At 68.2% G+C, this 57,671-nt stretch carries 35 protein-coding genes and 8 pseudogenes (1 of these 43 running past the window's edge); 21 read left to right on the top strand and 22 right to left on the bottom strand.

The window, feature by feature from the left end; translation table 11 throughout:
- The 3 genes from LNK82_RS02065 to LNK82_RS02055 form a co-directional block, all read left to right on the top strand.
- Positions 1-5,144, top strand: the 3' portion of a protein-coding gene (locus tag LNK82_RS02065) for a golvesin C-terminal-like domain-containing protein (RefSeq protein ID WP_230565170.1). The gene continues 1,396 nt to the left of window position 1, outside the view; only the last 5,144 of its 6,540 coding nucleotides appear in the window; its start codon lies off the left edge, out of view; it ends in the stop codon at positions 5,142-5,144.
- Between the two features lie 8 nt (positions 5,145-5,152).
- On the top strand, positions 5,153-5,506 hold the full coding sequence (locus LNK82_RS02060) for a hypothetical protein (protein WP_230565169.1): 354 nt from the start codon (positions 5,153-5,155) through the stop codon (positions 5,504-5,506).
- Between the two features lie 629 nt (positions 5,507-6,135).
- On the top strand, positions 6,136-7,131 hold the full coding sequence (locus LNK82_RS02055; RefSeq protein WP_230565168.1) for a YncE family protein: 996 nt from the start codon (positions 6,136-6,138) through the stop codon (positions 7,129-7,131).
- 90 nt (positions 7,132-7,221) lie between these two features.
- Here the strand turns inward: LNK82_RS02055 and LNK82_RS02050 are convergent, their stop codons facing one another.
- Positions 7,222-8,583, bottom strand: coding sequence for a cellulase family glycosylhydrolase (locus LNK82_RS02050; protein ID WP_230565167.1), 1,362 nt, complete (start codon positions 8,581-8,583; stop codon positions 7,222-7,224).
- A gap of 305 nt (positions 8,584-8,888) precedes the next feature.
- On the opposite strand from LNK82_RS02050, the gene LNK82_RS02045 reads away from it, so the two are divergent.
- From LNK82_RS02045 to LNK82_RS02035, 3 genes are all read left to right on the top strand, one after another.
- A complete protein-coding gene (locus tag LNK82_RS02045) occupies positions 8,889-11,360 on the top strand; it encodes a chondroitinase-B domain-containing protein (protein ID WP_230565166.1) in 2,472 nt (823 codons plus the stop codon).
- Between the two features lie 860 nt (positions 11,361-12,220).
- Entirely contained in the window at positions 12,221-13,543 is a 1,323-nt protein-coding gene (locus LNK82_RS47540) for a glycoside hydrolase family 16 protein (protein WP_230565165.1), read from the top strand.
- A 341-nt stretch (positions 13,544-13,884) separates the two neighbouring features.
- On the top strand, positions 13,885-14,871 hold the full coding sequence (locus LNK82_RS02035; protein WP_230565164.1) for an IS630 family transposase: 987 nt from the start codon (positions 13,885-13,887) through the stop codon (positions 14,869-14,871).
- A 203-nt stretch (positions 14,872-15,074) separates the two neighbouring features.
- On the opposite strand, the gene LNK82_RS02030 is transcribed toward LNK82_RS02035, so the two are convergent.
- The gene (locus LNK82_RS02030; protein ID WP_308257142.1) at positions 15,075-16,832 is read right to left on the bottom strand and encodes a serine/threonine-protein kinase; all 1,758 of its coding nucleotides are present in this window, start codon (positions 16,830-16,832) and stop codon (positions 15,075-15,077) included.
- A 388-nt stretch (positions 16,833-17,220) separates the two neighbouring features.
- Positions 17,221-18,441 (bottom strand): IS4 family transposase, encoded by a 1,221-nt coding sequence (locus LNK82_RS02025; RefSeq protein WP_230565162.1) that lies wholly within the window; start codon positions 18,439-18,441, stop codon positions 17,221-17,223.
- A 153-nt stretch (positions 18,442-18,594) separates the two neighbouring features.
- Between LNK82_RS02025 and LNK82_RS02020 the strand changes: the two are divergent.
- The 3 pseudogenes from LNK82_RS02020 to LNK82_RS47535 all read left to right on the top strand — a co-directional run.
- Positions 18,595-19,369, top strand: a pseudogene (locus LNK82_RS02020) (IS5 family transposase).
- 182 nt (positions 19,370-19,551) lie between these two features.
- A pseudogene (locus LNK82_RS46520) lies at positions 19,552-19,686 on the top strand (YncE family protein); the annotation flags it as partial.
- Between the two features lie 115 nt (positions 19,687-19,801).
- Positions 19,802-19,939 (top strand): annotated as a pseudogene (locus LNK82_RS47535) (YncE family protein); the annotation flags it as partial.
- Here the strand turns inward: LNK82_RS47535 and LNK82_RS47530 are convergent.
- Positions 19,891-20,097, bottom strand: a complete 207-nt coding sequence (locus LNK82_RS47530; RefSeq protein ID WP_308257149.1) for a hypothetical protein — start codon at positions 20,095-20,097, stop codon at positions 19,891-19,893. The pseudogene LNK82_RS47535 and the gene LNK82_RS47530 overlap by 49 nt on opposite strands.
- Here LNK82_RS47530 and LNK82_RS02005 point away from each other — a divergent pair.
- Positions 20,096-20,251, top strand: a complete 156-nt coding sequence (locus LNK82_RS02005) for a YncE family protein (protein ID WP_230565161.1) — start codon at positions 20,096-20,098, stop codon at positions 20,249-20,251. The two genes, LNK82_RS47530 and LNK82_RS02005, sit on opposite strands and share 2 nt — an antisense overlap.
- Before the next feature lie 913 nt (positions 20,252-21,164).
- On the opposite strand, the gene LNK82_RS02000 is transcribed toward LNK82_RS02005, so the two are convergent.
- Positions 21,165-22,073, bottom strand: coding sequence for a hypothetical protein (locus tag LNK82_RS02000; RefSeq protein ID WP_230565160.1), 909 nt, complete (start codon positions 22,071-22,073; stop codon positions 21,165-21,167).
- A 1,002-nt stretch (positions 22,074-23,075) separates the two neighbouring features.
- Between LNK82_RS02000 and LNK82_RS01995 the strand changes: the two genes are divergently transcribed.
- On the top strand, positions 23,076-23,855 hold the full coding sequence (locus LNK82_RS01995) for a transposase family protein (protein ID WP_230565159.1): 780 nt from the start codon (positions 23,076-23,078) through the stop codon (positions 23,853-23,855).
- On the opposite strand, the gene LNK82_RS01990 is transcribed toward LNK82_RS01995, so the two are convergent.
- Both LNK82_RS01990 and LNK82_RS48210 read right to left on the bottom strand, forming a co-directional pair.
- Complete coding sequence (locus LNK82_RS01990) at positions 23,823-24,749, bottom strand: IS630 family transposase (RefSeq protein ID WP_230565431.1); 927 nt, start codon at positions 24,747-24,749, stop codon at positions 23,823-23,825. The genes LNK82_RS01995 and LNK82_RS01990 overlap by 33 nt on opposite strands.
- 5 nt (positions 24,750-24,754) lie before the next feature.
- Positions 24,755-24,904 (bottom strand): annotated as a pseudogene (locus tag LNK82_RS48210) (helix-turn-helix domain-containing protein); the annotation flags it as partial.
- Positions 24,905-25,844: 940 nt separating this feature from the next.
- On the opposite strand from LNK82_RS48210, the gene LNK82_RS01985 reads away from it, so the two are divergent.
- Positions 25,845-26,342, top strand: a complete 498-nt coding sequence (locus tag LNK82_RS01985) for a hypothetical protein (protein WP_230565158.1) — start codon at positions 25,845-25,847, stop codon at positions 26,340-26,342.
- Positions 26,343-26,367: 25 nt separating this feature from the next.
- Here the strand turns inward: LNK82_RS01985 and LNK82_RS01980 are convergent, their stop codons facing one another.
- Both LNK82_RS01980 and LNK82_RS01975 read right to left on the bottom strand, forming a co-directional pair.
- The gene (locus LNK82_RS01980; RefSeq protein WP_230565157.1) at positions 26,368-27,060 is read right to left on the bottom strand and encodes a fascin domain-containing protein; all 693 of its coding nucleotides are present in this window, start codon (positions 27,058-27,060) and stop codon (positions 26,368-26,370) included.
- 136 nt (positions 27,061-27,196) lie between these two features.
- Positions 27,197-27,634, bottom strand: a complete 438-nt coding sequence (locus tag LNK82_RS01975; protein WP_230565156.1) for a hypothetical protein — start codon at positions 27,632-27,634, stop codon at positions 27,197-27,199.
- A gap of 228 nt (positions 27,635-27,862) precedes the next feature.
- On the opposite strand from LNK82_RS01975, the gene LNK82_RS01970 reads away from it, so the two are divergent.
- Positions 27,863-31,579 carry an nSTAND1 domain-containing NTPase gene (locus LNK82_RS01970; RefSeq protein ID WP_230565155.1) on the top strand — a complete coding sequence of 1,239 codons (3,717 nt, stop codon included), beginning with the start codon at positions 27,863-27,865 and terminating at the stop codon, positions 31,577-31,579.
- Between the two features lie 56 nt (positions 31,580-31,635).
- On the opposite strand, the pseudogene LNK82_RS48205 reads toward LNK82_RS01970, so the two are convergent.
- Positions 31,636-31,878: pseudogene (locus LNK82_RS48205) on the bottom strand (integrase core domain-containing protein); the annotation flags it as partial.
- Between the two features lie 262 nt (positions 31,879-32,140).
- Here LNK82_RS48205 and LNK82_RS01965 point away from each other — a divergent pair.
- The 3 genes from LNK82_RS01965 to LNK82_RS01955 all read left to right on the top strand — a co-directional run bounded on the left by LNK82_RS01965 (position 32,141) and on the right by LNK82_RS01955 (position 36,070).
- Positions 32,141-32,932: a class I SAM-dependent methyltransferase gene (locus LNK82_RS01965; protein WP_230565154.1), complete on the top strand. Its 792-nt coding sequence runs from the start codon at positions 32,141-32,143 to the stop codon at positions 32,930-32,932.
- 38 nt (positions 32,933-32,970) lie between these two features.
- On the top strand, positions 32,971-35,346 hold the full coding sequence (locus LNK82_RS01960) for a salicylate synthase (RefSeq protein ID WP_230565153.1): 2,376 nt from the start codon (positions 32,971-32,973) through the stop codon (positions 35,344-35,346).
- A gap of 166 nt (positions 35,347-35,512) precedes the next feature.
- Positions 35,513-36,070 carry an EF-hand domain-containing protein gene (locus LNK82_RS01955; protein ID WP_230565152.1) on the top strand — a complete coding sequence of 186 codons (558 nt, stop codon included), beginning with the start codon at positions 35,513-35,515 and terminating at the stop codon, positions 36,068-36,070.
- Positions 36,071-36,807: 737 nt separating this feature from the next.
- Here the strand turns inward: LNK82_RS01955 and LNK82_RS01950 are convergent.
- From LNK82_RS01950 to LNK82_RS01930, 5 genes and pseudogenes are all read right to left on the bottom strand, one after another.
- Positions 36,808-38,028, bottom strand: coding sequence for an alpha/beta hydrolase (locus LNK82_RS01950; RefSeq protein ID WP_230565151.1), 1,221 nt, complete (start codon positions 38,026-38,028; stop codon positions 36,808-36,810).
- Between the two features lie 484 nt (positions 38,029-38,512).
- Positions 38,513-38,833: pseudogene (locus LNK82_RS01945) on the bottom strand (transposase family protein); the annotation flags it as partial.
- Positions 38,772-39,290, bottom strand: a complete 519-nt coding sequence (locus tag LNK82_RS01940) for an alpha/beta hydrolase fold domain-containing protein (RefSeq protein ID WP_230565430.1) — start codon at positions 39,288-39,290, stop codon at positions 38,772-38,774. The pseudogene LNK82_RS01945 and the gene LNK82_RS01940, both read right to left, overlap by 62 nt.
- A gap of 35 nt (positions 39,291-39,325) precedes the next feature.
- The gene (locus LNK82_RS01935; protein ID WP_230565150.1) at positions 39,326-40,399 is read right to left on the bottom strand and encodes an NADP-dependent oxidoreductase; all 1,074 of its coding nucleotides are present in this window, start codon (positions 40,397-40,399) and stop codon (positions 39,326-39,328) included.
- Positions 40,400-41,344: an SDR family NAD(P)-dependent oxidoreductase gene (locus LNK82_RS01930; protein WP_230565429.1), complete on the bottom strand. Its 945-nt coding sequence runs from the start codon at positions 41,342-41,344 to the stop codon at positions 40,400-40,402.
- A 238-nt stretch (positions 41,345-41,582) separates the two neighbouring features.
- Here LNK82_RS01930 and LNK82_RS48200 point away from each other — a divergent pair.
- Positions 41,583-41,696: pseudogene (locus tag LNK82_RS48200) on the top strand (transposase); the annotation flags it as partial.
- A 129-nt stretch (positions 41,697-41,825) separates the two neighbouring features.
- On the opposite strand, the gene LNK82_RS01925 reads toward LNK82_RS48200, so the two are convergent.
- The 7 genes from LNK82_RS01925 to LNK82_RS01895 form a co-directional block, all read right to left on the bottom strand.
- Positions 41,826-43,328, bottom strand: a complete 1,503-nt coding sequence (locus LNK82_RS01925) for a glycoside hydrolase (protein WP_230565149.1) — start codon at positions 43,326-43,328, stop codon at positions 41,826-41,828.
- A 103-nt stretch (positions 43,329-43,431) separates the two neighbouring features.
- Complete coding sequence (locus LNK82_RS01920) at positions 43,432-44,244, bottom strand: ABC transporter permease (RefSeq protein ID WP_230565148.1); 813 nt, start codon at positions 44,242-44,244, stop codon at positions 43,432-43,434.
- On the bottom strand, positions 44,241-45,119 hold the full coding sequence (locus LNK82_RS01915; RefSeq protein ID WP_230565147.1) for an ABC transporter permease: 879 nt from the start codon (positions 45,117-45,119) through the stop codon (positions 44,241-44,243). The genes LNK82_RS01920 and LNK82_RS01915 overlap by 4 nt, the downstream gene beginning before the upstream one ends.
- The gene (locus LNK82_RS01910; protein WP_230565146.1) at positions 45,116-46,183 is read right to left on the bottom strand and encodes an ABC transporter ATP-binding protein; all 1,068 of its coding nucleotides are present in this window, start codon (positions 46,181-46,183) and stop codon (positions 45,116-45,118) included. The genes LNK82_RS01915 and LNK82_RS01910 overlap by 4 nt, the downstream gene beginning before the upstream one ends.
- A complete protein-coding gene (locus LNK82_RS01905) occupies positions 46,180-47,379 on the bottom strand; it encodes an extracellular solute-binding protein (RefSeq protein ID WP_230565145.1) in 1,200 nt (399 codons plus the stop codon). Before LNK82_RS01905 ends, LNK82_RS01910 begins: the two co-directional genes overlap by 4 nt.
- Before the next feature lie 130 nt (positions 47,380-47,509).
- Entirely contained in the window at positions 47,510-48,916 is a 1,407-nt protein-coding gene (locus tag LNK82_RS01900) for a glycosyl hydrolase (protein ID WP_230565144.1), read from the bottom strand.
- A gap of 114 nt (positions 48,917-49,030) precedes the next feature.
- Positions 49,031-51,850, bottom strand: coding sequence for a glycoside hydrolase family 2 protein (locus LNK82_RS01895; protein ID WP_230565143.1), 2,820 nt, complete (start codon positions 51,848-51,850; stop codon positions 49,031-49,033).
- Between the two features lie 679 nt (positions 51,851-52,529).
- Between LNK82_RS01895 and LNK82_RS01890 the strand changes: the two genes are divergently transcribed.
- The 4 genes and pseudogenes from LNK82_RS01890 to LNK82_RS01870 all read left to right on the top strand — a co-directional run.
- The gene (locus LNK82_RS01890; RefSeq protein ID WP_230565142.1) at positions 52,530-54,101 is read left to right on the top strand and encodes an RICIN domain-containing protein; all 1,572 of its coding nucleotides are present in this window, start codon (positions 52,530-52,532) and stop codon (positions 54,099-54,101) included.
- Positions 54,102-54,606: 505 nt separating this feature from the next.
- Positions 54,607-56,019 (top strand): glycosyl hydrolase, encoded by a 1,413-nt coding sequence (locus LNK82_RS01885; protein WP_230565141.1) that lies wholly within the window; start codon positions 54,607-54,609, stop codon positions 56,017-56,019.
- A gap of 851 nt (positions 56,020-56,870) precedes the next feature.
- The gene (locus tag LNK82_RS01875; RefSeq protein ID WP_230565140.1) at positions 56,871-57,389 is read left to right on the top strand and encodes an ROK family protein; all 519 of its coding nucleotides are present in this window, start codon (positions 56,871-56,873) and stop codon (positions 57,387-57,389) included.
- A 90-nt stretch (positions 57,390-57,479) separates the two neighbouring features.
- Positions 57,480-57,671, top strand: a pseudogene (locus LNK82_RS01870) (L-talarate/galactarate dehydratase); the annotation flags it as partial.

Here is a 57,671-nt window from a genome sequence, read left to right as displayed (position 1 = left end):
CCAAGACGTTCACGTTCTTCTACGACAGCACCACCGCGAACCTGATCCGGGTGGTCGACCCGCTGGGCCACTCGACCGGCCTGGAGTACTTCACCGACGACGCGGATCCCCTGCGCAAGGGCCACGTCCGCACCGTGAAGGACCGCCGGGGCTCCGCGATCGGGTTCGACTACGCCGATCCGGACGGCACGAAGGGCTCCGAGATCGACGCGAGCCTCACCGACGGCAACGGCCACACCTCCCGTGCCCTGATCGACGGGTTCGGGCGCCCGACCCGGCTCACGGACGCCAAGAAGCAGGTCACCACCCTGCACTGGGACGAGGACAACAACGTCATCCGCCTGGTGGAGAACAACGGCGCCACCACCAGTTGGGTGTACGACCAGAAGACCGGCTTCCCGCTGGAGATCCGCGATGCGGAGGCCAACAAGCAGAACTGGCCGCCGACCAGGCTCACCTACCGGACCGCGATGGACGGTCACGTCGCCGACCTCACCGAGAAGGTGACGCCGGAGGGCCGCAAGTGGCTCTTCGTCCACGACGACAACGGCAACCTGCTCTCGGTCACCGATCCCAAGGGCACGGCGACCGAGGACCCCAACGACTACACCTCGCGGTACTCGCACGACGAGTTCGGGCACCTGATCGACCAGACGAACGCCAACGGACACACCACGGTGTTCGGCGACTACGACCCCAACGGGTTCCCGCAGATCATCACCGACGCGCTGAACTGCGCGTCCCGGTTCCGCTACGACGATATCGGCAACGTCGTCTCCACGGTGGACGCACGGGGCAAGACGAGCACCTTCACGTACGACATCTTCAAGCGCCCCCTGGACTCCAGGGAACCCAAGGACCAGGCGGCCGGCGTCTACATCGTCACCCCGGGCCCGCGCTACGACGCCAACGACAACATCGTGACCAGCACCGCCGCGAACGGCGCGGTCACCCGCGTCCTGTACGACGAGATGGACCAGCAGGTCGCGGTCTACGCGCCCAAGGATACGCCGGACGGCCCGGAGAAGCTCACGACGTCCGTCTACGACCCGGTCGGCAACCTCGTCAAGCAGACACTGCCCAAGGGCATGCTGACGTCCGGGGATCCCAACGACTTCAGCGTCACCATGGCCTACGACGAACTCGGCCAGCTGCTGCACGCCGTCGACGTCAACGGCAACCGCGTCAGCGCCGAGTACGACGACGTCGGCAACCTGGTGAAGGAGGTCGACGCCAGGAAGAACAGAACGCCGGACGTCAACGACTTCACCACCCGGTACGTCTTCGACGCCAACCACCAGGTCGTGGAGACCGTCGACGCCGAGCAGCACTCGACGAAGACCCGCTACGACAAGGACGGCAACGTCGTCGCGAGCACCGACGAGGACGGCAACGAAACCCTCATCACGCTGGACGAACGGGGCAACCAGAAAGAAGTCCGATCACCGCACGACAACCCTGGCGGCACGATCCGCTACTTCACCACGCAGTACGAGTACGACCAGGTCGGCAACCTGACCCGGACGATCAACCCGCGTGGCGTCGACACCCCGAACCAGCGCCACGACTTCGTCGCCGAAACGGTCTACGACGAGCTGAACCGCGCTCGCGAGGAGATCCTGCCCTACGACCCGGGCGACTCCGAGCACAAGTCGCCGGTGAGCACGATCTACAGCTACGACGAGCTCGGCCAGGTCACCGAGGTCAGCGCACCACCGTCACGCGGGCAGTCCACCCGCAACATCACCCGCCAGACCTACTTCGACAACGGCTGGGTGCGCACGTCCACCGACGCCTGGGACATCAAGACCTCCTACGACTACACGGCGACCGGACAGCAGTCGAACCGCACGGTGACGAGCGCGGGCGGGTCGTCGCACCGCGTGCAGACCTGGGAGTACTACCCAGACGGCAAGCTCAGGACGCGCGCCGACGACGGCGTGCCGGTCGGTCAGGAAGTCGTGCTGGTCGACAACGCCAACGCCGTCCGCACGCAAGCGACACCGGGGTGGCGCACGGCCGAATCCGATCGAGGCTTCCAGGGCTCCAAGTACCGGACGACCGACAAGCGCAACCCGAACGAGAAGTTCGTCTGGAAGGCCCCAATCCCCACCGACGGCGACTACGAGGTCCTCGTCAGCTACCCCGAGGGCACCGCGACCGACGCGACCTACACCGTCGAGCACAACAACGGCAGCAGCACGGTCAAGGTCGACCAGTCCAAGCGCGCGGGCGAATGGATCAGCCTCGGCAAGTTCGCGTTCACCGCGGGCCATACGCGCAACGTCACGTTGTCCGGCCAGGCCAACGGCACTGTGTCGGCCGATGCCGTGCAGCTGGTGCGGGACAACAGCGCGGACGTCGACGACGAGAGGAAAGTCTTCAGCCACTTCTACGACGCCAACGACAACCTGGTGTCACTGATCGACTCATCGCCGGGCACGCCCGTCGACGAGTTCAAGGTGACCTACGACGGGCTGGACCTCGCGACCAAGGTCGACGAGTTGGACGACGGGTCGGTCGAGGCCACCACCGAGTACCGCTACAACGAGAACAACGACCTCACCTTCGCGAAGTTCGACGGCAAGTCCGCGTTCTACGAGTACAACGCGCGCGACCTCGTGTCCAAGGTCGTCAACAAGAAGAGCGACGGCGACTCGGGCCGCGAGACGACCTTCGCCTACACCAAGCGCGGGCACATCTCCCGTCAGGTGAAGGGCAACGGCAACACCGTCGACTTCACCTACTACCTCGACGGCTTGGTGAAGCGGCAGACCGAGAAGAACTCGGGCGAGGTCGTGCTCGACCACCAGTTGGAGTACGACTCGAACTCCAACCGCAGCCGCGACAAGAGCAAGAAGCAGGACGCCGACGACCACGACAACTTCATCGACAACGACACCGAGTACACCTACGACCCGCGCGACCGCATCCGCAAGGTCGACAAGAACGGCGACGGCGACCGCACGGAGAACTACAAGCACGACGACAACGGCAACGTCTGGGACCAGGAACTCGACGGCAAGGGGACGGAGTTCGAGTACGACCGCAACCGCCTGGTGTCATCGGAGACCGACGACGAGGAGGAGTCGAACTACGACTACGACGCCTTCGGCAAGCTGAAGAAGGTCACCCAGTCCGGTGAAGAGCTGGCGCGCTATAAGTACGACGGCTTCGACCGCAAGATCGAGCACGCCAAGGACGACGGCGACAAGGTCACGACGTACACCTACGACCCGCTCGACCGCGAGCGCACCAAGGAGGAGGACGACGGCGAGACCACGGTCCTGCACTACCTCGGCCTGTCCGAGCAGGTGCTGACCGAGGAGGAGGACGGCGACCTCACCAAGAGCTACCAGTACTCCGCCGACGGCGAGATGCTGGGGCAGATCCACTACGACGACGGCGACGAGGACCAGGTCTACCTGAGCTTCAACGCCCACTCTGACGTGGAGATGGTCACCGACTCCGACGGCGACGCCCAGTCCACCTACGGCTACACCGCCTACGGCGAGGACGACGTCAAGGACTTCACCGGGGACGACAAGCCGGACCCGCTGGTCCCGGACAAGGACGAGAAGAACTCCTACCGGTTCAACACGGCCAGGCACGACAAGGACAGCGGCACCTACGACATGGGTGCCCGCGACTACGCACCGGGCCTGAACCGCTTCCTGACGCTCGATCTGTACAACGGCGCCCTCAGCGACCTGGGCATGACCACGGATCCGTGGACGAACAACAGGTACACGTTCGGTGCGGGCAACCCGCTGTCCCAGGTCGAGATCGACGGCCACGGCTGGTTCGACGAGGCCGGCAAGTGGGTCTCCGACAACTCCTCGGCCATCGGCCACGCCGCGCTGGACGTCGCCGGCGTGATCCCGGTCGTCGGCGAAGCAGCAGACCTCGCCAACGCCGCCTGGTACGCCGCCGAGGGCGACTACGCCAACGCCGCCCTGTCCACGCTCGCCGCCGTCCCCTTCGCCGGGTGGGCCGCCACCGCCGTCAAGGCCGGCAAGTACGCCGTCAAGGGCGCCGACGCCGCACAGGGCGCGGGCAAGGCCGCGGAAGGCGCAGGCAAGGCGGCAGACACCACGGCCACCGCGAACACCGCCGCCAAGGCCGCCGATGCCGGCGCCAACGGCGCCAAAACCGCACCCACTCCCAAACCATCGCCCAAGGTCGGCGGTCCATCGGCGGGCAAACCCGCCGGTGCCGGTGGCGGGAAGGCCGGTGGGACGGCCAGCACCGGGCAGAAGCAGTCCGGCGGCGGGTCCGGCGGCGGACAGGCCGCGAACGGCGGCGGGTCGAGTGCCACCAAGAGCAGTGGCACCAACGGCGGCGGGTCCAGCGGCGGCAGTGGGCAAAACAGCTGCCGGATGCACAGCTTCGTCGCCACAACCCTGGTTCTGATGGCGGATGGCTCGACCAAGCCAATCGCCGAGGTTGAGATCGGCGACAAGGTCGAAGCGACCAACCCGACCACCGGCGAAACCACCGACCGCGACGTCATCGACACCATCGTCCACACCGACGAAGGTGACATGACCAAGTTGACCGTCACGGCCGACGACGGCACCACCGGCACCGTCGACGCCACCTCCTGGCACCCGGTGTGGGTCGACGCCGAGGGTCGCTTCGTCAACATCGGCGAATTGAAGCCAGGCCAGCGCCTGACCTCGGTTGATGGCACCTCGCCAATGGTCATCGGTGCCGACCGTTACACACACTTCGAACCAGTCTACGACCTCACCATTGACGGCGTCCACACGTACTATGTGCTCGCTGGCAATGCACCGGTACTCGTACACAACTGCGGCGAGAAAGAGGTCCAGGACGCCATCCAGAATGCTTACCCTGAGCGGAATGTGCGCAATGGCGGCGATGTTCGTCGTCCAGACGGGACGCAATTGACCGACCATGACGTCTACGACGACGATTTCCTGTGCGAGGTGGCATGTGGTCGTGGAACGGGTAAGGTGGCCCAGATGGGAGAGCGAATCCTTCCGAGCGCAGGTGGGCGACGCGTCGCGATCTACGGTCCGAAACTCAAGGGTAGCGTCGTGAAGGGGATCGAGAAACTAGGCGTTCCGGTATTCAGAAATTTGGATGATCTGATTGCCTGGGTCGGACCAAAGCCATGACAGAGACCGTGACCCTGGTTGTCGACGACCAGACAGTCGACCTGATTAAACTAGCAGCGTTCGCGCAGCCGGTCGGCGACGTATCAATCGATGGAGCAGTGCTGACGCTTCAATCGGGCGGCGAACGCTGCTATGCGGTGAAGGTGTCCGATCCCGAAGCCGACGGAATCTTCGATGATTGGCCCGAGGCTCACGTCCCAAAATCACCGAGCGCCATTTTTAGCGTCGATTACCGTACACCCGATCTCGTTGTTGCACTTGTGCATTCAATTGCACAATGGCGATCGTTGACCGTCGACACGAACTACGGCCAAGTTGTGTCGGGTGGAGACCTGGTTCCCGACATGTTGCGGCCTACCTGACGACTTCTAGGTAATCCCCGTCTCGTCACCACTGTTGTTGAATGGCCGCCCGATTCGGCCACAAACCGTAGCGGGCGACTGTACGCGGATGTCCTTGTCTGTGTCGGTTGCCGTCACGGTCGCCACCAAGCGCGGATCACCCATTAAAGTTCACCAATCAGGGACGACGGAACGGTCGAGCACATCTTTGCCTCAGGGGGCGATGCCACACCGACAGCAGGTCTATCAAAGGGGATTTTTGATCGCTATAGAGAGTCGAAAGAGTGACGATGTCGAGATAGTCGATCCCGCCGTATACGGTAAGGACATGCCGCGCGCTCAAGAGCATCTGTGGAAGTATGAGCGAGCCGTTGCGAATGTGCGTCGAAGCCGCACCGGTCATCCACTGGACGAAGTTCGACAGGCCCTTCTCACGGAATTCGAATCGGAGGGCCTGGCCGTATGGAACGAAGTGGCAGACGATTCCGCTCGTCACATCACCGGAAGGATGGGCGAGACGTAGGGCCGACATCGCGCAGTCGACGACTCTCTCGCGTGACGGAGGAGTTTCAGGAGGTAATCCACTACGCCACGCACAATACCTTTCCGTCAACAAGACGACGATCTCCATACTTAATGGCAAGGTGGAAATGAGACGCAGAATCATCAAGGCCCTTAGTGCTTTTTTGGTAATGACAGCCCTAGTAGCAGCTACCGCGCCCTCGGCATCTGCGGCGACGGCCCTGCCGTTGTCCGGCTTCGGCGACATAGCGGTGGACCAGGCGAACCAGAGGGTCTTCGTCAGCGGTGGGCCGACGTCCAACGGCATCGTGGTGACGGACTTCGCGGGCAACGTGGTCAAGTCGATCAACAGCCAGTCCGGTGCCACCGGGCTGGAGATGTCGGCGGACGGCACCCTCCTGTTCGCCGCACTGGCGGCCGGTGACGCGATCTCGGTGATCAGCACGACGACCCTCACCGAGACGCACCGCTACGCGACCGGTCCGTGCCCGACCCACCTGGCCAGGTCGAAGACCACGGTCTGGTTCGGTTACGGCTGCGAGGGCACCTTCGCCGGCAAGATCGGCAAGCTGGAGCACCTGGCCGCGAAGCCGGTCACCGGCGACCTGCAGGGCGCGACGCGATACCAGCGCGCCCCGCTGCTCACCGCGACCGACACGGACATGCTGATCGCCGGCCAGTTGGCGCTGAGCCTGTCCACGGTCCAGGTGTATTACATCGAGGCCGGCGCCCTCACCCCCGACTCGACGGGTGAGGTGGGCGCGAGCCTGGTCGACCTGGACCTGACCCCGGACGGCCTGACACTGCACAGCGCGGCCGGGTCGCGGGATCGGGTAGAGGCGTGGTCGCCGACGAACCTCGCGCGCAGGGGTGCGTATGCGGCCAGGCCGCGGCCCAACGCGGTGGCCGTCACCGAGCGTTTCGTCGCGGTCGGCGCGCTCACCGGCGACGCGAACGACGTGATGATCTACGAGCACGGCGGTTCCGTGCCGACATCCACGCGGGCATTGCCCACGGGCCACACCGTGGTTCCGCGAGGGCTCGCGTGGGGTGCGGACCGGCTGTTCGTGATCACCAGTCGCGATAACCAGCCGCAGCCGAACATCGAGATCTTCACCGTGTGACAAGACCTGCGCCGACGTGGACGGGTCCACGTCGGCGCAGGTCACTCGCGTTCGGCTGGCTACGTCGAGGTGTCAAGATCGAGCCTTGGACTACCTGCTCGCGGCGCGGAAGTGCGTCTGCGACGCGGTGTCGGCGTCGAGGTTGCCCATCTCGCAGGCGTCCGGTTGGCCACCGGGCTGCCAGGCCCACCCGAACGCGCCGGCGCTGTCCTCGATGTAGGCGTCGAGCTTCTCCGACACCTGCTCGGCCCGAGCGGCGAACGAGCGGGCACAGCCTTCTCCCGTCGCGTTGGCGGACATCCCGAATTCACCGACGACGAGCGGCTTGCCCACCGAATTCGCCTTGGCCGCGTCGTAGTGGGCGGAGATCACGGCGTCCGCGTCGAACTCGTGCACGGACGCGATGTCCACGCCGCGTGAACCGGAGAGCGCGCGGTAGTTCGCCTCACCCCCGACGGCCTGAGGGGAGAGGGTTCCGGCGGAGAACAGCCGGTCGGGATCGACACCGGAGGCGATGTCACCCATGGCGTTGTAGAAGTCCCGGACCTGGCGCCACGTGTTGTCCCCGCCCGGTTCGTTGAAGTACTCGAACCAGGCGATGGCGGTCTCGCCGCGGTAGCGCTCAAGCAGGTTCACCATGTGTTGGCGGTAGGCGTCGCGTTCCTGCGGGCTGCCGAACCACTCGGGTGTCTTGGAGGTCTCGCCGCAGCCGGCGATCGCGTCGTCGAGGGTGATCGTGAGGTAGACGTTGTGCCGCCGCGCCGACGTGACCGCGGCGTCGAGGGCGGCGATGTCCCAGCCCTCGAAGAAGAACAGCCGGACCGCGCCGTGGCCGTCGTGTCGCATGCCGGCGAACCAGGCGTCGACCTGCGCCGAGGTCATCTTCTCGTCGTCACGGCCGCAGTCACCGCTCCAGACGGCGGAGTTGTAGCCGGTGAACCACCAGTCCTGGCCGTTGCGCTGGATGTTGTCGCCTAGCGCGGTGATGCGCGGCAACGCGGGCAGCGGTGTGCCGATCAGTTCGGCGGAGTCGAGCGAGAACGTGGGGGCGGTGACGGTGATGGTGACCGTGTGAGGGCCTGCGGGGAGCACCGGAGAGGTGAAGAAGGGCACGTTGTCCTGCCGCAGTGCCGACTGCTGCGAAACGGTTGTGGGTGCGCCTGCGTCGATGGTGACGGTCGCGGTGCCGTGGTGTGGCGCTGTAGCGCCCTTCAGGATGACCTGAGTACCGGTGAACCGGAGCTGGGCACGGGCCCCCGCCGCGTTGGTGAAGTGGTCGTCGCCGTTGTACTTCGCCGGTCTGTCGGTGGTGGTTCCCCACGTGCCGCTCGGATAGGTGAAGTACGTCGAGTCGGAGTCGTTGACGACCAGGCCGGTGCTCTCGGCGACGGCGGGCACGACGGCGACCGCGAGCATGGTCAGCGTTGCCGCCAAAGGGATTACGAGTCTCATGGGCCGGTTGTACAGCGGCTCTTCGGGACCGGTCCCTGGCTGTCTCCGTACTTTGACCCGAGACCCGGTCCGCCCGCCTGTCGATTCGGAAGGCGCAGGCGGACGTCGCGCTGCACTACCGCCGCGATCGGATAGCGGGAAGCGCCTGGTGTGCCGCCTGCTCGCAGGCTCGCACTCCTGCAGAGGAGAGGTCGATGAAACGAGCATGTTGCGCCGTCGTGGTGGCGGTCATCGCAAGTGCAGGTGCAGGTGCAGGTGCCACCGCGGACGCGGCGGCAGCGGTGGCGGGGCCTCCGTTGGCGGTCGTGGGCGCCACGGCCAGTGGGCACGACGGCAACGTTCCGGCCAACACCCTCGACAACGACCTGACCACCCGCTGGTCCGCCGAGGGTGACGGGGTGTGGATCCGGTACGACCTCGGGTCGCCCCAGACCGTCGGCTCGGTCTCGATCGCCTGGCACAAGGGCGACACCAGGACGACGACCTTCGACGTCCAGCTGTCGGGTGACGGGTCGTCGTGGACGACCGCACTGGAGCGCGAGACCAGCACCGGCGGCACGGTCCGACCGGAGCTCTACGACTTCCCGGACGGGTCAGCGCGCTACCTGCGCGTGGTCGGCTACGGCAACACAGTGAACGACTGGACCAGCATCACCGAGACAACGGTCAACGGAGCCGACGGCGGTGGCACGTGCACCTACCCGGCCGGTGTGCTGGACCTGGCGAACTGGCAGCTCCGGCTGCCCATCGGGGCGGACGAGAGCCCCACCAGCATCCATCAACCGCAACTCGCGACGTACTCGGTCGACCCGTGGTTCGTCACCACCCCGTCTTGCGACGCGGTCCGGTTCCGCGCCGCGGTCAACGGCGTCGTCGCCGGCGGGTCCAGCCACCCCAGCTCCGAGCTGCGGGAGATGACCGGCTCGGGCACCACTGAGGCCGCGTGGTCGTCCACGTCCGGGACTCACACGATGGTGGTCGACCAGGCCATCACCGCGCTGCCCGAGGGCAAGCCGCACGTCGTCGCCGGGCAGGTCCACGACGGCAGCGGCGAGGTCTCCGGCTTCCGGCTGGAGGGCAGCGACCTCTACATCACCAACGGCGACACCGCCCACCACAAGCTTCTGACGAGCGACTACGTGTTGGGCACGAGGTTCCAGACGAGGTTTGTCGTCGGCGGCGGCCAGATCAAAGCTTACTACAACGGAGTTCTGCAGACCACGATCTCGAAGAGCTTCACCGGCGGCTACTTCAAAGCGGGCGCCTACACGCAGGCCAACTGCACGAACTCGAGCCCATGCGGCGCCGGCAACTACGGCGAGGTCCAGGTCTACGGGCTGAGCGTCACGCACGACGGGGACCAGGGCACCGGCCGCACGGTCAACGTCTCCGACTCCGCCCAACTGCGAAGCGCGTTCGGCACCGCGCAGGCCGGGGACCGCATCGTGCTCGCGGACGGTCGTTACACGATGAGCAAGATGACCGGCCGCCACGGGACCGCCACCGCGCCCATCACCGTCGTCGCGGCGAACCGCGGTCAAGCAGTGGTCGACGACGGGCAGCTGGAGGTGGCGAACTCCTCCTATGTGACCGTCGAAGGTCTCAAGTGGACCAACAGCGACACGCTGAAGATCACCAGCTCCACCAACGTGCGCCTGACCCGCAACCACTTCCGGCTGACCGAGGATTCGTCTCTGAAGTGGGTGATCATCCAGGGCGCCGACAGTCATCACAACCGGATCGACCACAACCTGTTCGAGGAGAAGCACCAGCTGGGGAACTTCATCACGATCGACGGCTCGGACACCCAGCAGTCGCAGCACGACCTCATCGACCACAACCACTTCCGCAACACCGGGCCGCGGACGAGCAACGGAATGGAGGCCGTCCGGGTCGGCTGGAGCGGGATCTCCCGGTCGAGCGGGTTCACCATCGTCGAGTCGAACCTGTTCGAGAACTGCGACGGCGACCCCGAGATCATCTCCGTCAAGAGCAACGACAACACCGTCCGGTACAACACGTTTCGCACGTCGCAGGGCACGTTGTCACACCGGCACGGCAACCGCGGCACGTTCCACGGCAACTTCTTCCTCGGCGGCGGCAAGGCCGGGACCGGCGGCATTCGGGTCTACGGCCAGGACCACAAGATCTACAACAACCACTTCGAGGGCCTGACCGGCACCGGCTACGACGCCGCGTTGCAACTCGACGGAGGTGATGTGGACACCTCGGGCGCGTTGAACGCCCATTGGCGGGTCTACCGGGCGACGGTCGCGCACAACACCTTCGTCGACAACGTGTCGAACATCGAGATCGGGGCCAACTACTCCCTCCCTCCGGTCGACCTGGTCATCACCGACAACGTGGTCACCGGCAGCCAGGGGAAGCTGTTCAACGAGCGCAAGGCGCCGGTGAACGCGACCTACGCCGGCAACATCGCGTGGCCGACCGGTTCGGCGACCGCGGGTGTCACGAAGCCCGCCGACGCCGTCAGGGTGGTCGACCCGCTGCTGGTCGGCGAGGGGTCGCCGTACCGGATCGGCGCGGGCAGCCCGGCCATCGACGCCGGCACCGGCCGCCACCCCTTCATCACCGACGACATGGACGGGCAGGCCCGCACCGGTGTCGCGGACGTCGGCGCGGACGAGTGGTCCACCGCCCCGGTCACCCGCGGTCCGCTCGACGCGGGCGACATCGGTCCGACCGCGCCACACCAGGCGACGACAGGGCTGTCGTTCGAGGTCGAGTCGGTGCGCGACATACCGGGCACGTCGTGACCGAGACCGTCAACGGTCAGGGCCAGCATCCTGCCGATGGCGATGGACAGCGCGACCGGGACGTCGGGCCGGCTGACCGCGGTACCGGATCGTTGAGCACGCAGTATCCGCTCGCCGGTCAGCTCCCCTATCCGGCTCGGGTGCGGCGACCTCCCGGTCAGGGCGAAGTCCTTTCCCGGCGTGTCGATGGTCGGCCCAGGTCAATTCCAATCGGTGCGGTGTGCCGGGACCCGCCTACCTCGATTCACAACCTCCACGGCGGCAGTCGCCGAACGCGTGACGATTCCTGCGAGTCACTATCGAATCCTGTCGGCGCTGCCCGCTCCCCTCTCGCGGACAGAGTCGATCGCATTGTCGTTCTGCACTCGCCTTACGCCGGCCCGTTCCCGAGGCAGTGGTGCCCCGGTCTGGACGGAACGCACCCGCCGGCGCAGGGGACCCGTCCCGACGCGCTCTCGCGGACAGGCTCGACGAGTCAGGGGACCGGTCCCGGTGCGGTTGCCCATACTGTCGTCGGACCTAAGGTGCCCGATCAACCACGAGAGCCTGGACTGGCCCCGCCAGTGCTTCGGGCGCGCTCACCGCTGCGAGCGCGCTTACCAGAAACACACAACAGCTCTCGTTCCAGCGGGCCTCACCAGGGTCTGACGGTGCTCGATCCGGGTCCTCGAACGCGCCGTCCTGGCGACCACAGCTGACCACGCGCAGAGCGCGCGCTGATTCGCCTGGTCCGAGCACGTACGTCGGCGATCAGCAGGCGTTCAGCGGTGGTCGCCATGCTCCGTCATGACCGTCAACGACCACAAGGAGAGCAGTTCATGGCCGTTCAGCGACGACGATGGGTCCTCGGCGGAGGCGTCGTGGGTGTCACGACCGCGCTGGTGCTCGGCGGGGTGTCGGTGGCGCAGCCCCCGGCCGGCACCGGGACGAACGTGTCGACATGCAACAACCCGGTGCTGAACAAGACTCTGGCGGAGTGGGGGCCACTGAGGGGTGCGACTCCCACCCGCGAACCCGTCAGCGACCACCAAACGGCGAGGTTCGCCTATGTGCAGCAGAACAATCCGGTGGCGACCCCGTCGCTCTACCTGCCGCAGCAGCCGGTGAGGGCGGGCGAGCGGTGGACATTCGGCTACGACGTCGCCGCCACCCAAGCCGGTCGCGCCCGCGTCGAGGTCGACTGGTACTCCACGCCAGAGGGCGACAACAGCGGGTACCTGGGCCACATCGACGGTCCGTGGGTGTCCTTGCCTGCGTCCGGCTGGACCCGTGTCGCCGCCGACCTGACCGCGCCGCCCGGCGCGGTGCGGGCCAACGTGCTCAGCGACCACGAGTACACCGCCGCCGGTGCGAGCTTCCGGGCGACCGCATGCGATTACCGGGTCGGCGCAACCGCGCCCATCACCACAGAGCCGACGACCACCAGCCCGAGCACGACGAGCACCACCACTACGACGACCCAGCCCGGAGGCCAGACGCAGGCAGCCGTCCGCTACGGCTGGGGTACGCCGCAGCCGATCTCGGACGAGTTCGACTACACGGGCCCGGTCGACCCGACCAAGTGGGCGACGCCCAGCGGTACGGTGGGCGGCACGCAGGGCTGTTGGGAAGGCCACGCAGGCAACGGCAGGCGCTGCGCGAAGAACTCCGCGGTGGCCGGCGGGATCATGACCATGACCGGTGAGGCCAACGGCGACACCGGCTGGCTCAGGCAGAAGCTGGACCGCCAGTACGGCAAGTGGGAGATCCGGTCCCGCTCGCGCAATACCGGCGCCTCCGGCGGCCTCTACCACCCGCTGCACCTGATCTGGCCGACCTCGGGGAAGCGGCTGATCGACGGCGAGTACGACTGGGTGGAGTACTCGAACCCCGACGAACAGTGCCTGTCGGCGTTCCTGCACTACCCGAAGAGCCCGAACGACAACAAGGTCTACCGCGAGATCTGCCCGGTCGACATGACCCAGTGGCACAACTTCGCCTTCGAGTGGAGCCCCACCGCGCTCGTCGGCTACGTCGACGGCGTCGAGTGGTTCCGCCTGTCCGGCGGCGCAGGCCCGGACGGCCGGACGGACATCCAGGCCATGCCGTCGGGCCACCTCAACATCCAGCTGGACAACTTCACCGGTGCCGGCGGCCTGCGGCCCGCGGTGTTCGAGGTCGACTGGGTCCGCGTCTACTACTGAGTCCTCGGGTCACGATGCACCGAGCTGCGGTGCACCGTGCACCGTGCACCGTGCACCGTGGAACACGAGGACATGATCGTGAGGTGTGGCGTCACGACTGCCGTACCTGATCTTCGATCGACTCGGACGCCCGCCGGGCAACCGCCCTCCGATCCGACCGGGCCAGCCGGTTCACCGCCTCTCCCGACACCGTCCTCGGCGACGCCCGCCATCGAAGCCGTGAAGACCTCACCGCGCTGTCCCCCAAGCACTATTGAACCGAAAGTGATCCCTTACCTGTAAGTTGATCACTCGCGATCGAGGTGGAGAACGCGCGTCGGCTGTCGCCGGCGGAGCGCGAGGTGCTGCGATTGCGTGTGGTGGCCGCGCTGGAGTCGGGCAGGGTGGAGAGTTACCGGCAGGCGACCGGGGTGTTCGGGGTGTCCGAACGGTCGGTGGGCACCTGGTGGCGCGCCTATCTCCGGGAGGGGTGCGAGGGACTGGCGGTGCGGCAAGGGCGTCGTCCCGGGCCGGCCGAGCTGATCGGCGACGAGGAGCGGGGCACGCTGTTCGCGGCGATGGCCGACTACACGCCCGAGGAGTTGCTGATCGGCGGCCCGTTGTGGACCCGTCAGGCGGTGGTCGAACCGATCAGGCTGGTCGTCGGCGTGGTGATGACCGAGCAGGGTGTCGGGTTGTGGCTGCGCCGACACGGGCTCACCCCGCAACGCCCCGCCCGCAATACTTACGGGCAGCGACCGGCCGCGGTACGGGCCTGGCTCGACGAGCAGTACCCGGCGATCGAGACACGGGCGAAGGCCGAGGGTGCGGTGATCGCGTGGGTCGACCAGTGCGGACTGCGCCCGGACGCCGCCGGGCCGGGCCGTTCCCGAGCGACCAAGGGGCGGACGCCGGTGGTACGGGTGACCGGGAAACGACTGCGGGTCAACGTGATGTCCGCCGTGGCCCCGAGGGGCGCGTTGTGGTTCACCGTGTTCACCGGCCGTTTCACCGCACCGGTTTTCACCACGTTCCTCGATCGCGTGGCACGCCAGGCCGGTCGGAAGGTGCACGTCATCGCGGACCGGCACCCGGTCCACCGCAGCAAGGCCGCCCGCACCTGGCTGGAGGCCAACGTCAACCCCGTCGAACTGCACCTGATGCCCGCCTACAGCCCCGAGCCCAACCCGGATGAGCTGCTCAACACCGCCTCAAACGCAACGTCAACGCCTCCTGCCCACACCGCCGACAGGCTTGCCCAAAGAACACGCCGCTTCCTGCACCGACGCCGGCCGCATATCGTCCTCGGCTACTTCCAGACACGCCACGTCCGCTACGCCATCGTGTAGGCAACCGAGTGATTTCGGCTCAATGACTTTCGAGCGGCACAGGTCGGCGTCGATGCGGTTGATCGGATCAGGATGCCGTTGACGACTACGTCGACCAGACCTCGCCGCTTGGCCGTCCGCAGTGCGATCCGCAGCTTCGGAGCCGCTGGGCTGATCCTTCGATGCTTCTCCAGCGTTACGTTTCGTTTGACGGGCCGGAAAGTCTACCGCGGTTCCCGTCCAGTCCGGCGCACGACGTCCTTGACGAAGTCGAGGGTCGGCCTGCCCGCCCTGGACAGCACCCCCTCGGAGTTGAAGTTCCAGGCGAACAGGCCATACCCGGTGAGTTCGGCGATCGACACGTCGGACAGCAGCGCCCGAACCTCCCCGTCGGCGACGTTGTCCGTTCTCTTGTTGCCATAGGCGGCTACCATGACCGGGCCGTACTCGCCGAGGATGCGGACGGATTGCCGCACGTCGTCCACATTGCCCAGCGGCTCCTTGGCGATGACGGACTGGAAGTCCGACGCCGCCAGCACGTCGGCGAAGTGGCTGAACATGGACCGACCGTAACCCATTCTCGGGTCGTCGTTCCTGGCCTGCCACGCGTCCCAGCCCAGCGCCACCCGCGAGTTGGGCGCCTCTTCGTGGAAGATCCGCAAGACCTCGAGGTAACGGTCCTTCAACGCCTTGTAGTACGCCGTGCTCGAGGCTTCGTCGGCGTAGTACCCGTCCTTACACCCCATCTTGTTGACGTCCTGGAACACGGTGACGTAGAGGGGCGGACCGTCGACCTGCCCGGCGAAGATGCGCGCGAGGGAGCGCATGTGCCGAGGGAAATCGGAAGTCAGCACGTAGGCCCGGCCGCAGCCGACGCCGTGCGCGGTGGTGACACTGATTTCAGGATCGTCGACCTCCCAGTCCGACACGATCAGGTGCAATGCGTAGCCCTCCGCATAGGCCTCGGGTACCGCGGCGTCGCCCCAGGGTGTCATTTTCGACAGGTCGCTGGGCTTGTGGTAGGTAGTGGTCAACATACGGACCGGGGTGTCCCGCACCAATTCGCTCGCCAGCACGGAGTTGAGCTGGTCGCCAACGCCGTACAGCAGCTTGCCGTCGCCGCCGGGTGGGGCGGCGCGGCGGGACGAGCCCGGCGCATCGGCCACGGCGCTCGGCCTGTCCGAATCGCGTACGAGAACCACAACGGCGGCGACCAGCACCGCGACCATGCCGACACCTGCACCCACCAGCACGCCTCGGGTGGGCCGCCGCCCGCAGGATCTCGCGAGGAGCTTCGCTGCCTCGTCCGCGGTGGGCCGGCGGGACGGGCTCGGCTCGGTCAGCCTGGCCAGGAGGTCCGCGAAGCGTCCGTTCGCCTGGTCGTGGCCCTTGACGGCAGCCGCCAGCGTGGTTCCCAGCGAGTACACGTCGGCAGCCGACGTGACGCGGTGGCCATCGCGCACCTCCGGGGCCATGTAGGCGGGAGTCCCGGTGTTCTGCTGGGTCCCGGTCCGCGTGACCTGGTCCCACGTCGTGATGCCGAGGTCGATCAGCTTCGCCGTGCCGTCGTCGGTGACGAGAATGTTGCCCGGCGTGACATCCCGGTGCACCATGCCCTTGGCGTGCATTGCGGACAGCGCGGTAGCGATCTGCGCGCCGACACGGGCCGCGCGGCTCGGGGAGATCGGGCCGTCCTCCCGGATCATCTCGGCAAGGCTGCGCGCCGGCAGGTACTCCATGACCAACCACCGCCGGTCGCCCTCCTCGACCACGTCGAAGACCGAGACCACGTTGGGGTGGTGCAGCCCCGCTCCGATCCTGGCCTCACGGCGGATCTCCTCCTCGTCGCCGGTGCTGGTCTCCTTGAGAGCCACCGCCCGGCGTAGTTCGAGGTCGGTGGCCTGCCAGACCTTTCCCATGCCGCCCGCACCGATGACGTCCCCGACCCGGTACCGACCGGCTACGACTTCCCCACTACGCACCGAATCAGACTAGTGACTCTCCGGAGGTATGTGCACTCGCCCGAACGGTGGAGGTTCGCGACTGTTCGGAGCGGTATTCCGGATCGTTGTTCAAGGCTGACGGGGTTCAAATCTCTTGAAAAAATCGTCCTGCCCCTTAGACCCAATACCAGTGACTTAGAGAGGTTTGCGCTGCTTGTTGGCGGAGACGGTGCGGTAGTGCGGTGCGATCCGGACTGCCTCGGCGGGGTCGCGGGTGGGCTGTAGACAGGTCCGGTGCTGGGAGCGTTTGAGTTTGTAGCCGGACATTTTGCGTTTGACCACGCGGGGGTTGCTGCGGAATCGCCGTTTCGGCAGGAGTCGGGCGAGGATCTCGCGGATGCCGTCGAGCAGGGCGTGGGCTAATCGGTCAGGGGGAAAAGGCGGCCTGCGCGGTGGTCTGGCGGTGGGCCAGGCGCAGGCTGCGGATGAACGAGAGCCGGTCGGGGTCGAGGCCAGCGTCGGTGGCGGCGGTGTGCATCAGCGCCCGGATCGCGTGGTGCACCAGCAGGTGTGCCCAGATCTCCTGCTCGACGCCGTCGGGCGAGCGGGAGCGCAGCACCTGTCCGGGGCCGCGTTGGTGGGTCTTGAGTTCGTCGAGCGCGGTCTCGATCTCCCAGCGTTGGCAGTACAACGCCGCCAACTCCTTCGCCGGGGCCCCGCGGTGGTCGAGGATCGTGGTGATCAACCGGTAGGGCGCGTCGTGTTCGGGGCGTGCGGGATCGTCCAGTGTGTACTCCACGACCCGAACGGTCACCGGATCTTTGCGGCGGTAGTGGTCGTCGGTGGCCACGATCTCCGACAGATACGACCCGTCGGGCAGCTCTTCCCGCACCGGCAGCACGATGTTGGCGCGCACCCGCCACAACAGGTCCGCGCCGTTCGTCGACGCGGCCCGCCACAACGGCAGTCCGGCGAACCCCCGGTCGGCGATCACCAGATCGCCCGCGCCCAGGCCGGGGAACAGGTCGTGGGCCAGGGTGGCCTCGGCCTTGGTGATCGGGCCCAGCGTGGCCGCGACGATCGCGTGGGTGCCGCACTCGGCCACCGCCACCACCCGCACCTGCGGAAACGCCGCCCGATCACCCCGCGCCGCCGCCCTGCCGCTGCCCGGCCGACCGAACCGTTCCGTGTTCTCCGGCGTGTCGGGCGCGTCGAACGTCGTGCCGTCGACGGCGAGCACCCGCCAGCTCCGATACCACGCCCCACGCGTGGTCGGCCCCGCCAACGGCATCGCGACCTGCTCGAACAACGCCTTCAACGGCGCCGGGCCCAGCTTGACCCGAGCCCGGGAGATCGCCGCCGTGCTCGGCACCCGCCACGGCTTGGACCACCGCGCCGCCCACGACAGGCCCTCGGTCAACAACCGGGCCACCTCTTCATAGCCCTGACCGGAGAACAAGCACATCGCCAGCACGAAGTACACCACCACCCGCGGCGGCAACAGCCGGTCACGCTGCCCCTCCCGCCCGGTCTCGACGATCACCCGATCCACCAACTCAGGCGGAAACGACCTGGTCAACAACCCGATCGCGATCCGATCCGACAACCGCGCATCCGTCTCGGGCTTCACCTGCCCAGGCCGTGGCATCCAGACACCTCCAGAACCCACAACCTACCCGATCAAGCCTTAAGTCACCGGTATTGCCCTTAGACCACGTCTCACGTGGCGGTGAACGTTGTGCCATGATCTTCGTCTGTGGTTGATCGGTTGTCGTTGCGGTTGGTGCCCGATGAGCTGTGAGTGTTGGCGGAGCCGTTGATTCCGAAGTTCAGGGCGCGTCCATAGGGTGGCGGAACGGCGTCGGTGGACGATCGAGCGGTGTTCACCGCGATCGTCTACGTGCTGACCAGTGGGTGCGGGTGGCGGGAGTTGCCGCCGTTGTTCGGTGTGACCGTGCCGACCGCGCACCGCAGGTTCACCGAGTGGACCAAGGCCGCGGTGTGGCGGCGGTTGCATCAGGCCGCCGTGCTGGACGAGTCCGGGTCGCGGGGCGAGGTCGACTGGTCGCGGGCGATCCTGGACGCCGCATCGATCCGGGCGAAAAGGGGGCGACATGACCGGCCCGATCCCGGTTGACCGCGGCAAGCCCGGTTCGAAGATCCACGTGGTGTCCGACCGCGCCGGGCTGCCGTTGGTCGTCGGGGTGTCGGCGGCGAACCTGCACGACAGCCAGGCACTCAAGCCCATGCTGATGGCCGTCCCGCGCATCCGCTCACGGCGAGGTCCGCGCCGCTTCCGGCCCGCGAAGCTGCACGCGGACAAGGCCTGCGACATCGACGACCTCCGCCGATGGTTACGCCAACGCGGCATCATCCCGCGCATCGCCCGAAAGGGCATCGACTCCTCCGAACGGCTCGGCCGACACCGCTGGGTCGTCGAACGCACCATCTCGTGGCTGACCGGCTACCGCCGCCTGACCATCCGCTACGAACGCCACGCCGACAACTACTGCGGCTTCCTTACCCTCGCCGCAACGCTGAACTGCTTCAAACGACTTACGAAACTGGCCACGTGAGACGCGATCTCATCTGATTTGTCGCGGTTTTCAAGGAATTTCCTTTCCTCATCACGATTGCCTGACCGGTATCAACGCGACCAGGACATGGTGCTGACCTGCGTTGTGCCTGCGCCGGTGTCGGCGCCCACCCGGCCGGGCACCGCGTCTACATCACCAACGAGTCCTCGAACACCGTTTCGGTGATCGACACCCGGACCCTCGCGGTCATCGCCACCGTGCCCGTGGGGCCCAACCCCTTCGGCGTCGCCGCCACACCCACCCACGCCTACGTCACCAACTTCGGCCGCGACGACGTCACGGTCATCGACACCGCGACCAACACTCCCGTGAAGACCATCCCCGTCGGCCGGTTCCCGCACAGCGCGGTCGCCGGCCCCGACGGCTCCCGGGTGTACGTGACCAACCAACGGCGGCGACAGCGTCACGGTCATCGATACCCGCTCGCAGACGGCCGTCGGGACCATCCCGGCCGGCGTCTTCCCGGCCGGCATCGCCATCAGCCGCGACGGCGCGCGCCTCTACGCGGCCAACACCGGCAGCGACACGGTCACCGTCATCGAGACCAACACCAACCGCCCGAGCCGCACCACCAAGGTCGGCGACGCGCCCCTCGGCGTCTCGGTCACCCCGGGCGGCCGGGTGCACGTCGCCAACACCGGCTCGAACATCGTCAGCGTCCTGGGACCCACCGGCAGGCCCATCGAGGTCGTCAAGGTCCAGCGCATGCCCGAGGGCTCCGCGGCGGCGCCCGACGACAGCTTCGTCTACATCACCAACACGGGATCAGACACCGTGTCGGTGATCAACGCCAAGAACGGCAAGCCCGCAACACCGTTCACCGTCGGCAAGTCGCCTGAAGGCGTGGCCGTCACCTCTTGAGCACGAGGTCAGGTGGCGGGGAACTCGACGGTCACCCACAGGCCGCCACCCTCCGGCGACTCCAGCCGGAACGAGCCGTCCACCCGAGGTTCTGGTGCGCCGAGCTGCGCCAGAACCGGTCCGTCGCGCGATCCAGCTCTGCGCCTGTCGACGATTTCCATCCATGCAGGCAGTCGTCCTCTGGTTGTTCCGAGTCAGGTCGCCGGATCTGGTCATCGCCGTCCAGTCCCGCGTCGATGCCGCCCGCAGCGGCGACCGGCTCCAACGGGTATGACTACCCGCTGGAGCGGTTCCTGGACGACCTCATCGCCGCGCTACCTCAGCAACCCTCCACTCGTTCACCGAGCGACCGGCAGAGGATCTGCCTGACACACCCGCATCGACCGCCACCGCGCCGGCACCACCGCCAGCGTGCCGCTCCGTACTGGCCGCCCTTCACCGACCTCAACGGGCTGAACCTCGCCGAGGTCGACCAATAGTTCGAGCACGCGTGTCACATCGGCATGGGTCGTAGATCCTTCGGGTCGGCAGTTGCGATCCTCGCCAGTCCCCGAGGGCTGGCGCTGCGTCGAGGCGTCGTGGACCTCCACGCTGCCCGACTCGCCGCAGCCCAACCGGTATCTACATACCAGTCGGAACCTCACGACCGACTCGGCCTACGGCAGCAGCAAGCCGCCGAGCAGAGCGAGCATGGCAACTGGCGCGAGTGCCGCAGTCGACCACTTCCTGGTCCCTCCGGCGGGTGCGGGCATGGTGCACATCGTTACCAGCGTGGCGATCAGGGCACCGATGAGCACGAAGCCGATTCCCGTGCCGGAACCGAGGATTCCGCTCGTCCGCCCCTGTATGGGCTCGAGGAGTGCCGGCCACGGTGTTGGTTTCGGGTCGAGCACGGTGGTCCAGCCTGGCTGCGTCACATCGGCTTGGCGGTTGACCGGTGCGCCACAGCCGTGAGGTGCCTGTTCGGCGGCGCCGCAGCATGCTCTCCCGCAGGCACTGCCTCTTCGGCCGACGATTCGGAGTTGGTGGACGCGTTCAGCCAGCCGGTGAGGGCGTCGCTCTCACCGGCGGCCTCCGCCTCGCGGCCGCGCGGCGACGACGACGCCGTGTGGCTGCTGACGAACGCGGTGGTGCTCAGCCGTACAGCCTGTATGGCGGCCAGCGCCTCACACCGCCGTTCCTGGGCGGTGTCCAGGAGGTGCACGAACGGCATGGTCGCCAGCAGGCCCCACGCCATCAACTTGGCCACGGGCGCACTGTGAGCCCGCGCGCCGCTCGTTTCCGGGGGAACGGCCGAACCGCATGCGGTCACGGACGTCATGCCGGCCGCAGTCCTGCGTCGACTCGACAGGCAGCGCCGGGCGACCACGCCGACCGCGATCACAACCATCACGATTCCCAACGCAGTCACTCCCACGCCACGCGCCGCCGCCCGATCACCCTGAGCGGCTATCGCCTCCGGAGCCGCGCCGGGAGACGAGTCGGGTCCGTCCGCGATCAGCGTCACAGGGTGCAGACCTGCTTCAACGACACGACAAGCGTCGATGACGGCCGGTCCACCGGCGGCGGCACCAGCCCGCAGTCGCGTCACGGTCTCGCCGGCCATGGCGGACTCGACCTCCGCGACAGGTGCCGTGGTGCGGACGGCATGTAGGCCGTCCAGCCGCGGCTGCGCCATCACCAACCCGACCAGCGGCAAGGCTTCGGAGTGCATCGCCCGAACACATTCTTCGAGTGCGCTCGCTCGGCGGATCTCTTCACCGGCCGCGTCCTGCCACGCCTCGGCGGCCTGGTTGAACTGCCACGCCGCCACGGCGATCACACCTGCTGCAGCCACGACGGCCAAGCCGGCCAACGAGCGACGCACCACACGCCGCAATCCCGGCCGTCTGCGTGAACGGACCAGCCTGTGCCGGGCGCGCAGCTTCACCGGTGAAGGTCGACCCAGAGCACCGATCGACCGCCTTCGGCGATGTCGCCGCCCACTCATGCCCGCCGCCGAAGACCGCATCCGCTTCCGGACAGGACATCCGGGCGTGATCCTGCCGCGCCGGCGAACCCGACGCACGCCCCGGTCCGTATGGATATCGCCGTTATGTTTCCATGCGCCGAAGAAGAACCGACTCGCCGGTGCCGTGCTTTATCCAGGAACGGCGCAGCCCGCAGGACGCCGAGCACGGACACCGCCACTCTATCTACACGCAAGTAGTTCACCGTTCAGATCCTCTTACCCACGGAAAGCGCTCAAGCGAACCGGGAGGTTACCGCACAATTCAAAAGACATGAAATGTGAACATGGTTCATGACAGCCGGAACGGCATCTCCGACGTGAAGCATTTCAACGCAACACCTCTGGCCCGGGCAGCCCGATTCACCCCCTTCTCGGCATGAGCTCGCAGGTGATCCCGGTCCACATCGGGCAAGGGCGTGACCCATCCCTGTTGCCGAGTCATCTGTGCGCATTCATCCATATGAGCAGCGGTCAGGTCCTAGCCACCCCCAACTACACACCATTGAGTGAATTTCCGCGCGGCGTCGTCGCCAGTCGAACTACGGTGAGCAATCAATCGCGAGACTACGAGCCACCGCAGGCTTTTCGCGGTCCGATCGACAGAGTCGACTTCGGGCCACAGGGGAAGCTCAGCCGTGACCACCGCCGCTACAGAGGCTGAATGGTCAGGATTAGGGCGGCTCTGGATCAAGGAGCCATTTTCATCGTGACGGTGCAAGTCACGGCGCGGACTGGGTAATGGGGTGCGGTGGGCGAGGCTCCCGGTAAGACAGCAGTCGACCAAGATCCGATGCCCCAGCCGGGAGCGTCGCCGTGTTGTCTTACCCTGCCGCGATTCCGCTGTCCAACCACACCCTTGTCCACCTGGCCGATCTCATCCGCGCGGAACGGGCGCGGCGTCGGTCCCGATGGCGTCGACTGGAACCCGGTCGTCAGGCGTTGCTCGTGCTCGCCCACCTGCGCAACGGCGACACCCACGCCCGCCTCGCCGTCGGGTTCGGCATCTCCTACAGCACCGCCTGGCGCTACGTCCGCGAAGCGGTGGACCTGCTCGCCAGCTTGGCCGACGACCTCCGCGCCGCCGGTGAACGGGCCACCCGACTGGCCTACGCGATCCTCGACGGCACCCTCGTTCCGATCGACCGCGTCGCCGACCAGAAGCCGTACTTCTCCGGCAAACACCGCCGCCACGGCGTCAATGTGCAGATCCTCGCCGACCCGGCGCGGCGGTTGGTGTGGGCCTCGCCGACCCTGCCGGGCTCCGTCCACGACCTGACCGCGGCCCGCACACACGGCCTGATCGATATGCTGACCACCAACGATGTCACCGCCTTCGCCGACAAGGCATATCAAGGCGCGGGCGGCACGGTGCGCACCCCGTTCAAGCGCCATGCCACCCGGCCGCGGCTGTCACGCGGACAGAAGGCGGTCAACCGGGCCCACGCCCGCATCCGAGCCCTGGGCGAACGCGCCGTATCGCTGCTCAAGGGCTGGAAGATCCTGGCCAAGCTGCGCTGCTGCCCACACCGAGCCACCGCGATCATCGCGGCCATCCTCGTCCTACACCATGTCGAAACCCGCCGTCGACCATGATGAAAAAGGCTCAAGGGTGAGGCCGGTCTGTGCGTGGAAGCCGGTCAGGAGGTCGGGTCGGTACTGGATGCGTTTGAGCCGGTTGCGCACGATGGCGGCGAGGTGGTCGACGTTGGTGACGGCGAGGTTGCCGAGGCTGCGTTTGACGTGGGACCAGACGCCCTCGGTGGGGTTGAGGTCGGGTGCGTCGGCCGGCAGCTGGATGACGTGCAGCCAGTCGCGGCCGGTGACCAGTCGGCGCATCACGGCGCTGATGTGGGTGTTGAGGTTGTCCCGGATCACCACGATCTCGGCGTGGAGGTACTGGTGTGCGGCGTCGAGCAGGGCGGCGTAGTCGGTCTCGGCGAAGCTGCGGCGTTCGCCTTTGCGGGCGCGGTGGACCTTGACGCGGTATAACAGGTGCGGGCGTCGTCCGGGTTCGGCGCCGGGGCGGACGCAGAACAGTCCGGCGACCGAGATGCGGCCCGATGCCCTGCCCGACACCCGAATCACCGGGGTCTGTCCGCGCGGTGCCCAGGTCCGCGCCTTCGGCGGCCGTAGCGTGTGACCCGCCTCGTCCTCGAAGCAGATCCACGCCCCACGCTCGGCCGCTAGCTTTGCCTGCCACCACGCCTCCCGCCGCCAGGTCATGACGGTCTCTTCGTCGCGTTCGACCGGCCGGTGCGCGGGCATCTGTGGGCTGAACCCCATACGGTGCAACAACATCGACACCCCTCGTAGGGTGTACCGGACCCGGAAGAGCCGGGCGACCAGGTCCGCCACCCTTGCCAGGGTCCACCGCTGATCCTCGATGTTGCCGTGCGCGGCCGGTCCTTCCTCCAACGCCGCGGCCAGCCGATCCTGCTGCTCGGGAGAGAGTCGGCAGTCCGTGCCCGAAGGGCCTTTGGAAGCCAGGCCCGCACCGCAGCGGGTTGTTGTTCATAGGCGCGTCGGGCAGGGCGTTGCGGAGTGAAACCGTGTCGACGTAGCCCCAGTCCGACACACTGCTCGGTCATGGCGACCCCGACGACCAGCCGGATCAGCTCGACCATTGCCGCACGGGTCCACAACGGTCCGCCGATCAACAACTCCTCCGGGCGTAGTCGGCCATCGCCGCGAACAGGCGGTCATCGACCACCGTGCACGAGGTGGCGGCCACCACGTCATCCTCCAGGCTCAGCGGGCCTTGAGTCGATCACGTGGTGGCCGCATCCATGATCACGACACGCTGTCCGCGATCACACACTGCGGCTGTCGTAATATGGACGCGGCACGACGACGGGCCTTATGACAGGATCCGCTCCCACAACTCGTCGGACATCAGACGTCGAGCCAACTTGTCAGCAAGTAACGGAGACAGCATCCGTCTTGTTATTCGCATACGTACCCGACAAGCTCTTCTCGGTCATCGGAGGAATTTTCGCGATCTGGACCCAAGCATCTTCCCAGTTGTACAAGTAAACAGTTGCGTGACCCGACCGGTTGGCGACGTTCGAAATTCGGTCTCCCCACCCGATCGGCGTGAGGTGGTGCCACCCGCAACTGGGAGCGACCCACTTCGCGTCATACGCACCGGGGTACGATGCCGTGTCCCAGTAGCAGGAGTAACCGTCAGTACACGGGTAAGACCGCGTCCCGAGATCGCCATCATCAGCCGTAGCGACCGCTGTCGCCGCGGTGGCCGATACAACGACAGCGAAAAAGATCACCAACAAACGCAAGACCGACCGCATCCACATACCTTCCTTCAGGCAGATGACCGTTCACGACAATCCGCGAGAACGGTGGACCGACACCAAATCCGGTTCAGGCCCTGACCGATCGAACGACCTGAGCCGTCATGACCGCTGATCCCGTCCCCGTCCAGGACCGCGGCACCGCAGTCAATCCGATCGATCTTGACCTGACAACTGCCGAACAGGTGATATCGAGCCAAAAGTGTTTGATTGCCGACATGGCGGTGTAGCGGACGTGCGGGGCTCCGAAGTAGCTGCGGACGATGTGCGGCCGGTGCCGGCGCAGGAAACGCCGGGTCTCGTGGGCGAGTCGGTCGATGTTGTGGGCGCGGGAGGCGTTGACGTTGCGTTTGAGGTCGGCGTTGAGCAGCTCTCGTCGGGGTTGGGCTCGGGGGCTTTAACCGGGCATCGGGTGCAGTTCGACCCGGTCGGCGTTGGTCTCCAGCCAGGCGCGGACGGCCTTGCTGCGGTGGACCGGGTACCGGTCGGTGATGACGTGGACCTGTATGTCACCGACTTGTTCGACGCCACGGTGATGGCCTGGGTCGCGTGCTTCGTGGAGATCCTGACCATCGGGATCGCCGACCGGTCGGCAAGCCGTGGCGCGCCGGCGCGCCGTGTCGTTCAGGCGTCGACGGCAGCACCGCGCGGAGGCGGAGGCGCGGTGTCGTCGATGTGCGCCCTTCATGAAGTCGTAGGTGTTCGCGGCATGCGCGAGGACAGCCGGAGTCGAAGCACCAGCGGCATCCGCTCGCGTCGTCATTCTGCGTAACGAGGCCGGAAGCCGCTCGGTGCGGCTACCAGGTGAACCATTCCCACGGGCCCACTTCGCCGAGCCGGGAGCGCAGGCTCGCGTGGTAGGTCCCGGAGTAGTCCAGCTGCGCCGACACGTAGAGGCCGACATCGACCGAGTAGAACCAGGTCGAGTAGCCGCTCCCGGGCGGGTTGATGGTGGTGAAGACGGAGTACGCGACATCGCTGCACGGCTGGGTGCGCAGAAGGCCCCGACCGGTGTCCCACACCGAGGTGTCCACGAACACCGCGCACACCAGGTCGGGCTGTTCTTTGGGCCGCCAGTACGACCCGATGACGGTCCGCCAGTCCGCCGGGTTCCGGCACACGGGGAACCGTTCCCAACTCCCGAGGGCGTCGCCGGGCGTGCGGGCGCGCAGCACACCCCGGTCGGGGAAGAACTCGTCCTGTTCGACGGCGACGTAGAGGTTGTTGCCGTGGGAACGGATCTTGACGTAGTCCCAGCAGCTGATCCCGGCCGCCGCTGTCATCGGGTCCGCGTAGTTGGACGACAAGGTTTCGCGGAGGCGTTCAAGCTCCGGCGACCCTGTGCCAGGTGGGACGAGTACGGGGCCGTCGGCCACCGGGCGGCTGACGGCGTGCGCCGCCAGGTCCTCGGCGGACGCGACGGGGAAAGCGGACAAACTCCAGCCCAGCACTGCGGCTACCACCGCGAGCAAGGCCACCGGTCTTTTCACCGTGCACTCCTTTCGTTCAGCGCTTGCAGGAGATCTGAGGTTGGTGCGTATCCATTCGTGCACCCCGCCGCTCTACGCGCGGGATTGCCGCTCGCATGCGCCCGACCCGCCCTGGTACACGGGGGATCCGGGAAGATCACGGGCAGGAGCGGTAGCGTTGGGCTTGGACGAACGCGGTTCCCCAGTCCTCGATCTTGACGTAGAGGTCGCCGAGGCCGCTCTGGTCGAAGCGCAGCGTCCAGACCTTGCCCGGGACGCTGAATTCCACCTGGTAGCACCAGCCCGCGTCGACACGCAGCACGTCCCAGTCCTCGAACAGCGGTGAGCGCTCGCCCGGCACGAGCCAGCGGGAACCGCCGTTGAGGTCGGTGCAGCCCGTGCTGGAGGATCCGGTCGTCCCCCAGTCGCAAGTCCAGTGCCGGTACGTGAGAACGCTGTACTGGCTGTTGTTCACCGTCTTCGAGCAGCACACCGCCACGCCAGGGTCGGACTCCACGGCCGCCACATCGACCGCCGCCGGCACCGGCTGAGCCGCCGCCGGCGACAACACCAACACCGCCGACGCGGCTGTCATCGCGACGACGGTCATCACACGTCTGGCAAACGCCAGGTCTCCAGATCTCATCAGTCCCCCTCCTGTGGAAAACGGCTCAGTGCTCCTGTTCGCGACCCCGCAGCGCTTGCACCGAAGATGGCCGCAGCCAACGGCCTTCGGATGATCAACGGCCATGCTAGGTTGGCCCGGGTTGTTCAGCCGCTGGTCAGAGCGCTGAACAAACAACCGCGGTGAGGTGGGGCGGACGTGGGCAGGCCCGAGCGGGAACTCGACCCTGCGGCCGGCCCGGTGCAGCGGCTCGCGCACGAGCTCCGCGGACTGCGCGACGCGGCCGGGCGGCCCAGCTACCGGACGATGGCCAAGACCGCGCACTACTCGGTGACGGCGCTGGCCGAGGCTGCGGGCGGTGACCGCCTGCCGAGCCTGGCGGTCACCCTGGCCTACGCCGTCGCGTGCGGTGGTGATCGCGGGGAGTGGGAAAAACGATGGCGCGCGGCCGAAGCCGAGCTGACCGGCATCGTCGAAGAGGACTCCGCCGCGCCCTACCTCGGGCTTGCCGCGTTCGGACCGCAGGACGCCGACCGCTACTTCGGCCGTGAACGGCTGGTCGAGCAGCTGGTGCACAAGGTCGCGGACATGCCCGTCCTCGCGGTGTTCGGCGCGTCGGGCAGCGGGAAGTCCTCGCTCATCCGCGCCGGGCTCCTGCCCGCCTCGCGGTCGCACGCGGCGTTCTCCGGGCGCGAGTGGTCGTCGCTGCTGCTGACCCCGACCCGGACGCCGATCCGTGAGTTGGCCAACGCGGTGGCCGCGTGGTCCGGGCGGGAACCCGACTCGGGCGAACCCGGCTGGCTCGACCGGGCGCTCCGGCTCGCCGACCCCGGCGGCGACCGGCGCGTCCTGCTGGTGGTCGACCAGTTCGAGGAGCTGTTCACGCTGTGCTCCGAGCCCGCCGAACGGACGGCCTTCATCGACGAGCTGCTGGACGCCGCGCTCGGCGAGGGCCGGGTGGCCACCGTCGTGCTCGGTGTCCGGGCCGACTTCTACGGCCACTGCGCGACGCACCCCGGCCTGGTGGAGGTGCTGGGCCAGGGCGCTCAGGTGCTCGTCGGGCCGATGACCCGGGACGAACTGCGGTCCGCGATCACCCAACCGGCCGCACGCGCCGGGCTGATCGTCGAACGCGAGCTCGTCGCGACCTTGCTGGCCGAGATCGCCGACGAGCCGGGCGGCCTCCCGCTGCTGTCCCACGCTCTGGTGGAGACCTGGCGCCGGAGGCGGGGCGGCTCCTTGACCCAGGCCGGGTACCACGCGTCCGGTGGTGCGCACGGCGCGCTGGCGCAGACGGCCGAACGGACGTACGCCGAGTTCGACCCCGACGAGCAGGAGGCGGCACGGCGGGTGTTCCTGCGGTTGACGGCCTTGGGCGACGGCACCGAGGACACCCGACGGCGGGCCGCGCACACCGAGCTGGCCACGGTGGCGGACCCGGTGACCGTGTCCCGGGTGCTGGACCGGCTCGCCGCCGACCGGCTGGTGGTGATCGGCGAGGAGAGCGTCGAGGTCGCGCACGAGGCGCTGATCCGCGCCTGGCCCCGCTTGCGGCGCTGGCTCACCGACGACCGCGACGGCCTCCTGGTGCACCGCAGGATCACCGACGCGACCCACGCCTGGCAGTCCGCAGGCCGCGACCCGGACCTGCTCTACCGCGCCGCCCAGCTCGACCAGGTCACGGCGTGGGCCGACCAGCCGCACCGCGATGCGACGCTCAACGCCGACGAGCGCGAGTTCCTCGACGCGGCGATCCGCTTGCGGGACAAGCAGGTCCGGGCGCGACGACGGCGCGTCCTGCGGGTCCGGGGCGTGACCGCGGCGGTGGTGGCGTTGTTGGCCGTCGCGACGGTGATCACCGTCGTGCAGCGCAACGACGCCCGTGAGGCGCATCGGGTGGCGGTCGCGCGCCAGCTGGTCGCCGAGGCGACCGCGCTGCGCGAGGTCGACCCGGTGCGCGCCGCCCAGCTCAGCCTGGCCGCGTGGCGGATCGCGCCGGACGTCGCGGCCACGCGCAACAGTCTGATCAGCACCCAGGCGGTGGCGCTGCCGGCCAGGCTGGGCGGCCATGAAGGCGAGGTCCGCGACGTGGCGTTCAGCGCCGACGGCCGGGTCATGGCCACCGCGGGGGACGGCGGCACCGTGCGACTTTGGGACGCCGGGAGCCGCGAACCCTTGGGCGGGCCGCTCACCGGCCACACCGGGATGGTGAACGGCGCCGCCTTCAGCCCGGACGGGACCACGCTGGTGACCGCGTCCACCGACGGCACGCTGGTGTGGTGGGACGTCGCCGGACGGCGAGCGGTCGGCGAGCCGCTCACCGGGCACGCGGGCGTCGTCACCGGGGTCGCGTTCAGCCCGGACGGACGCCTGGTGGTCAGCGGCGGCGCCGACGGCACGCTGCGGTTCTGGGACGCCACGACCCGGTTCGCGGTCGGCGCTCCGCTGACCGCGCACGACGGGGCGATCACCGCCGTCACGACCAGCCCCGACGGCACCCTGGTCGCCAGTTCCGGCGACGACAAGACGGTGCGGCTGTGGGACCTCGCGACGCGGACACCGGTCGGACGCCTGACCGGGCACACCAGCGTCACCAACGGGGTGGCGTTCAGCCCGGACGGCCGGCTCGTCGCGTCGACCAGCGGCGACAAGTCGGTGCGGCTGTGGGACGTCACCACCCTCGCGCCGCTGGGCGACCCACTCAACGGCCACACCAACGTCACCTACGGCGTGGCGTTCAGCCCGGACGGGCGCACCCTGGCCAGCAGCAGTTGGGACAAGACGGTCCGATTATGGGACGTGACCACCCGACGGCCGCTCGGCACACCGCTGACCGGCTCGACGAGCAGTGTCCTCAACCTCTCGTTCACCCCCGACGGTTCCGCACTCGCCGGCGGCGACTCGGACGGACACGCCCTGGTCTGGTCGCTGCGCACCACGCTGCTGCTCGGACACACCGACGCGGTCTACGCCGTGGCGCTCAGCCCGGACGGCGGCGTCCTCGGCACGGCCTCCGACGACCGGACCGTGCGCCTGTGGGAGGTCCCGGGCCACCGGCCGCTCGGCATACCGCTCACCGGGCACACCGCCGAGGTCCGCGCGATGGCGTTCAGCCCGCGCGGCACGTTGCTGGCGACCGGCAGTTGGGACGGGACGCTCCGCCTGTGGGACACGGCGACCGGCACCCCGCTCGGCGCACCGCTCACCGGCCACACCGGGTGGGTCCGCGGCGCGACGTTCAGCCCCGACGGAACCCTCATCGCCACCGCCGGCATGGACAGCACGGTTCGGCTGTGGGACGTCGCGGCGCAGGGCCCGGCCGGCGCACCGCTCACCGGCCACACGAACTCAGTCACCGGTGTCGCGTTCAGCCCCGACGGACGCGTCCTCGCCACCGCCGCCCACGACAAGACAGTGCGCCTGTGGGACGTGGCGACCCGAAGCCCGCTCGGTGAGCCGCTGACCGGTCATGCCAGCGTGGTGCGCGATGTCGTGTTCAGTCCGGACAGCGCCACGCTCGCCAGCGTCGGCGACGACAAGACCGTCCGCATCTGGGACGTCGCGAGTCACACGCAGATCGCCGTCCTCGTAGGGCACACCGGCGAGGTCCTCAAGGTGGCCTTCAGCCCGGACGGCCGCGAGCTGGCCACCACGGGCCTGGACAAGACCCTCCGTCTATGGGACGTGCGGAGCGGGTCGACCACGACGACGTTCGCCGCGACCACAGGCCTGGCCGGCATCACCTTCGTCCCCGGTGGACTGGTGACCGGCGGCGTGACGGGCAACGTCCTGCGCTGGACCACCGACGTGGAGCAGGCGGCGGCGTACGTGTGCGCCGCGACCGACGTCGACCTGACCGACGAGGAATGGCGCAGGCTCGTGCCGTCCTGGCCGAACCAACACCTGTGCCCCTGACCACCGGCCGCATGCTGAACATCACCCTGTGAGGCTCGACAAGTCATCGTTGCTGGTCAAGCGGCGTATCTGTACTCGTTGACGAGCCCGCCCAGGATGCGGGTGCTGCGGTGCAGTCTGTGGGTGTCGAGGTCGTGCACCGCGACGGGGTGCCGCCGAGCGTCAGGTGGTAGTCGGTCACGGGCCTGGTGGGGCCGGTGTCGCTTGTCGCGGTCTTCGTAGGCCGCGAGGACTTGCCGTGCATGAGCCTCTCCCCGGAACAGGATGTGGTCGAGGACTTCGCGTCGAAGCGTGCCGACGACCCGTTCGCAAGTGGGCGTTCATCCGCCGCGCCTGCGGCGCTGCCGGTGTCGAGCAGGATTCGCTTGCGCAGCAAGGTAAAGCTCGCTCGCAACAGGATCTGTCGCTTTGAGCAGCTTGATCTTGTTGGCGACTCCGCGGTGGGGTCGTTGCGATGGGGCAGGGTTGGTCCGGCGGTCCAGGGGCTTGCCCACGAGAGTTCACACGATGGGGTGGGCCGGGTCATCGGGGGTTGTCGCCGGGTCTGGATTCGGCTGGGCTGTGCTGGTGGCCAGTTATCTTCTCGGCAACGACCTGGCTCAGGCCGATGCGCGCTTCGACGCTTTGGCTCGGACTTACGATGTGGCCAGCAAACGCGTTCTGACGGCGACGGAGGTCGGTCCCGGATGGCGTTGTTGGGATGTCGGCGGAGGCGACGGACGGATCGGCGCGTGGTTGGCTGAACGGGTGGGTGCGGATGGTTCCGTTCTGGTCACCGATATCGATCCGCGTTGGCTGCGCGACATCGAGGACCTGCCGAATGTCGTGTCGCGCCGGCACGACGTGGTGCGCGATGAACTGCCGGATGGCAAGTTCGACCTGATTCATGCCCGGCTGGTGCTGCTCCACCTGCCGGAGCGGCACTTGGTCCTGGATCGGCTGATCGGGTGTCTGGCGCCCGGCGGGTACCTGGTGGTCGAGGACTTCGACTGTGAACGCGCGCCGGTGCTGGCCGCGCCGAGAGGGTCGGCCCTCGTGTTCGAGGCGGTCATCGGGGCATTCCACGGGCTGTTGCGCGAGCGGGGCGCCGACCCGGCGTGGGGGCGATCGCTCGCGACGGCGCTGGGCGACCACGGCCTGTCCCGGATCGTCACGGACATCTTCTCGGTGACGTGGACCGGGGGGAGCCCGGGGATCGACCTGCACCGGGTGAACGTGGAGCAGCTCGCCGACCAGCTGCGCGCCTCCGGCATCAGCGGACGGCAGTTGGCCGAGTTTCGAGCGTTGCTCGATGATCCGGCGTTCGCGGTGCGCTCCTACCCCCTGGTGAGCGCCACTGGCCGGCGGGCCTGAACTCGAGTGTCGAGAACCGGGAGCGAGGGCCGTGTCGCATGGCGACGTCCGAGGTGCCGGGTGGCAGCGCTCGTGCCGTGCGCGAGCGGGTGACCAGTCCGGAGGAGCTGCGTCGAGCGGTGCCCGGGTCCGCCGCCGCGGCGGTGACCAGCCTTCAGGGGAGGTCTGCCGTCCGGAGGATCCTGAACAGGGCGGATGATCGCCTGCTGGTCGTCGTCGGCCCGTGTTCCCTGAACGACCGGGACAGCACGCTGGAGTATGCCGAGCGGCTCAAGGGGGTCGCCGAGGATCTGTCGGATGATGTGTTCGTTGTCATGCGCGCCTATGTCGAGAAGCCGCGCACGTCGTTCGGCTGGCCAGGTTTGGCGCACGCCCCGGACCTGCTGGGTCCACCCGATCCTGAACGAGGGATTCGGCTCGCCAGGTCGATACTCGCGGACATCACGGGCTTGGGTCTTCCGGTGGCCGTCGAATGGCTCACGGTGTTCGGTCCGGCGTATTTCGAAGATCTCGTCTCGTGGGGCTGCATCGGCGCCCGGACCGTCGAGGACCCGACCCATCGGTCCATGGCAGGCGCGTTGGCCATGCCCATCGGGATGAAGAATCGAACCGATGGCGCGATCGACGTGGCGGTGAGCGCGATCCGGGTAGCCGAGCGGGAGCAGGCGTTGCTGACCCTTGCGCCGGACGGTTCGGCCGCGGTCACCAGAACCGCCGGCAACCCGGACTGCCATCTCGTGCTGCGCGGCGGGTCGAGCGGACCGAACCACCACCCGTCGGCGGTTCGGGGCGCGCTGCGGCTGCTCCACGCCGCCGGTCTGCCCGGACGGCTGCTCGTCGACGCCAGTCACGACAACTGCGCGAAGGACCACGAACTCCAGCGGGCCGTTGCCGAGGGGATCGGTCGACAGGTGGGGGCGGGGAACACCGCGATCCGCGGCGTGATGCTGGAGAGCTTCCTGCTGGCCGGGCGCCAGGACGTCGCTGCCGGTGTCCCGCTCGTCCGCGGCCGGAGCGTCACCGACGCGTGCATGGGCTGGCCGGCGACGGTCGAGGTGCTCACCGAACTGGCCCGCGCGGCGCGTGCCCGCCGGAGCAGGCGCATCCGTCCCCGGGCCGGTCTGACCGTGCCGGCAGGGGTGGCCGGCACGCCGGCGTCCGCCGCGGTGGCGCTGGTCCGGACAGGGATCTTCGACTCGTACGTGGTCTACGAGCGCGCCGGCACCTGGACCGTGGCGGGAGGCAGTCAGGCGACCGTGACCCTGGACGCCGACCGCATCCGCGTGCGGCACGGGGGCGACGAGTCCAGCAGGCCGTGGCGGTCACGACCGCTGGCGTGCCTGGGCGAGACGCTCGCCGAGCTGCCGATCCCGGACTGGACGGTGTACGGCTGGCTCACCTTCGAGGTGGCGCACCTGATCAACGGCCGGCGCGACCTGGCCGGCCCAGGCGACCTCGGCCACCTGGTCGTGCCCCGGGCCGAGGTCCGGTTCGACAGCAGCGGCACCACGGTCGTCCACGCCGACGCCCGACTGCGCGACCGCATCCGTGCCGTGCTGGTCGGCGCGGCCCCCGAGTCGCCGCCCCGGCCGAGGACCGTCGACCTCGATCACACCGGCGAGTGGTATCGGCAGGCTGTAGCCTCCGCCGTGCGGGAGATCGACCGCGGCTCGTTCCGGAAGGTCGTGCTATCGCGCAGCGTTCCGGTGGACGTCGAGGTGGACCTGCTCCGCACCTACCTCCGCGGCCGGGCGGACAACACCCCGGCCCGGTCGTTCCTCCTCGACCTCGGCGGGCGCCGCGCCCTGGGCTTCTGCCCGGAGACGATCCTGGAAGCCGATCGCGACGGGACGGTGTCGACCCAGCCGCTGGCCGGAACCCGACCGTTCGGGCGCGGGCGGGAGGAGGATCGTCGCTTGTGCGCGGAACTCCTCGACGACCCCAAGGAGGTCTACGAGCACATCGTCTCGGCCAAAGTGGCGTATGACGAACTGCGCCGGGTCTGCACACCGGGAACGGTGACGGTCACGGACCTGATGACGGTGAAGCCGCGCGGCACGGTACAACATCTCGGATCCCGGGTCCGCGGCGAACTCGGCGCGGACCGGTCGTCCTGGGACGCCCTCGAAGCCGTCTTCCCGGCGGTCACCGGCTCCGGCATTCCCAAGGCCGCGGCCTGCGAGTACATCTCCCGGACCGAACCCGAACCGCGCGGTCTGTACGCGGGCGCGGTCCTCACGGCCACCCAGGACGGCGGACTGGACGCCGGACTCGTCCTGCGTTCCCTTTTCGAAGAAGGCGGCCGCCGGTGGCTGCGGGCGGGCGCCGGGATCGTCAGCTCGTCCGACCCGGAACGAGAATACGAGGAAACGTGCCAGAAACTGCGCAGCATCGCATCCGCACTATCGGGCTAACGGGTCGAATGTGGACGCCCTTGTCGGTGGATTTGCGTGCGATCAGCGAGGTTCACTGCCGGACGATGGAAGATCAATATCGGCGAACGCCCGACGGTGTCACTCGTCCGGGGCAAGTACGGGCTCGGGCGTAGGAACGACCTGCCCGGCGGAGCACACTGGACACATGTCTGATTTCCTGGATCTCAAGCTCGCCCGACGTTTCGCTACCTGGGACCGTGACGGGAACGGCTTTTTGGAGGAAGCCGACTTCGTCAAGGGTGCGGATCGGCTGGGTGAGGCCTTCGGTCATGCCGAGGATTCGCCGCAGCGCCGCCGGATGCGTGATCTGTGCTTGGACCTGTGGCAGCAGATGGCGCGTATCGCCGATTTCGATCGGAACGGTCGCATCACTCCGGAGGAGTACGGGAGGGCGTTCACCGAACTGGTCTTGGCGCAACCGGGTGCGTTCGACGCGGCGTACACGCCGGTCATCGACGCGCTGACCGCCATGGCCGACCACGACGGCGACGGCAAACTGGACCGACAGGAATACCGGGCGTGGTTCGTCTCCGCGTTCGGGCTCAGCGAGCACGATGCCGACACGGCCTTCGACAAAGTCGACACCGACGACGACGGGCACGTCACCCGCGGTGAGATGGTCGCCGCCATCCACGACTACTACTTCAGCGACGACCCCGAGGTTGCGGGCAACTGGCTGCTCGGCCCTCCGCCCCAATCCTGACCGACAACGGAGGTGCGGGTCTGATTGCGTGTCGGACGCGTTCGTGAGGATCTCGTTGGCCCGCTCGAGTTCCACGTTCTCCCTGCGCAGCACGTGACGCAGGCCCAGTTGCCCGCCGGATGCCGGATCGCCGACCCGCGGTCCACCCCTGGTACGACGGAGCGCACGAGCGCGGTAACGGTGTGGCCTCGCCCACAACCTCGACCGGCTCGCCCACGAGACCCGCCGCTTCCTGCACCGCCGCCAACGCCAGCCGCACATCGTTCGCGGCTACTTTCACGCCCCGCGCGTCCGCTACGCCAACATGTAGGCAACCGAACACTTCGGCTCAACACGACGTCTCCCGCGCCCAGGAGGCCGACTGAGGCCGAGCCGATGTTCGGCGGCAGTCGTGCTCTGCGCCATCGATTCACGACGAGCTCGACAGGTCCGCGCAGCCGGGTGTCGGGCGGCAGGTGGACAGCCAGTGGTCGGCAGGCTCGGCGACGCCGGTGCGCCGTTCCGCGAGCGGCCGACACTCCGTGTTCACGACCTGGTCTACCAGGTGGCCGTGACCGGCCCCGTCGAAGGTGCGCCACCACTGGGCTTTCGCCTACGTCACCGGCGAACTTCCCGACGGCGCCGTCCACGACACGCTGGGCAGCCGCGTGTCCCCAGGCCGTCCCGAGATCACCAGAGCGATCTTCACCTCCCCGGTCAGCGCACGTTCAACGACCACGAGGTGTCGCCTGGTTCTCTCACGCCGCGTGATCCGTGAACCAGCGCAGGGTGGTCTGGTGCCACACCTGGGTGGCCACCGCGCCGGGTGCGGCGTCGAAGACGTGCTGACCGTACGGGATTTCGAGCAGATGGCTGGGAATGTCGCCGCGCTGGAGCCGTTCGTACAACCGGCGAGTGCCGTCGGGCGGCACGATGTAGTCGGACGTCCCCATGGCGAGAAGGGTGGGCGGTGTCCGAGGGCCGATGTGGTTCGCCGGCGTGGTGGCGGCGTATCGCTCGGGGTACTGCTGAGGGCTTCCGCCGATGTACTGCTCGGCGAAGATCCTGGACGCCTCGTTGGTGTAGAGCTGTTCCATGTCGTTGGCCGGGTAGAGCGCGCTGACAGCCCTGACGCGCGGGAACTCGCCGCCGCAACCGGAGGCGAGCTTGCCGGCATTGCCCTTGTAGGCGGCTTGGAGCGCCAGGTTGCCGCCGGCGGAGTCGCCGATCATCGTCAACCGCGTGGTGTCGCCGCCGTAGCGCCGCGCGTTGGCCCCGGTCCACGCCAACGCGCAGCCGATCTGACCCTCGGTGACATCCCACAGGTGGCGCTGGTCGGTGGAGAGCGCGTAGTCGACGCTGACGACGAGGTACCCGCGGTCGGCGAACCACCGTGCGTGCGTGGGCGGGGTGCCTTCCAGCCGGGAGCCCGAGATGAAACCCCCACCGTGCACCATGACGATGACCGGCGCTCCGGCACTGCCGCCGTTGGCCGGTCGCCACACCGACAGCGGTAGGTCTTGTTCCTCGAAGCGCAGGTAGACGACGTCCTCGTCGGGTGGGTCGATCCCACCGGGAAGGTCGAGCAGCGCTGTCACGTCGAGGTCGACGTGCTCGTGACGGGCCACGGTCAGCTGTCGCCCGCCGATCACGGTGACACCTGCCAGTGACAAGACGGCCAACGCTGCCAGCACCCGCCGGCCCCAGGTCCGTCGGCGCCACCACAGCCACCCGGTCCCCGCGACCAGGAGCAGGGAGACCACGAAGAGGTGCGCGGAGAACGACGACAGAGCGGCGCCGACCACGTTCACCGGAGTGGGCAGGAAGGTGGTGAGGACGACGAGGAACACCGCCACGACCACCACCCCCAGCACCAGGAAGAACGTGCGCTCGGCCCACCTGGTCATGTCGTCGGTACTCGCTCGCGGTCCTCGCGCGGGTAGGTCGGCCGGGTCGCCGGAGCCCGCGGGTGAGATCATGGTGGACTCCTCACAGACCATCGTGCGGCGCGCTACTCGACCACACGACTTTGTACCGGCAGTCACCCCGACCCGCATCACGGACGGGTGAAGCACGTGTACTACTACCGGAACTTAAAGATCTTTCGGCAACAGGGTGAGTCGTTGCGGGTGTGCAGAGCGGGATAACTGGGGCGTGTCGAAGCCTCCACGATCCTCGGGCCGCGCAGACCGCGTCGCGGTGGCACCGGGACTGACTGGCCGGTGGCGGGGCGGGGGGGGGGGGGGGGGGGGGGGGGGGGGGGGGCGCCGGGGGGGGGGGGGCCCCCCGCCGCCCCCCCCCGGCCGACTCGCCGAAGTGGAGACGAAGCCGGCCGAAGGCCCGAGGCCAATGGGTATCCGACTGACCTGTGGACCCTGGCGCGGGTCGCCGAGGTGATCGAGCGGGTGACCGGTGTGCGGCACTCGACCACCCAGACCCTGGACGATTCTGCGCGAACGGTTTCCGCATCAACTGCCGGACCGCGGTCCGCGACGTCGCGGTCGCCAACCACGCCACGGTGTCGTCGAAAGCGCGGGTGTGCCCGGCACCATGCCGGGCCCAGGGCACCGCGGCCACCACGACCCCGTGCTCGCGGAACCGCACCCGCGGCGCGTCCGCCTCCACGAAAGCCCGCACGGTCCCCAGATCCAGCGCACGCCACCGCCGTCGCCCCCGGCCGGCGTCATAGCGCGGACACCGCCGCGAGCACACCCCGCACCGGTCACGATCCCGCCGCCCGACCCGCACCCCGACCACCAGGACCTGCTCGACCTGGTGGACCTCGGAGGCGACTTCGAAGTCCGCGAGCCGCCGCCCGAATTCGGCGCCGTCTCCGGCGAGGGTCTCGCACTCGCCGTAGTGGACGCGCGTGGGCGGCAGGCCGGTCAGGTCGGCGTTGGCGACGCTGATCGCGGGTCGGTGAAGTCGACGGCGGGTCCTGCAGCCACGCACCCCGGAACAGCTCGAGGGTGTCGCGGCTGAGCATCTTGTCGTGTCCCTCGTTCTTGTCCGCCGCCGGGTTGGTGATGGTGAGGTCGGTCCACGGCGAGATGCTGACGATCGCGCCGGGTGTCGCCTGGCCCTTGGCAAGCAGGCGCAGCGGCAGCATGACCGCGAGGGTGCAGCCGATGGAGCGGCCGGTGCTGCCGATGTTGTGCGGTTCGTAGCCCTGGGCGAGCAGCCACCGGTAGGCCGTCTCGGCGTCGTCGAACTGCGCCGGATACGGGTGCTCGGGCGCCAGCCGGAAGTAGGCGAACGTCGGACGTGCGTGTGGCGTTATTTCACCTTGACGACGACCTTGCCCTTCGCGCGTCCCTTGTCGACGTAGGCCATGGCCTCGTTGGTCGATTCGAAGGGGAAGACCCGGTCCATGACCGGCTTGATGATCCCCGTGTCGATGAGAGAGGTGATCTCGCGGAGTTGGTCCCCGCTTGCCCGCATGAAGAGGAAAGAATAGGTGATCTGGCGACGTTTGGCCGCTTTCCTGATCCGGTGACTCAACACACGCATCAGCGGCCCCAAAGTCCACGGCTTGCCGAGTTCCCTCGCGAAGGCGGGATCCGGTGGGCCGGAGATCGAGATGAGCTTTCCGCCGGGCTTCAGCACGCGAAGAGACTTCTTGAGCGTCTCGTTGTCCAGGCTGTTCAACACCACGTCGTAGTCGTGCAGAACGGTTTCGAAGTCGTCGGCCCGGTAGTCGATCACGACGTCCGCGCCGAGGCGGCGGACCAGATCGATGTTGGCCGCGCTGGTCGTCGTGGCCACATCGGCGCCGAGATGTTTCGCCAACTGGATCGCGAACGTCCCCACGCCGCCGGCGCCGGCGTGGATCAAGACCTTCTGCCCCTTCCGCAGCTCGGCGATCTCGACCAACGCCTGCCATGCGGTCAAGCCGACCAGCGGAATCGCGGCCGTCTCCTCCATCGTGAGCCGCTGTGGCTTCGGCGCCAAGTCGTCCTCGTTGACGGCGATGAACTCCGCGAAGGTGCCGATCCGGTCCTTGTCCGGCCGCGCGTAGACCTCGTCACCGGGCGCGAACGTCCGCACCCGAGCCCCGACCCGAACCACGACACCGGCCACATCGTTACCCAGAATGAACGGCGGTCGGTAGGGCAGGATGAGCTTGTACTCCCCGTTCCTGATCCTGGAATCCAGGGGGTTGACGCCCGCGGCGTGGACCTGGACCAGTACGTCGTGCTCGCCCACCTCGGGCTCCGGCATCTCGTCGGCCCGAAGAGTGCCGCCGCGCCCGTAGCGATCGACGATAAATGCCTTCATGACCTGTCTCTCCCATGTGGACCCGGCCGTACCGGGAAGTGTCTGCCGGCGCACGGTCAGCCGCTCATCCATTCATCCGATTGAGTTTACGGATGCTCTTGTCGAACATCCGGGCGGGGACGACGCGCCGCAGCACGGCGACACGGCCGGCAGTCGAGCCGGCCAGGTGGCGCAGCTTCGGTTCGGGTCGGTGGCCGCCGCGACGATCACCCTGGCGACGACGGCGGGATCGTCACCGCCGCGCATCTCCTCCGTCATCACGTCCTCGAACACCCGCCGCCGGTGCGCGTAGACCGGTAGCGGGGTGTCGGCCCGCACCAGGTTGGCGTCGAACGGGGTGTTGATCGGACCGGGCTGGACGGCCATGAACGGGATCGGGACGCCCCCGACCGACGACACGTTGATGATCCGGCCGCTGCCCTGGGTACGCATGTGCGGCAGAACCGCCCTCGTCATGCGCATCAGGCCGAAAACGTTCACGTCAAAGATCCTCTGTGCCTGGGCGACGGAAACCTCCTCGGCGACGACGTCGGTGCCGACGCCGGCGTTGTTGACCAGCACGTCGAGCCGCCCGAAACGTGCGATCACCTGCCCGACCACGCTGGTGACCGACTCGTCGCTGGTCACGTCCAGGTCCAGGAACGTCACGCCGTCACCGGAGACAATTCGCGAGGTGTCGCGGCTCGTGCCGACCACCCGGAAAACCCCGCCCGCGCAGAAGCGGTTGACGCAGCGTGGATGGCAGTCGGCCGGGCCCGGTCCCGTGTGCGCGTCCTGCACGGTGTCGTTCTGGCAGGGAGGTCGGGTGGCGGGGTCGAAGCGGCAACCGACCGCGGTGTCGGGGTTGTCGTAGGTCTGGATGTCGGGGTCGGCGAGCCGATCGGTGGTGGAGCCGCCCGACCGGCGCCTACGTGAACACGCGGTGCTTGCCGCTCCGCTTGCCTGCCCGATTGGCCCAGCCGGGCGAGGCCAGGACCAGGCGGCGGACAGGACGGGACGGGCCACGATCAGGCACACCAACAGGTCAGTCTCGTTCGATGATCGCGGCCTTCCTCGGCCACCGACGCGCCGTAGCGGTTGGGAGCGCGGCGGGCGGCCAGTCCGGCGGCAGGCGTGCGGCGCGAGTGCTCCCGGACCAGGCGGTTCCCCCGCCAACTCGGTGGGCTTTCCGGACATGGTCCGATAGGAGCTGAAGGGAGTCATCCGTGGCACCACCGAAGAAGTACCCCGACGAGTTGAGGCCCGCACGGTCCGGTTGTACCGGGAGTCCGACCCCAAGCCGGTGATCCGGCGCCTGGCCGAGCAGCTGGGCGTGCATCACGAGGCGTTGCGGAACTGGATCCAGCAGGACGAGGCCGACCGCGGCGTACGTTGCGACCGGCCTTCAACGATAACGGGATGTTCTGAGCCACCGATGGCGACGGCCGATGCCCTACCGCCGCTCGTCACTCACCGGGCCCTGAGCTTGTCTGCAGGCAGTGGGCGGCCATCGAACCCGTCACACCACCACGCCGTCGATCTGGAAGGTCTGCACCTGGCCGGCGCTGAACGGCACTCGCAGGAGTTTGCCGTCGAGCCGGGTGTCCTGGCGCGGGGTGTAGCGGTCGCCGCCTGCAGGGATGGTGGACCAGCGGGGCACCAGGCCGCCCGTCGCGCCGGTGACCTGGCCGAACCGGGACAGATCGAAGGTCAGGGTCTGCGCGGCTCCGGTGTTGGCGGCCACGATGACCAGCCGGCGCGCGGTGGAGTCGTAGGCGGCGACAGCCAGTTCGCTGCCGGTGTCCAGGATGCGCATGCCGGGTCGGATGTGCCGGGTGAACTGGGCCAGGACGTGGAACTTCGTCTCCACCGCGCCCGCTCGCAGCGTTCCGCCGTCGTAGCGGACAAGTCCCCAGCCGGCGGTCGGGTCCATGACCTGCCAGTAGCACCAGGCCGTGGGGTGCAGCCAGCGGAAGTCCAGCAGCAGGCACCGGGCCGTCTGCAGGCCGGAGCCGTCGCCGTCGCCGTGCTCGGTGTTCCACAGGACCTTGCCCGACGCGCGGACGTCGTTGCCCAGCAGGTCACGACGGCCGCCGGTGCCCTGGTAGCCGTGCACGTTGACCTGCCTCACCAGGTCCTTGGTGGTGGAGTCGAAGCTGTTCCAGGTGGTGCGGGCGAGGTCGTAGCTGGTCTCGTCCGACGCGGCGATCCCGATGCCGCCAACGCCCTGCCGGTTTAGCTCGGCCCGCATGTGGGACAGCACGCTGCGCTGGGTGGTCGCGTCGATGCCGCAACCCTCCTGCGTGCCGTTGGCGTGCCAGTACGGCGAGGACGGCTCGTTGAACGGGTCGACGGTGCGGAAGTTCACGCCCCAGTGGTCACGCGCCCGACGTGCGGTGGCGGCCAGGTGCAGGGCGTGCTGGCGGTGGTTCCACGGCTGGAGGTTGTTACCGGCGTTCGCCGCGCCGGAGGGGTTGTGGTTGTTGCACATCCACCACATCGGCGAGTTCGCGAACAGCTCGCTCATCGCACCCCGCTGCGTCGCCTTGACCAGGGCGGCGCGCTGCTTGGCGTCGACGTTCCAGTTCCACGCCGACGACGCCGGGTCCTCGTTGTTCCAGTCCTGCCAGAAGCCCTCGACCTGCTTGAACCGCGGGATGTTGGGCGAAGCGACCATGCGCGCCGACCCCACCGCGTTCCAGCTGGACGCGCCGAGGTTGTACCGGGCGATGTTCAGGCCCAGACCCGGCAGCGCCGCACCGTTGTACGTCACCGTCTTCGTGGTGAAGAACAAGTCGGCGAAGTCGTCCCGATCGCCGAACACGTTGGCCCACCATGCCAACGACGTTCCCCAGCCCTCCCAGATGCCGTAGTTGACGCCGGGGTTGACGCCGATGGTCGCGTCGGCGCGCGAAACGCCCGCGCCGAGCGTGCCTCCGGCTATCGCGGCACCAGCCGCGGCCAGCGCCGTTCTGCGGGTGATCCGGACGCCCGTCGGTCGGTGGGGGACGGAAGAGTTCATCGTTGATCTCCTCAGGTGGGTGTTGGCGTGTCGAGTGCCAGGGAAGAACGTGCGGTGATCATGCTCCGTGCTACCCGGCGTCGCGTTGTGCCGCGGAAGGTCGTCACTCGTGCTCTTCGAGCCTGGTCACCAGTTGGGTCGGGTTGACGAACCGCAGGGCGATGACCAGCAAGAGGAGCATGGACGCGGTGTAGATGACGGCCATCGCGTCCACCGTCTGCTGTGCGCGGATACCGGCCGCCGAGACGGAGTAGAACAGCGAAACGACCAGAGTTTCGCTGTCGGGTCCGGCGGTGAGGAACGTCAGCTCGAACATGCCGACGGTCCGGACCAGGACCAGGATGGACGCGGCCAGGATGCCGGGAACCAGCAGTGGCGCCAGGACCTTGGTGAACACGGCCGTGGTGCGAGCGCCGCACATACGGGCTGCGGACTCGATCCTGGTGTCGATCTGCTCGATGAACGGCGTCATCGTGAGCACCACGAACGGCACGGACGGCACCAGGTTGGCCACGATGACGCCGGTCATGCTCCCGGCCAGCTGGAACTTGTAGAGCACCGTGGCCAACGGGATGCCGTAGGTCATCGGCGGCATCAGGATGGGCAGCAGGAACAGCAGACTGAGCAGCTTCTTGCCGGGGAAGTTCCGCCTGGCCAGGGCGTAGGCGGTGGGTACGCCGACCAGCACTGAGATCACGACCACGGCCACCGAGACTTGGAGCGTCACCAGCAGCACGTCGAACAGGTCGTACTCACGCCACGCCTCGGCGTACCAGGCGGTGGTGAGGCCGGTGGGCCACCAGGTGCCGAACCACTGCGTGCTGAACGAGTTCACCAGCACCGCGCCGACCACGCCGAGCAGGTTGAGCAGGAAGAACGCCAGAACACCCCAGGTCAGCCACGCTGCGGGCCTCATCCCTTGCCCCCTGTCGAGCCTCGGTACAGGGTGGTCCGCCAGAGCAGCACCAGGCCGATGACCAGCAGCATCACCACTGCCATGATCATCGCGATGGCGGAGCCCATCGGGTAGTCGAAGTCGCGGAACGCGGAGTTGTAGGCGGCGATGGAGATGACGTGCGTCTCGCCCTGCGGTTCACCAACCATGATGGCGGACGGGAAGACCGAGAACGCGAGCACGAACGACAGGCAGAACGTCACCGCCAGCCCGGGCGCGAGCAGCGGCATGACGACGTGTCGGAACCGCTGCCGTGGGGACGCACCCAGGGTCGCCGCCGCGCGCTCCAACGACGGGTCGATACCGGACAGGTAGGACAGGGTGAGCAGGAACGCGAACGGGAAGCCGGTGATGATCAGCGAGAACAGCACGCCCCAGTAGTTGTGCACCAGGCGCACCGGCTCGTCGGCCAGCCCCAAGCCCAGCAGGACCTTGTTGAACCACCCCACCGGGCTCAAGTACTCGATCAGGCCTTCGGCGGTGAGCACCGTGCCCAGGGTGATGGGAACGACCAGGATCGTCGTGATGAGCCGCTTGCCCCGGAACCGCCCGCGCATCCGGTAGGCGATCGGGATCGACGCCAGGACGTTGATCAGAGCTGCGGGCAGCCCGAGTCGCAGCGTGATCCAGATCGTGTCGCGGAGGTAGGCGTCGGTGAAGAACCGCTCGTAGTTGGCCAGCGGCCCGCCGACGGCCGGCTGAAAGGATAGTTGCAGGCCGTACAGGAACGGGTACAAGAACAGCAGCGCGATGAACACCGTGCCGGGCACGAGCAGCAGCAGTACCCGGTCCACGCCGCGCTCGGCCAGCCGGTGGCGCAGGGCGACAGTGCTCATGAGGCGAACACCAGGACCCGCTCGACCGGCACCCGCAACCGTACCGCGTCACCGGGCGCGAGCCGGTCGTTCGTGCGCACGTGCACCGCTCGGCCTCCGGGCAGCCGGGCTTCCACGGCCTGCTCACGGCCGTGGTACTCGACGATCTCCACCTCGGCCTCCACCTCGTTGACCTGGGTGGACGCCGACGGCGCAACAACGGCGAAGTCTTCGGGTCGCACGGCCACCACCGCCTCGCCCGAGGTCAGCCCGTCCCGGTTGACGCCGGTCAGCGCCACCCCGTCGGCGGTGACGGTGACGTGCTCGCCATCCACCCCGGTCACGGAGGCGGGCAGCAGGTTGCGGTAGCCCATGAACCCGGCCACGTGACGGTTGACCGGTTGCGCGTAGACCTCCTGAGGGGTGCCGACCTGCTGCACCTCGCCGTCGCGCATCACCACGAGCCGGTCGGCCAGCGCCAGCGCCTCCTCCTGGTCGTGCGTGACGTAGACGGTGGTCAGCCCGAGCGACTGGTGCAGGCGACGGATCTCCGAGCGCATCTCCAACCGCAGCGACGCGTCCAGGTTGGACAGCGGCTCGTCCATCAGCACCAGTGGTGGCTCCAGCACGACGGCGCGCGCGATGGCCACGCGCTGCTGCTGGCCGCCGGAGAGCCGGCCGGGGTGCTTGTCCGCGTGCGCGGTCAACTGGACCAGGCGCAGTGCCTCGTCCACGCGCCGCGTCTGCTCCGCCTTGGCGACCTTGCGCATGGCCAGCCCGAACGCGATGTTGCGGCGCACGCTCAGGTGCGGGAACAGCGCGTAGTTCTGGAACACCATGCCGAACCCGCGCCTCTCCGGCGGCAGCTGGTCGATCCGCTCGCCGTCGACCAAGATCCGCCCGCCGGACAGCGGCAGCAGACCCGCCAGGCAGTTCAACGCGGTCGACTTGCCGCATCCCGACGGGCCGAGCAGCGCCACGAACTCGCCGCCCTTGATGGTCAGGTCCATCCCGCGCAGCGCGACCTGATCTCCGAAGACCCTCCGGACGCCGTCGATGACGAGTTCGCTGAACCGGTCGCTCATTTGCCCGTCTTCCCGCTGCCGATCTCGCGCTCCCACTTCTGGAACGCCTTCACCTGCGCCTCCGCGGGCAACGACGTCTCCTTCGGGTGGTTCTCGATCAGCGCGTCGTACTCCGGGCGGCCGAACTTCCCGATCGCGTCACGCGATTCCTGGGGTGCCATGTCGAGCGTGACGCCCTTGACCGCCGGCCCGGGGTAGAAGTAGCCCTTGTCGTAAGCCTTGGCCTGCTGCTTCGGATCCAGCATCCACTTGACCAGCGCCAGGTTCGCCGCCATGACGTCCTGCGACACACCCTTGGGCACGACCGCGTAGTGCGCGTCGGTCACCCAGTGGAAACCGGCCAGCGTGGTGACCCTCGCGCTCTCGGGCACGGTGCCCAGCACCCGCGGGTTGATGTCCCAGCCCGTGGTGGTGGCCACCAGGTTCGCGCTGCCGTCGGCCAGGTTCTTCATCGTCTCGGTCGTGCCGGACGGGTAGTAGTCCACGTACTGGCCCAGTTCCGCCAAGTACGCCCAGGTCTTCGCCCAGCCGTTCTCCGGGTCCTTCGGGTCGGAGTCGCCCAGGACGTAGGGCAGGCCCATCAGGAACGTGCGGCCGGGACCGGAGTTCGCCGGCACGGCGTACTGGAACTTCCCGGGGTTGGCCTTGGCCCACGCCAGCAACTCGTGGGCGGATTTGGGCGGGTTCGGCACCTTCGCCGCGTCGTACTCCAGCAGCGGTCCCGCCGGGTAGTAGGTCACGACGATCCCCTGCCCTTGCGACAGGTCCTGCATCGCTGCGGCGGGCGGCAGGTAGTTGTCCTTCAACCCGGCGAATTTCGCCTCGTGGTCGGGCAACAACGGAGCGGCCAGTCCTTGGCCGATCACCGCCGCCAGCCCGTCCGTCCCGGTCAGCACCAAGTGGGTCTGCGACCGGCCCGCGCTCTGCTCGGCCTTGAGCTTGCCCGGCATGTCCGGCGCGGTCGCCTTGGAGTAGTTCACCTCGCTGACCACGTCCGTGTGCGCGGTGACGAACTCGTCGATCATGCCTTGCGTCAACTGCAGGTTCCCGGCGACGTCCAGCACGTTCAGCTCCACCGGGGAGGAGGGCTTGTCCGGCACCGAGGTGTAGGTCGAGGCCGGGCCCGCGGTGGGCGCGCCACATCCGGCCAGCAGCAGCACTGCGAGGACGACGAGCTTCGACATCTTTCGCGACATTCGTTTCCCTTCGACGGACGGCCAAGGAGCAACGTCCATCGGGCCGTGCTACGGCGGATCAGAGCCGACGAGTTGCACAACCGGCCGGTGTCGCCCGTCGGGATGGCGGGCGACACCAGCCGGTCGCGGGCTACTTCAGGTTGGGCAGTTCGTCCCTGGTGACGACGTAGCTGTGGTTGTAGACCTTCTGCAGGTGGCTGATCGAGTTGCCCTGGGTCAGGTGGTTGCCGTGCCAGGTGCCGAACAGCACCCACCGCGTGCCGGTGGACTGGAGCCGGTCCGGGTCCGGGATGGGGCCGTTCTCGTGCAGCGCGATCGGAATGGTCGAACCGACGATGTTGCGCACCGAGTTGTACATCGCGTTGAGCGGGTCGTAGTTGCCGTTGCCCGCGTAGGTGTCCGCGCCGCCGATGTCGACCACCGACTTGCCGGGGTAGAACGACGCCTGCGGCTGGCCGTTGTAGCCGTGCAACCAGACCAGGTTGTTCAGACCCTTGGTGTTGGTGAAGTAGTTGTACATGAAGCGCCACAGCCGGTTGTACTGCGCGCCACCCTCCTTGCTCCACCAGAACCACGTGCCGCCCGCCTCGTGGAACGGCCGCCAGATCACCGCCGCGCCCGCGTTCTCCAACTGCTGCAACGAGGCCGCCGCGCCGTCGAGCCGCTGGATGAACGAGTTGTACTGGGCCGTGCCCGGCGTCAGGACCGCGTTGATGGACACCGTCTGCTGGGTGCCCTCGTAGGTGTCGGGATGCGTGGGGGCGCCCATGTGGTAGCCGACCATGGGGATGCCGCCCGCGTTCCACCAGGCGATGGCGCGCGAGGCGTAGTCCTTGGAGTCGCCGTAGTCCAACGCCCGGATCGCCGGGTACTTGCCCGTGTTGTTCCGGATGTGGTTGATCTCGTAGTCCGGGCCGCCGATCCAGGTCGACTCCTGCTGACCCGACAGGATGTGGTTGCCGTACTGCGAGTAGACGTAGCACAGCAGCTTGCGGGCCTGCGCGGTGGCGTTCGGGTTGACCGGGTTCACCGAGCAGGTCGGGCTCGGCCCGGGGCCCGTGCCGGTGCGCCACTGCTGGTTGGTCTGGCCGTTGCAGTTCCAGAGGGTGACCGCGGTGCCGTTGGCGGTGGCCTGGTTGGCCACGTCCAGGCACAGGCCGGACTGGGTGGCGGTGATGCTGCCGTTGGAGTTCAGCCGGAACTTCTGGTTCGCGCCGCCGGTGCAGGCCCAGATCGCCAGACGGGTACCGGGCGCGGTGGAGCCGTTCGGCACGTTCAGGCACCGGCCGCCGGAGAAGACGCGCAGCTCACCGGCTGCGGTGAACTCCCAGCCCTGGTTCGACTGGCCGTTGCAGTCCCAGATGTCCACCAGGGCGCCGTCGGCGTTCGACGCACCGACCACGTCCAGGCAGCGGTTCGAGGCCACGCCGACCAGCGGAGCGGGCGCGGCGGTGGCCGGACCTGCGACGAGGGTGAGCGCCGGTAGGGAAAGCGCAAGGGCGAGCAGGGCTCTGCCCGTGCGTCGTAGGGTGCGCATTCGATCTCCTTTGATCAATGCGAAGGGGTGAAGACGAGCGACAGGGGGCTTCGAGTAGCAGCCTGGTCGGCAGAGGCGTGGTGGCGTTCCTGCCGACCGGCCGGTGCGCCGGGGTCAGGCGGTGAAGCGGAAGTGGACGGTCCGGTTGTACTGGCCGGTGGCCGTGGTCCGTTGTCCTTCCGGGCCGAGGGTGTCGGCCGTGTGGAACTTGTTGCCGATCGCCGGGATGGCGTCGAGCAGGGAGATCCCACCACCGGGGAACGGCGCGGTGGCGCTCATCGGGCTGGCGCCGACGTCGGGGGTGAACAGGCGCAGGAACAGGTTCTCCTGCTCGGACACCAGGGTGATGGTGCCTTCGGTGGTGCGCAGGGCGGCCCAGTAGGTGTTGGCGTGGTAGCCCTTGAACTCCGGGTACTGCCAGGCGCTCGCGCCGGTGGCGGTGCGGTTGTAGTCCTTGGTCCACACGCCGTGGTGCACGCCTCGCATCCGGTTCTTCCACACCCGGTAAGGCCCGTCACCCAGCCACGTCATGCCCAGCACCCGGTTCTCGGGGTAGTCGAGGTTCACGCCGAGGAAGTCGTGCGGCCCGGTGCGGGTGTAGCGGTACTCCAGGCGCAGCCACCCGTTGGAGTCCAGGCGCCAGCGCACCTGGTTCAGGTCCCCGCTGTACGTGGCCTGCACGACGTGGCCGGTGCCGTCGCGGAAGTGCGAGATGCCGGTGAGAGCCGCCGAGCCCACCGCCATGACCGGGCCGTTGGTGAGCGACACGGTCGTCCCGTTGCGGTTGACGCGGGACAGCCTGCCGGACGACTTGGAGATGGTGATCGCCGCGCCGTTCGCGGTCATGGTCACGCTGGTGCTGTCCTCCGTGACGGACGTGGTGCCTGAGGTCGGGACCACGATGCGGCGCGCGAAGTCGACCGCCTTCTTGATCCGCCAGCTCCAGGTGCCGATCGTGCGGCCGGTGGGGTCCAGGACGTCGATTCGCAACGTGTCGGCGTCGGCCCACGTGCCGGGTAGACCGAGGGCGACCGAGCCGGTGGCTCCGGGCGCGGTGTTCGGACCGGCGACGGCACCCTGCGCGATCACGGTCGGCGCGGTGCTCGACGTGCCCGGTGCGGCCTGCCTGAGCAGCTGCCAGCTGAACCGGCAGCCCTGCAGGTTGGTGTGGTCGTAGCGGTTGACGACGTTGACCCGGCCGTCGAAGCCTGTGGGGAACGTGGTGGTGTAGTAGCCGGGGTTGGCGAGCTGGACCGGCGACCAGATGTCGCGGATGGTGTAGAAGGAGGCTTCCTTCTCGCGGAACGGTCCGAGGATGCCGTCGGGGCCGGAGTTGCCGGTGGTGTCGATCGCGCCGCCCCGGTCATCACGGCGGAGCCCTTCGTCCACGAACGCCCAGATGAAACCACCCGCTCGCCGCGTGCCTGCGCCCAGCAGCGCCCAGTAGTCGTTCAGGCCGGCTCCGGCCCCGCCGTCGTACAACGCGTGCAGGAACTCGGTCGGCAGGTGGATCGCCGAGCCGTTGAGGATGTTCCGGGTGCTGTCGTAGGTCTCGTAGTGGTCGGTGTTCAGACCGCCGAACGTGGCCCACGGGTGGATCACCGGGCGTCGCTGCGGGTCGTAGCGGGCGTAGTCGTCGTCCAGCGCGGTGTTCCAGCCGCCCTCGTTGCCGTTGGCCCACATGATGATGGACGGGTGGTTGACGTCCCGCGTGACCATCGAGGCCACCAGTGGGGCGCCCACGTTCTCGTCGTAGCGCTTCTGCCAGCCGGCCAACTCGTCGATCACGTACAGGCCCAGCTCGTCGCACAGGTCCAGGAAGAACGTGTCCGGCGGGTAGTGCGACATCCGCACGGCGTTGTTGTTCATCTCCTTCATCAGGAGGATGTCCATCCGGGCCATGCGCGGGCTGGACGCGCGTCCCAGGGTCGGCCAGAACGTGTGCCGGTTCGTGCCCTTGAGGATGACCTTCGACCCGTTGACGTACACGCCGTCACCGGCGCGCACTTCGATGGTGCGGAACCCGAACCGCTCGGTCGTCCCGTGCAGGGGCGTGCCGCCGCTGGTGGTGAGTTGCACGTCGACCAGGTACAGGTTTGGCGTCTCCGCGGTCCACGCCTGGGGTGAGGGCACCGACGTGGTCAGCGTCGCCGCCGTCGCACCCGACGAGACCGCCACCGAGAACGGGCCGCCGACCGCGGTGCCGTCGAGTTGCCGGAGCTGCCCGACCACCCTGCCGGCCGCGCTCAACCCCGCCAGGTGCACGTCCATCCGGAACGCGCCGGTGTGCCTGGCGTCGATCGCGACCCGGTCGATCCGCGAGGCGGGGAACGCCTGCAACGAGACCGGCCGGTAGATGCCGCTGAAGTTCCAGTAGTCGCCGCGGCGCTCGGCGTCGTTGACCGAGTTGTTCGTCGAGTCCCGGCTGACCGTCACTTCCAGCAGGTTCTCCTGCCCCAAACGCACCAACGACGTGACGTCGTAGCGGAACCGGTAGAAGCCGCCCTGGTGGACCGGACCCGCCAGGGTGCCGTTGATCCGCACCTCGGTGTCGGTCATCGAGCCCTCGAACACCACGAAGATCCGCCTGCCCGACCACGTCGAGGACGGGGTGAAACGACGCCGGTAGAGCCCTTTCTCGTTGGGGCGGAGGTTCCAGCCCCACTGGTAGGTGCCGAACCCGTGGCACTCCCAGTTCGACGGTGTCGGGATCGTGCGCCACACCCCGGCGTTGCGCCCTTCGGTCACCTGGAAGTCCCAGGGGACCGTGTTGTCCGCGTCGGAACCGGTCAACAGCAGGGTCTCGGTGGCGGGACCCGCGGGCGCGGCGACGGCTGCGGGCACACCCAGCGCGCTCACACCCAACACGGACAAGCCGGCCACTCCGATTCCGGTCGCCCCCAACTCCAGGACTTTGCGACGGTTGATCTCCACGTGAGCCTCCAGGGTGCGCGTGTCGTCGTCGACACGGTGGGTGGAGTGGAGCCGGAGTCGGACGAGGAGCGACCGCGTCCGACTCCGTGCACGGCGATGACCGGTCGTACAGCGACTCTCGGCTGTCCGGCGTGGTACTTGCGCAACGTATCGCAACACTTCCGGCCGAAACAAGGGGTTAGTACCAGTCTGAAATCAACTGAACTCTCAACTATCTCCCCTCGACCGGTAGCCCGCCCCGCAGCCATGATCGAACACAGGCGTGTTCGGTTCCGAACACGTCGATCACCGCGCCCCTCCTTGCAGACCGTCCGCCAAGGCGACGTCGACGGGTGCGATCACCTTGAGCGAGAACGGTTGAGTCGAGATCGACTGCTTGATCGCAATGCCCGCTCGGATCGCACGAACCGTGCGGTTCGTTGACACCCTTGAAGCCGGTGTGCCAAGTTCGAACAACTTTCAACGCACTGCGACCTCTTCGTGACGTTGCGCTTACCTCACTCCGAGCCCTCTGGCGGGGGGGGGGGGGGGGGGGGGGGGGGGCGGCGGGGCCCCCCCCCCCCCCCCGGGCCGGCCCCACCCCGCGCCCTCGGGCGGCGTTCCGTGCGTTTGCGCGGGTCCCGTGGCGCACCGGCTCGGACCGCTGTCACGGCACTGTCGGAGCCGACAAGGAGATCCCGTGAAGAAACTGCTGCGCGCTGTGGTGGCGGCGGTGCTCGCCGCCGCCGTCGTGCCTGTCGTGCTGGCATCGGCCAGTCCGGCGCAGGCGTTGGAGAACGGCCTCGGTCGCACCCCGCAGTTGGGGTGGAACAACTGGAACAGCTTCGGCTGCGACGTCACCGAGGGCCTGGTTCGTCAAACCGCCGACGTGATGGTCAGCAGCGGTATGGCCGCAGCCGGGTACACGTACGTGAACATCGACGACTGCTGGTCGGAGATGTCCCGCGACAGCAGCGGCAACCTGGTGGCCTCACGCAGCAAGTTCCCCGGCGGCATGAAGGCGCTGGCGGACTACGTCCACGGCAAGGGCCTCAAGCTGGGCATCTACTCCTCGGCCGGGCTCACCACCTGCGCCGGGTACCCGGCCAGTCTGGGCAACGAGCAGCGCGACGCGAACCTGTGGGCGTCGTGGGGCATCGACTACCTCAAGTACGACAACTGCGGCAACCACCTGGGTCGCACCGCCCAGGACCGCTACACCGCCATGCGGGACGCGCTGGCCCGCACCGGCCGGCAGATCTTCTACGCGATCTGCAACTGGGGCAACGACAACGTCATCGAGTGGGGCGCCGAGACCGGAAACTCCTGGCGCACCACCGGTGACATCGAGGGCAACTGGAACTCGGTCATGGGGATCCTGGACTCCCAGCCCCGCTACGCCGGCGCCTCCCGCCCCGGAGCCTGGAACGACCCCGACATGCTGGAGGTCGGCCACGGTCTGACCGACACCGAGTCCCGCGCTCACTTCAGCCTCTGGGCCTTGATGAACGCGCCGCTGCTGGCCGGCAACGACCTGCGCACGATGAGCGCCGCGACCAGGGCGACCCTGACCAACACCGAGGTCATCGGGGTAAACCAGGATTGGGGCGGCCGTCAAGGCAACCGGATCGTGGACAACGGTTACACCGAGGTCTGGACCAAGCCCATGGCCAACGGCTCCGTCGCGGTCGTCCTGCTCAACCGCGGCAGCAGCGCCGCCACCGTCTCCACCACGGCGTCCCAGATCGGCCTCGGCTCGGCGAGCAGCTACTCGGTGCGCGACCTGTGGGCGCACACCACGGGCACCAGCAGCGGCACGATCAGCGCCTCCGTCCCGGCACACGGCGCGGCCATGTACATCGTCAGCGGCGGTGGCGGCAACCCCTCGACGAGCTTCTCCCTGCGCGGCGACGGATCGAACCGGTGCCTCGACATCACCGGCGCCTCGCAGGTCAACGGCGCACTCGCCGAGATCTGGGACTGCAACGGGCAGCCCAACCAGCGGTTCACCGCCACCACCGCAGGCGAGCTGCGCCTCTACGGCAACACCAAGTGCCTCGACGTCGTCGGTGGCGGCACCGCCAACGGCACCGCAGTCGCCATCTGGGACTGCAACAGAGGCGCCAACCAACGGTTCACCGTCGACACCGACGGCTCGGTGCGCGCGGTCAGATCGGCCAAGTGCCTCGACGCCGCCGGCACCGCCAACGGCACCAAGACCGTGATCTGGGACTGCAACGGAGGCGCCGCCCAGCGCTGGACCAAGACCTGACTCCACTGATCCCCCACCGGCCGAGCCACCACCGAAGACAACCAGAGGAGAACGACCGGCTCCCACCGACGCGAGTCGACGCAGAGAACGATGCACCTGCTACCGGCTGCCCTGGTGGGCGGCCCGGTGCAGGCGGGCACCCTCCTGCCCGTCGGCGTGACGGTGGCAGTCGACAGCTGCCGTTCGACCGTTTCGCCCCTGGCACGGTCGCCGCCAGCAGTTAGTTTCAAGTTGAGCGTAACCTCTTGTTCCGGACCGGTCCGCTGCGTTACCTTCCGATGGAACACTCCCCCGAGTCTGGTCCGGCGCACGGCCTACGGCCGTCCCGCAAGGACTTCGCCGGTCGAGACCCCGGAAGGCAGCGTGGCCGGTCGGCCGCGCCAGTCCTTCGTCGTGACCGGATCCGCACCCGGTGCCGTCAGCCGTCCCTGCGCGGCACCTTCATCTCGTCTGCCGACTACCGGTGCCTGGCGGTATCCGGTCACCATGGATCAAAGGAGATCCGATGCGCCCCAAGGGAAGAACAGGGCGGACGCTGCTGGCGATCGTCCTGGTGGTACCCGGCCTGGCCGCGTTGAGCGCGGTGCCGGCGGTCGCGGCACCGGCCCCGCTGATCAGCGTGGCGTCCAACAGGTGCCTGGACGTCGTGGGCAACAGCACCACGCCCGGATCGGCGGTGGCCATCTGGGACTGCAACGGCCAAGCCAACCAGTCCTGGGACTTCACCTCGTCCGGTGACCTGCGCACCTTCGGCGGCACCCGCTGCCTCGACGTGGAGAACGGCTCCACCACCGCAGGCGCGCGGCTGCTGATCTGGGACTGCACCGGCCAGCCCAACCAGAAGTTCCGGCTCAACGCCAACGGTTCGGTGACCGCGGTCCAGTCCGGGCTCTGCCTGGACGTGGCCGGGGCAGCGACGGCCAACGGCACCCTGGTCAACACCTGGACCTGCAACGGCCAGACCAACCAGCAGTGGCGCGCCGGCACCGGTCCCGGTCCGGGGCCCGACCCGACGTGCTCGGTCAGCCCGGTGAACCCCGGCTCCAACACCGCGGTGCGCAAAGTCCTGTGCTACCTGCACTCGCAGTACGGCAACCACATCCTCGCCGGCCAGGAGGAGTCCACCTGGAACGGTGGCCCCGAGTACGAGATGAACCACATCCAGCGCAACACCGGCAAGCTACCCGCGCTGCGGGGCATGGACCAGGCCACCACCGACTACGTCGGCCGCGCCACCACCTGGTGGAACTCCGGCGGCATCCCCGAGGTCGCCTACCACATGGGCGCACCCACGAAGCCCGACACCTACGAGGGCAGCCAGATGGCCGTGTCCATCAGCGCCGTGCTCACCCCCGGCACGGCCGAGAACAACTCCTTCCGCCAGCGCATGGACGCCGCCGCCGCGAACCTCCAGCGGCTGGAGGACATCGGCGCCGCGGTGATCTGGCGGCCCTTCCACGAGGCCGGCGGCACCTGGTTCTGGTGGAGCAAGGAAGGCGGCGCCCAGTACGTCCGGCTCTGGCGCTACATGTACGACTACCTGACCCGCACCAAGGGCCTGAACAACCTGATCTGGATGTTCGGCACCAACGGCAGCCCCAACAGCGCCTTCTACCCCGGCAGGCCCTACGTCGACATCGGCGGCGCCGACACCTACGCCGGCAGCGGCAACTACGACCCCCAGAACGCCATGTACAACGCCGCGCGCAACGCCGTCGGCTCACAGGTCCCGGTCGCGCTGCACGAGAACGGCCCCATCCCCGACCCCGACCGCCTGCAGTCCACCAACACCCGATGGCTGTGGTTCATGACCTGGAACTCCCACTTCCTGACCCAGCACAACTCGATCGCCCACCTCCAGAAGGTCTACGCCAGCAGCTACGTCATCACCCGCGACGAACTGCCCAACTTCAGGTAGACGACACACTCATCACCACCGGGCTCCCACCTGACATGGGCCAGCGTCATCCGGCGCAGGCGGCATCGCGATCTCGACGTCGAAGGCGAGGGTCGTCGCTCCATCCCTGAATCGCCAACGCGGTCGTGGCCCCCCCCCCCCCCAAGTAGGAGCCAACGGAGCCCGCCCCCCCCCCCCGCCGCGCCCCCCCCCCCCCCCCCGCGACCCGAAGGAGGATCTCGTGCGCCCTCATCGTCGAGCCCGTGCCCGGCAACGCTGATCCGCGGCCGCGCCCTCAGCGCCGGCGCTCCGCACGACGGCGACGGCGCCCGTCAACGGACCCGCGGCACCGAGATCCGGAATCGCGGTTCCCACCGTCGGACGTCCCGTCAGGAGTGGCCACCCGGCGGCAACGACGGGACCACTGCACGAGCGCCAGGTCGTCGAAGCCGACCACATCCAGGTCTGAATCGACAGGTCACGCGGTGCTCGAGTCACCACGGAAGCCCGCACGTCATCAGGCACCAACCGGGATGACTACTGGAGATGCGGTCGCACCGTGACGCCACCAACCCGCACTCTTGCCACACCGAGGTGGCCGGACTTGACCGAAGTCGCACGTGACGTGCTGCTGGAGGTACTGATCCACGGGCCCATGCCTCGGGCTGAGATCGCACCCCGCCTACGCCTGTCCCGGCCCACCCTCACCCGCGCCGCCAGAACGCTGGTAGATGAAGGACTACTGGTCGAGGGTGGCACCGAACTGCGCTCCCCCACCGGACGCCCCTCGGAAATGCTGCACCTCCGCGGTGAGGCGCACCGCTTCCTGGGTGTGAAACTCACCGCCGACCATCGGCGCGGGTGTGGACTCGATGGTGCCGATCACCGACGGCGCGGGCGTCGGCACCGGCCTGATCATCGACGGCAAACTCGTCCGAGGCGCACACGGCCTGCCCCGCAGATTCGCCCACCTCCTCGTCGACCCAAGAGGACCGCGGTGCGGTTATGGCCACCGGGGCTGCGCCTCCCGCTACCTGATGAGCCACGTCATACTCCGTCAACTCCAGAACTGCACCACCTACAACGACGCAGTCGAACGCACGCGAGCAGGCGATCCCGACGCCAACCGGATCTTCGCCGAAGCGGGCTATGCACTCGGCGTCCTCATCGGCCACACGGCCAACTTCCTCGACCCCGACAAGATCCTGCTCACCGGCGACGGCCTTCCCCTCTACGAGATCGCCACCGAGCACGTTCACAACGGAATCAAGAACACCTACGAAGACGACCCGACCCTGATCGATCTCGACGTCCAACCGTTCGACTTCGACGAATGGGCACGCGCCGCGGCCGCACTCGCCATCAAAGACACGATCACCGGCAACATCTGAACGCTGACCGCACATCCGCGCATCCCACGCCCAGACTCGTTCCCGACCTCGGAATCCACCGAACCAGCCGCAGCCCACCCCAGGAGCCTCATGTCGACCACCACACCCACCTCGGTGCTGGACCGGATCAGCTCGGTGACGTTGTCGTCGGTGACGCTGCCCCTGCCGACCCCGATCAGCGACGCCAAGGTGTTCACCGGCAGGCAGCGGCCGATGACCGAGGTCGCGGTGCTGTTCGCCGAGATCCGCACCGAGGCCGGGCTGGAGGGCGTCGGGTTCTCC

The sequence above is a fragment of the Saccharothrix luteola genome, assembly GCF_020859565.1.
In the GTDB taxonomy this organism is placed as follows: domain Bacteria; phylum Actinomycetota; class Actinomycetes; order Mycobacteriales; family Pseudonocardiaceae; genus Actinosynnema; species Actinosynnema luteola.
This window is presented reverse-complemented; position numbering and strand designations above follow the sequence as displayed.

Bases quoted from the DNA above. Each gene is read 5' to 3' on its own strand.
- LNK82_RS01920 (WP_230565148.1), bottom strand. From the start codon at position 44,244: ATGAGGCCCGCAGCGTGGCTGACCTGGGGTGTTCTGGCGTTCTTCCTG.
- LNK82_RS01955 (WP_230565152.1), top strand. From the start codon at position 35,513: ATGTCTGATTTCCTGGATCTCAAGCTCGCCCGACGTTTCGCTACCTGG.
- LNK82_RS01915 (WP_230565147.1), bottom strand. From the start codon at position 45,119: ATGAGCACTGTCGCCCTGCGCCACCGGCTGGCCGAGCGCGGCGTGGAC.
- LNK82_RS01875 (WP_230565140.1), top strand. From the start codon at position 56,871: ATGGTGCCGATCACCGACGGCGCGGGCGTCGGCACCGGCCTGATCATC.
- LNK82_RS01910 (WP_230565146.1), bottom strand. From the start codon at position 46,183: ATGAGCGACCGGTTCAGCGAACTCGTCATCGACGGCGTCCGGAGGGTC.
- LNK82_RS01885 (WP_230565141.1), top strand. From the start codon at position 54,607: ATGCGCCCCAAGGGAAGAACAGGGCGGACGCTGCTGGCGATCGTCCTG.
- LNK82_RS01935 (WP_230565150.1), bottom strand. From the start codon at position 40,399: ATGGATGAGCGGCTGACCGTGCGCCGGCAGACACTTCCCGGTACGGCC.
- LNK82_RS01960 (WP_230565153.1), top strand. From the start codon at position 32,971: ATGGCGACGTCCGAGGTGCCGGGTGGCAGCGCTCGTGCCGTGCGCGAG.
- LNK82_RS01925 (WP_230565149.1), bottom strand. From the start codon at position 43,328: ATGAACTCTTCCGTCCCCCACCGACCGACGGGCGTCCGGATCACCCGC.
- LNK82_RS01900 (WP_230565144.1), bottom strand. From the start codon at position 48,916: ATGCGCACCCTACGACGCACGGGCAGAGCCCTGCTCGCCCTTGCGCTT.
- LNK82_RS02005 (WP_230565161.1), top strand. From the start codon at position 20,096: ATGCCCGAGGGCTCCGCGGCGGCGCCCGACGACAGCTTCGTCTACATC.
- LNK82_RS47530 (WP_308257149.1), bottom strand. From the start codon at position 20,097: ATGCGCTGGACCTTGACGACCTCGATGGGCCTGCCGGTGGGTCCCAGG.
- LNK82_RS01950 (WP_230565151.1), bottom strand. From the start codon at position 38,028: ATGATCTCACCCGCGGGCTCCGGCGACCCGGCCGACCTACCCGCGCGA.
- LNK82_RS01905 (WP_230565145.1), bottom strand. From the start codon at position 47,379: ATGTCGCGAAAGATGTCGAAGCTCGTCGTCCTCGCAGTGCTGCTGCTG.
- LNK82_RS01975 (WP_230565156.1), bottom strand. From the start codon at position 27,634: ATGACAGCCGCGTCGGCGGTGTTGGTGTTGTCGCCGGCGGCGGCTCAG.
- LNK82_RS02055 (WP_230565168.1), top strand. From the start codon at position 6,136: ATGAGACGCAGAATCATCAAGGCCCTTAGTGCTTTTTTGGTAATGACA.
- LNK82_RS02050 (WP_230565167.1), bottom strand. From the start codon at position 8,583: ATGAGACTCGTAATCCCTTTGGCGGCAACGCTGACCATGCTCGCGGTC.
- LNK82_RS02025 (WP_230565162.1), bottom strand. From the start codon at position 18,441: ATGCCACGGCCTGGGCAGGTGAAGCCCGAGACGGATGCGCGGTTGTCG.